Here is a 52,131-nt window from a genome sequence, read left to right as displayed (position 1 = left end):
TTCTTTGAATATTCCGTTGGCGGGAACCGCCCAGACCGGCGGTTGGTTCCAACCAGTCCGGTCTGATGTTCCTATGGTTCCGGGACGGAACCGTTAACTGTTTTCTTTGATGCCATATATCTCACGCATGGACTTATCATGCTCCTTATCAATATACTGAATCTCTATCAGATAGGAATCATGAACAATACGATCCAGGATGGCATCTGCTATCTGTCCTTCTGGAAACTTGTTATACCACCCCATTGGAGCAAACTGCGAGCAGAAGATCGTTGATGCTTTATGATGCCGGGCATGGATGATCTCCAGTAAGTCCCTTGCTTCTGTTTCGGTCAGTTTAACCAACAGCCACTCGTCCAGAATGAGCAGCGTATATTTTTGATATTGTTTGATTGTCTCTTTGAACTTTCCCTCACCTCTGGCAACAGCCAATTCTGAGAGTAGTTCTGGAAGACGAATATATTTTGTTGAAAAGTAGTGTTTGCAGGCTTCCATGCCAAGTGCACAACTCAGATAGGATTTTCCCGAGCCGGTCGCACCAGTTATGATGATATTATGTTTATCCTGGATATACTCACACGTTGACAAGCGCTCAATAAAGCTTTTGTTTAACTTCCTGCCAGATGTATAGTTAATGTCATGGATGTTTGCCTGTGGCTGATCAAAGGCTGCCCTTTTGATGAGACGTTTTCTTTTGTTGTCTTTGCGGGCATTGTATTCAATATCTACCAATAATCCAAAGCGGTCTTCAAAGGAGAGTTCCTGCATGGAATGATCCGATAACTGCGTGCGATATGCATCTGCCAGTACAGAAAGCCTCATCTCAATCAGTTTATTGATGGTTGTTTCATTTGTCATTGATTCTTACCTCCGTAGTATTCTGCGCCCCTGGTATAACCATAAGCATTATTCTCTGATTGCGGTGTTGCAGGTACGTCTGTACTTGTACTGATTTTATCCTGACCTGTAACAAGGATGTTCTTCACACTCTTGTAACTGGGATGTGGTGTATAGGAAAGTGCTTTATTGCAAGCTGCTTCCAAACGTTCCACAGAGTATTTATCAGCTAGTTTCAGAAGGCCCATGCAGGCTTTATATCCCTGCTGTTCCACTTTGTAGGAGGAAAGGATCGATCTTACTGTAATACTAGTACTGGTGCCGATTTTTTCGGCCCATGAAATAAATCTGTTCCCATCCCATTTCAGATATTTCTGATGGTCTTCCGGCATATGGATCTCCATTGTACTGTACTGACCGGGACGTCCGTAAAGACGCTTGTGGGAACAGATCCTCTGATTGTGATAGAAAACTTCCACAACAGAGCGGGTCAAACGCACATCGACCTTTTGCCGGATATACTCGTAAGGAACCGAGTATTGCATCTTGTCCACGGATATATGATAATTGAACTGTACAGTGGCTTGTTTCCACTGGGATAATTCATAAGGGGCAGGCGGCAGTGGCGTGAGAAATGGCTTTTCATCCGAAAGGAAAACACTGTATCGGCTGCCTTCTTTCTTTTGGAAAGGTGCTTGATTAAAGTTTTTCAGTCGACGATGGATTTCGCGGTTTAATTCTGCCAGTGAGAAAAATTTCTCATTTCGGATTGCTGCGGTTATCCATGTCGAGATGACACCGACAGTCCCTTCTGCGGAAGGTTTATCCTTTGGAGCCCTGACACGTGCCGGAATAACGGCAGTGTCATAATGTTCAGCCATTTCATGGTAAGTTTTATTAATCTTTGGGGTGTACCAGTCACTATGATCAACACCGGTACGAAGATTATCCGGAATCAGCATGCGTGTACTTCCACCAAAGTATTCATACATATGGACATGTGCTGTGATCCAACTCTCCATGTCCATAGAAAAGAATGCTTCTGCATATGCATACAGACTGTAATTCAGAACGCCGATGAATAAATAGCAGGGAATGATCTCACCGGTTGCCGGATCGATCACCTTTGCTGTATCACCAGCCCAATCCACTTCGATCTGCTCTCCGGGTTTTCGAGGGATATGCATGGCAGCACGTTTCTTCTCTCGATGTTTCTGGTAATGAAAGCAGAATTGCGAGTACATCAGGGGTAATTCATTTGCCTGTCTGCATTCTTCACAGTATTCATTCCAGAGTAGTTTGAGAGTAACTCCATTGCGCATCATCTCCTTATCGATATACTTGTAATCAGGATACCTGCGCTCCACAGATGGAACATATTTATCCGGGAAAAGAAGTTTTTCCAGATCTGCATCTGTGGTATCGGCCTTTAACGGCCATGCGATGTCCAGCTGCTTTGCTCGGTTCAATACATTACGAACCGTCTTTCTGGCGCATCCACAACTACTGGCAATGCCAGTTTGATTAATCCCCAGGCTTGCAAGCCGAAGGATTTCACGATATTTGGTCATAGCAGATGACCTCCTTATAAAAGATTTACATCGAGAAATCGATGCATAATCTCATTATAAGGTGTTGGAACGCTACCGGAATGATTGAAACTTCATCCCGGAACGGTTGGAACCAAGGTCCGGTCTCAGTGAGAAATCACGTCCGGAATATTCATTCTTACAGTGATAGCGGTAGATGCTCCTTTGTGTGTATTTGGAAAGCTGTAAAAATTTACGTTGAATTTTACAGCTTTTTGTATATAATAGAAGTAACAGGAATAATATCAAGAAAGGAGTTGAAAGAATATGGCTAATATTTTACCAGTATCTGATTTGAGAAATTATAATGAAGTTTTAAAAAATTGTCACAAAGGAGAACCGGTGTATTTGACCAAAAATGGCAGAGGACGGTTTGTTGTTATGGATATTGAAGATTACGAGCGTGACCGTGCAGAAAAAAAACTCTTGATAAAGCTACAGGAAGCTGAAGAAGCAGTGAAAGATGGCGAAGGTTGGCTAAAGATGGATGAATTGAAAGCACTTGTGGGGGAATAAAATGTTAAAACTGCGGATCAATTCGATTGTTGCAAAGGATCTAAAGAATATCCGAGATTACATTGCTGAAGATAATGAGGGATATGCTGCAAAGACCATAAAGGAAATTTATGGTAAATTTGAAAATCTTCAGATGTTTCCGGGAATGGGGGCAGATCTTTCTAAGAGAGTCAGCTTTCGGACAGACTATAAATATGCGATATGGGAAGAGTATGTGATCATCTACAAGGTAAACAACGAGTATTTAGAGATTTACCGTGTGGTTAACCGATATCAAGATATTACAAGAATTTTTGAGTGATAACACAAACATGATAACACTAGCAGGAACAGCAAAAGGTATGAGCGGCGTAAAAACGTTCATTATCTTTGCGGTGGTTGCGCTTTGCTTTTCCGTTATGTCTTGGAGTGAATGGGCGGATTAATTTATGGCGAATCCTCTGTTCGTCAACTGTGTAATTCTTTTATCCTACTTTTTTTATACTTATCAATGAATAAATAGAGAAGTACCACCATCTTTTTCTTGAAAATACAGAGCATACCGTCGAAGCGGCGGAAAAGATGCTGAAAACAGGGAAACTTACCATAGAGGAGATAGCGGATTGCCTTACCGGTCTTTCGGTAGAGGATGTTGAGAGGATAAAAGAGAAACTGGAACAGAAAGTATAAAGTGAATTACTAAATGAAAGAAGTCTGAAGAGCTGTTGTAGAAGCGGAAAACATCCGTTAAAGCAACAGCTCTGTTTAGACTTTAAATATAATGAAGAAACATATACGGTCAGAAAATAAGGCAGTATACAGGGAGTTGGTCATTTTTTCATCGGAAATCATATACCTCAAGGAACTAATACTCTTTAGGCAGGGCGATACATATTTTTGGCCTCAGAACAGATACTATCCCTAAAAACGAGAGGTGATAGTATGGCAGTTGCACATAGAGGCAGTATCTCGATGGGGCTTGTGCTGATTCCGGTGGGATTATACAAGACCACGGTGGATAATGATATACATTTTAACCAGCTTTGCAGGGAAAGCAAGCAGCGGATTCAGTACAAAAAATACTGCAGGCATTGCGACAAAGAGGTAACAAGTGACGATATTATCAAGGGTTACGAGTACGAGAAGGGCAAATATGTGGTCATGACCAATGAGGAACTGGAGAAGATTAAAACGAAAAAGGACAAGACCATCCACATCCTCCAGTTCGCTAAGATGTCAGAAGTCAATATGATCTATTACGAAAAAGACTATTATGCAGTGGCGGAAGCAGGGGCTGAAAAAGCATATGAGCTGCTCCGCCAGTCGCTGCTTTCCCAGAAGAAAGTGGCAATCGCCAAAACAGTGATGGGAACCAATGAGAAACTGTTGGTGCTGTATCCTACAAAGGACGGGATTATTGTTAAGACGCTGTTTTATCAGGATGAAATTATGGAGATGCCCAAAGCAGTTCCTAAAATGAAACTGGATGAGACTGAACTGAAGATGGCGAAGCTGCTGATTGAAAATATGACGAAGCCTTTTGATGCAGCCGCATTTCATGATGAATATCAGGAACGGCTCCGGGCAGCGATCACCAAAAAGATACAGGGACAGGAAATTGTAGCGGTTGACTCCGGGGAGCCGTCGAATGTCATCGATCTTATGGAAGCATTGCAAAAGAGCCTCGAACTTGCGGGCGCAGGGAAAGAGCCACGGAAAGGAACGGCCTGATGGATCTGTTTTATGGAAGGGGCGCAAGTCCCATGCTGATTGCATCGCAGGAGAAGGCATTTGATGATCCGGACTGGATTTATGAGTTGAAGTTGGATGGGATCCGCGCGCTGGCATATCTTGACCGTGGCATGGCAGATTTCCGAAACAAGAGGAATCTAAAAATCAACAATCGGTTCCCGGAATTGGAGCAGATTCATAAACAAGTAGCCGGGAAATGTATCCTGGATGGGGAGATTGTGATACTGAAGAACGGTGTTCCGGATTTTTATGCACTGCAGAAGCGGACGCTTTTAACGGATAAGTTCCGGATAGAATTGGAGTCCTCCAGGTTTCCGGCAGCTTTTGTCGCATTTGACTGTTTATATAGGGAAGAAAAGGAACTGATCTGGGAGCCTTTGACTGCCCGGAAACAGATTTTGCAGGAGCTTGTAAGGGAGACGGGGCGAATAGCGGTTTCCAGATACAGTGAAGGAAGGGGAACTGCCCTTTATCATGCGGCGGAACAACAGGAGCTTGAGGGGATTGTGGCGAAGCGCAAAGCTAGTATCTATCGTATGGGGAAACGGAGCCGTGACTGGATCAAGTGCAAACGGATGGCGGATGAAGAGTTTATCGTTGCCGGATACATTCAGAAAGGAAAGCATACCTTTAGTCTGGTGCTTGCCAAATACAGGCAGGGAACGCTGGTGTATAAGGGTCATGTAACATCCGGCGTAACACGGGATGCGGTGAAAGAACTGGATGTCACGGGAGAAAATCCCTTTCATCTGCTTCCGGCCGGGAATGAACAGGCGGTGTGGGTATATCCGGACCATGTGTGCGTGGTGGAGTATATGCCCAATACCATACAGGTGCTCAGGCAGCCCGTATTTAAAGGATACCGGCTGGATGTGACACCACAAGAGGTTGTTATATGAGATAAAATCAACTTTGGACGGTTGAAGGGAACCCCTTTTGTTAGACAAAACAGAAATCTAACGAAAGGGGTTTTTCATGCCAAAACTAAAATATTCAGAAGAGCTAAGCTAAAAGCTCCAAATAATCCATTATCTTATAGCGGGGCATTCCATGAATGAAGGCGAACGAAAAATTCATGTTGGGAAACAAACCATACAGCGCTTTATACTTTCTGTTCCAGTTTCTCTTTTATTCTCTCAACATCCTCTGCCGAAAGCCCGGTAAGGCAATCCGCTATTTCCTCTATGGTAAGTTTCCCTGTTTTCAACATCTTTTTGGCGGCTTCTTCGGCCTCCTTTTTCGCTTCGATTTTGGCTTCTATTCTGGCTTCTTCTTTCACCTCTTCCACCTCTTTCGCAGCTTTCTTGGCGGCAGCTTTGGCTGCTGCTTTCGCAGCTTTTCGCGCGGCCCTTTCCGCCGCCTCTTTCACTCGGTTTTCGATATGAATCTGAAGGATCCGTTCTTCATCAAATAATGTTGACATAATATCCACAACCTCCTTTTCCCGGCTTTCCAGATATTCTTTCAGTACATTTTGCTCCTTACAGATCCGGATGGTTTCTGTAATGGTTTTCTTCGTTCTTTTGTACTTCACTAACTGTTCATTATATACCTTTGTGAAAAAGATATACTGTTGAATAATGTCCAGTTCTGTTTTATCGTTCGTAGTTGTATCTTCCCACGCCGGGTCTCCGTAAAGAACTTTGATCGTTACTTCCAGGGCACATTCCTCACCCCGGAAAAATTCTTCCGTGAGCGAAATCCTCTCCGGCCGGTTTCCTCTTCTTCCCGTATAGATCACATATAACTCAGGCTTTGGTACTTTCACTTTCTTACTTCGGTACAAATCGGCTTTTTCTCTGTTGAAGTAATCCTGATAGGTCTGGGCTAAATAGAGGAGCGCTCGAAGAATAATATTCACCGTCCATGTGGTCTGTGCCTCTACCAGGATCAGCAGCCGGTCTCCGGCCAGAAATCCCAGATCGTTGTAGATGCCGTCGGTCAGCACGTTCTTCATGGTAATGTTCCTCAGAGAGTCTTCCGTAGCCTTTTTATCTTCCGGGTGCAGCGTCCTGTAAAGTTCCAGCAAATATCTCTTCTCCTGGAAAAGAGAGGTAAATACGCTGTCCTTAATGGTATGTTTGGGAATTGGGATCTTTTTCTCTTTTGGTGTTTCCTCCTGGTTTCTCTTCTGTACGCTTTGGGAAAGATCTTTCATTTTGTTACCTCGTAAATGACTAAAGATGTTCCTCGCGTTACAGTTTCTGCACTTCCATTATAGTAGAAAAAGGATTTTCCTTCAATGCTTTTCCCCTATGTACAAACTGCCTAAGTATTTTGCTGATTTAAATATAAAAGTTATTGATATTTCTGTCAGAAATTATTTATTTTTTATCTGATTTGGGCTGTGATATACTTTATCCAGATAAAGAGTTAAGAGGAAAACCTCATAAGAATTGACCGTACACAAATTCATTAGGAAAGGGGAAGATAGCAGAATGTACAGCATTGATCTGAACAGCGACATGGGGGAAAGCTTTGGAGCTTACAAACTTGGCGGAGATGAGGACATTATTCAGTATGTAACCACAGCCAATGTAGCCTGCGGATGGCATGCAGGAGATCCGATGGTTATGGACAAAGTGGTTCGGATGGCCAAAGAAAGAGGCGTAATGGTGGGAGCGCACCCGGGGTATCCGGATTTGCTGGGATTCGGACGCAGGAAGATGGTTTTGTCCCATGATGAGGTGAAAAATTATGTCAGATACCAGATTGGAGCTTTGGCCGCATTTACCCAGAGCTATGGAATGAAACTTCAGCATGTGGCTCCTCACGGAGCGATGGGCAATGCCTGCCAGTATGATGAAGATATTTCAACTGCTATCTGCGAGGCTATTTGCGAATACGATAAGGATCTGATTGTGTATTACTGTGCCGGAGCAGTTCTGGGAGAGATCGCAGAAAGTAAAGGACTCCGGACTGCATCAGAAATTTTTGCAGACCGGGCTTATATGGATGACCTTTCTCTGGTTCCGAGAAAGATGGAAGGCTCTATGATTACAGACGAGGAAATTGCAATTGAACGCTGCGTCAGAATGATCAAAGAGGGCAAAGTTACTTCCATTAACGGAAAAGAACTGGATATTAAAGGCGATACCCTTTGTGTACATGGAGACGGCCCCAAAGCCCTGGCTTTTGTAAAGAAGATTCGTGAGAGATTTACAGAAGAAGGAATTGAGATCAGACATTTATAAAAAAGAGCATCATAGTACATAGAATTAATTGCCGGATAAATCAACGGAGATTTAAAACAGCAAAGGAGCTGCGCGTTGATCTGTCCGGTATTTTTTAAGGCTGAAATAGCGAAGCGGAAGCTTTGCATTCAGATAATCAATTATAATACACTCTCTCAAATAATAATAAAGAGAAGGAAAGGAAGGAAAAAAATGAGCAAAGAGACAACGAAAAAGAAATCATCAGTTGTAAGAAACATGATGATCGCCCTGGTAAGCGGTCTGGTCATCGGTATTGCATTTCTTCTTCTGAGGGAACAACTGGTTGCATCCGGCAATGAGGAAGTCTGGAATGTGATTAATAAGCTGTTGTTCCAGGACATTACGGCCGCAGACGGAGTCAGCGCATTAGGTCTGTTCTACATTATCGGCCAAATTTTTATGAGGGGTCTGCAGCTTGCTATTGTACCGCTGGTACTGGTATCCTTAAGCCTTGCGATGTGCAGTATTTCCAGCTCTTCTAAACTGGGAAGAATTGCAGGAAGAACGCTGATCGGCTTCTTCTTATTCTATGTAGTAGGAGCTTTCTTCGGAGGTTTGGTTGCCTATGGAGTAAAATCTCTTGGATTCTTTAATGTAACCCTGCCAAGCGAAGCGGTAACTGACGCAGCGACTCTGGACGCATTTAACCCGTTGGCTACGGTTGTAGAAGCCGTACCGTCCAATATCGCATCTGCATTCAGCAGCAATAACAGCATTCTGGCAGTCGTTGTAGTTGCGATTATTATCGGACTTTGCATGAATGCACTGGGAGAGAAGACAGAGCCTCTGAAAAAAGTACTGGAGAGCGTAAATGAAGTTATTCAGTTCTATCTGACCTTTTTAATTAACAAAGTAGGTCCTGTGGCTATCTTCTGTCTGATTTCCAGAACCTTTGCGATTTACGGAACAGAATATCTGGCTCCGGCAGCAGCATATATCGTATCTGCTATGATTACACTGTTTATCCTGGTTGTAACCATTTATCCTATCGGTATCTGGCTGACCACAAGACTGAACCCTATTCAGTTTATTAAGAAGATTGCCAAGGTAGGTGTCTTCGGATTTTCCACAAACTCTTCCGCAGCATGTCTTCCTCTGAATACAAGAACCTGTATTAATGAACTGGGATGCAGCGAGGAAATTACAAGCTTTGTACTTCCTACTGGTATGACCATTAATATGAACGGAACAACGGTTATGCATATGTTTGCTGCAACCTTTATTGCAACAAGCGCCGGCATTGATGTTACTCCTGCAAACCTGGCTGTAGTAGCCTTCCTCTCCATCTGTGCGGCAATGGGATGCCCGGCAATCCCGATTGCAGGTACCACTTTGATTGTTACCATTCTCTCAGGAATGGGATGGACTTCCGATGCCTGCATGATCGCATATGCCCTGGTTGTAGCTATTAACCGTCCGGTAGAGATGGCTCTGCTGCCTCTGAATGTTATTGGCGATGCAACTGTAAACGTAATCGTAAATGCCAAGGAAAAAGAACTGGACAAAGAGATGTATAACCGTTAAATATAAAAAGTATGAATATTATACATACAAATTCTGAAATTGACTTTCGGTTAAGCCGATGATACGATTTTCTCAGAATAAATATCATTTCAGGAGACAACGGCAGACAAAACTGCAGGTTGTTATCCGGGATTTCAGGAGGAAAACGGATGGAGTATAAAACAGCGAAAAGAATGGAGAGCCTTCCATTTTCAGGTATTCGTGCGGTAATGGAAAAAGCGACTAAGATGCAGCAGGCAGGCGAAAAGGTGATTCATCTGGAAATCGGACGTCCTGATTTCGACACACCTCAGAAGATTAAGGATGCTGCCTATGAGAGCCTGAAAGCAGGCCATGTATTTTATACCTCAAATTATGGTACACCGGCTCTCAGAAAAGAGATTGCCCAGTGGGAAAATGAGCACCACGGCACAGAGTATGAAGCAGAGGAAGTGCTTGTTACAGTAGGTGTAGGAGAGGCTACGTATGCTTCTATGGCTGCGTTTCTTCAGGAAGGGGACGAGGTTCTTGTTCCCAATCCGGTATGGCTGAACTATATTCATGTTCCGTCTTCCCTGGGAGCAACGCCTGTGACCTACAGTCTGAAAGAAGCCAATGACTATCAGATTGATTTTGCAGAGCTGGAGTCCAAACTGACAGAGAGGACAAAGATGATTGTGGTTGTAAATCCCAGCAATCCCACCGGCGGCGTATTTTCAAAGGAAACTCTGGAGAAGCTGAGTGAAATCGCTGTGAAACACGATCTGCTTGTGGTTGCAGATGAAATCTATTCCCAGTTAGTATATGACGGAACGAAACACGTAAGTGTGGCTTCCCTGCCGGGAATGAAAGAGAGAACCATCACTCTGGGCGGTTTCTCAAAAGCCTATTCCATGACGGGCTGGAGACTGGGTTACATGTGCGCGCCGAAAGAAGTGATTCAGGCCTGCGTCAGAGTACACCAGTATACCATTACCTGTGCTTCTTCCTTTGTGCAGGATGCGGCAGTTACAGCTCTGAAAGACTGTGCGGATGATGTGGAAGCAATGAGACAGGAATATCAGAGACGGAAAGATTACATGGTGAAAGCCTTAAATGAGATTGACGGAATCAGCTGCAACAATCCACAGGGAGCCTTCTATATCTTTGTGAATGTAAAGAGCCTGGGCATGAGTTCCATGGAAGTGGCAGAATATCTTCTGGAACATGCGAAAATTGCCCTGGTGCCCGGATCCGCCTTCGGAAGTGAAGGAGAGGGTTATCTGAGAATCTCTTATGCATGCAGTTACGAAGAGCTGCAGGAAGCAGCGGCCAGAATGAAAACGGCAATTGCAGAATTAAAGAAATAAAAAAATAGAAGAATAAATGAAAACAGACAGACGTATCCCGCTCGAATCAATGCATTTTGCATTGAACTACCTGTGGCATACGTCTGTTTTTATATCATAGGAAAGTATTCCATATTGTTCTATATTCCAACATTTCTAACTTTACCGAAATTACGTTTTATTATATACTTAATTTACTATTAGACAGGAGGTTTTCATATGACAGCCCTGCATCCCAAAAGTACAGATAGTCTCATGCGCTACTTGAGAGACCAAAAAGGAATTGCTATTTCCGGCTCGGCTCAAAAGCGTAAATTAATGAATATAGGATATTATCATGGATATAAAGGGTATCGGTACATAAATACTCCTTCCAAAAAAGTGGCATATACGAAGTTTGAAGAAGTAGTTTCGGTGTATGACTTCGATTCTCAGTTAAAATCCTTGTTTTATCCAAGTGTGATGTTGATTGAAACAGCTGTAAAAAATTACGTTCTTGACATTTTGGTGTCTTCTACCAATTCGGAAAATTTTATAGATATTTACAATCAGTTATTGGATAATTATAAAATGTTTTCTACTAAAGGGAAAATATATAAAAATACATTTGAACGGCAGAAAGCCGAAGATAAATTTAAACGCGAATTAAAACGGAGATTGGAATTACGCAATCGAATTTATAAAGTTCAAACAGATGCCTATGGTAGTGGGAATAAAATTGCAGATCATTATTTTCGCAACGATAGGAATCTTCCTATTTGGGCTATTTTTGAACTCATAAGTTTAGGGGAATTTGGTCATTTTGTTTCCTGTCTGAATCAAAATTGCAGAATGGATATTTCGAAAAAGTTGGGAATTCGTCCTTCCGATGATACAAATGCCTTAATGCCGCAGCGACTCATTTATGCTACGAAAGATCTCAGGAATGCGATTGCGCATAATGATGTTATTTTTGATACACGTTTCCGAACCGGAAAAATTGATAAGCAAGTAGGAAACGCTATTTCTAATGCGACTGGTGTTAAAGGGCTTACATTTGGAACAATTACGGATTACCTGGTGCTTATAATTTATCAATTAAAATTACTGCACGTATCAAAAACAGAAATGAAACGGAGTATATTGGGATATGAAGATATTGTTGATAAATTAAGAATATCTATTCCAACAAGTATTTTTAATCAAATTATTCATACAGATAGTAATATAAAAATTAGTAACTTAAAAAAATTTGTTTCCAAGTGAAAAATCTTGCATTTTTAATCGGGTTTTTGTATACTATAAATGTGAATTGCGGTGCGTTTCTACGGAGCGTACTTGGGAGAATCGGATGCGTCTGGTTCTCCTTTTAAATTTTTTAAGAGTATGAAATAGAAAAACCGGATGCCTGAATGAATCCATCTCAGGGCATCCGGTTCCTTTTTTCTGATAGTTACTTTCCTTCATTTCCCAGAACCTGGCCCGGGGATAGCTGCAGGGGCAGGTCTTTTAAGTATTCTTCCAGACTGTTTTCAAACATTTCCACTGCCGTGCGGTTAGTGATTTTAGGGTACCGGTGGGTAATCTTATAGCAGATTCTGTCCGGCGGCGGATTTTTCAGCTCGCTTACATACAGAGGCCGGTAAGAAGCCAGCTCCAGAATCACAGAAATGGGCGCAATCATCCAGTTTCCGGGCTTTTTCCAGAGACGGTTTGATAAAAGGATGGTATCCGTTGAAACGTGAGGACGGGAGACGACGGAGAGCCAGCGGTCATGCCAGATCTGAAAATTATCATCCCAGCTTAAAAAGATTTCCAGTGCGGGATCCAGCTCATCCGTATGTACTTTTCCGGAGGGAATCGCCGGAGGATCCGTCTGAATGAGATAAAGTTTCTCCTGGAAAATTTTCTCGGTAATAATATTTTTGTAATGAAGCTTGTGGTAGACAAAGCCAATGTCGATGTTGTGTTCCGCAAGCAGATTATACAGTTCCGAAGAGTGGTGGGACTGGATACTTAAGTCAAGGCGGGGTGATTCCAGAAGTTTCTCATAAAGCGGTGCAAATACGGCAATATTCAGGCTGTCTGTGCAGCCGATGGTCAGAAGATAGGTTTCCTGATTGCGGCCCAGCTCCATGGTTTCTTTCCAGAGGGAGAGCCAGCGTTCGGCAATGATAATGAAATCTCTTCCCTTGGGTGTAAGTTCAATCTGTTTATGGCCTTTATTTCGAATCACAAGAGGAAAGCCCAGTTCGTTTTCCAGTGCGGTCAGTCTGTGGCTTACGGTTGGCTGGGCTAAAAAAAGCAGCTCGGCAGTCCGGGTAATGCTTTTGGTGTTTACAATGGTCAGAAAAGTTTCGATTTCGGACAGGTTCATAGGGGCCTCCTTTCATGCAGATAATATAAAATATATCTATATTATACAGAGAAATTATTCGTTTTTCAATTATTTACTTCTATGCTATGATAAAAACAGAAAAAAGAAAAGAGGTTTTGGATATGGCAGTAGGATGCAGAATTAGAAGAAATTTTGAAAGACCGGCAAAAGAGTTAGTAGAAGCCTTCCGCGGGATTCCGGTGGCCAATATAGACGACAACTGTGGAAGGATCGCGGCAGTGGATGCAAGTATTTATCCGCTGAATCCCAAAGCACGTCTGCTGGGAACTGCTTTTACAGTAAACGCTCCGGCAGGGGATAATTTATTATTCCACAAAGCCCTGGATATGGCTCAGCCGGGTGATGTAATTGTTCTTGCCAATAAAGGCAGCATTAGCAGATCCCTGTGTGGGGAAATTATGAGCAGTTATGCGAAGGCAAGAGGACTGGCAGGAATCATTATTGACGGATGTGTCCGCGACAGCTACACATTAAGCCAGATGGATTTCCCGGTTTACGCAAAGGGCGTAACACCCAACGGACCGTACAAAAACGGCCCCGGAGAGATGAATTTCCCGGTATCTTTCGCAGGAATTATCATTAACCCGGGAGACATCATTGTGGGCGACTCTGACGGACTGATTGCCGTAAGACCGGAATTTGCAAAGGAGCTGGCAGAGAAAGCAAAAGCTTACCATGAAGGAGAAGAAAAACAGATGGAAGGAATCCTCAGCCGGGGAGAATGGCCCCGTTCCTGGGTAGATTCCAAACTGGAAGAAGTAGGATTTGAATTTGTTGATTAAGTAAATAAAAGAACAAGCAGGAAGATTGTTTGCAGGTGAATGGAGGAATCTGTATGGAAACAAAGGCCTATAATCCTTATGAAAATATGATTGCCGTGCTGGAACAGGCAGCAGACAAGCTGGGACTGAAACAGGATGAGTATGAAACGTTAAAGTATCCGGAAAGAGAACTTACGGTATCGATACCGGTTCGGATGGACGATGGAACTTTAAAAGTATTTGAGGGATACCGGGTGCAGCATAACAGCGCCAGAGGCCCCTATAAGGGAGGAATCCGTTACCACCAGAACGCGAACCCGGATGAGGTGAAAGCTCTGGCAGCATGGATGTCATTCAAATGTGCGGTTGCCAATATCCCCTATGGCGGAGCAAAAGGCGGAATCAAAGTGGATCCGCGGAAACTTTCCAAAGATGAGTTAATCCGTCTGACCAGAAGATATACAACCAGAATTCTTCCCCTTATCGGACCGGATCAGGATATACCGGCGCCGGATGTGAATACAAATGGCGAAGTAATGGGATGGATCATGGATACCTACAGTATGTTTAAAGGACACAGCGTTCCCGGAGTAGTTACGGGAAAACCCATTGAGATCGGCGGCTCCATCGGAAGGGCGGAAGCAACCGGCCGGGGTGTTACGATTATTGCAGAAAAATGTCTGGAAGATGAAGGACTGGATCCGAAAGAACAGACCTACGCCATCCAGGGAATTGGAAATGTAGGCGGAACAGCGGCGGCTATTCTGTATGAAGAAGGAAAAAAGGTAATTGCTGTCAGCGACTGGTCAGGCGCGGTGATGAAGAAAGACGGTTTAAATATTCCGGAAATCAGAGAATTCCTTTCTGACAGAAAGAACTGCCTGAAAGATTATAACGGAGAGGGAGCAGAACATATCACCAACGAGGAACTGCTGACCTGCGACTGCACCGTACTGATTCCCGCTGCCCTGGAAAATCAGATTACAGAAGAGAATGCCGGAGACATAAAGGCGAAAATTGTTGTAGAAGCGGCAAACGGCCCGACAACCGTAGAGGCGGACAAGATTCTGGAAGAAAGAGGTATCCTGGTTGTTCCGGACATTCTTGCGAATGCCGGAGGCGTGGTTGTATCTTACTTCGAGTGGGTGCAGAATATCCAGAGCATGGCGTGGGAACTGGATGAAGTAAACCAGATGCTGAAAAAAGTTATGCTGAAAGCTTATAATGACGTAAGAACAATGAGCAAAGAGAAGGACAGCACCATGCGGATGGGCGCCTATATGGTAGCCATAAACCGAATCACCACAGCAGGAAAACTCAGAGGCGGTCCGATTTCCATGGCATAAACCAGACAGGGAAAAGCCCCGCAGGCTGCCATACAAAAAGGAAAACGTAAAATCAGCACATAGAGCAGGAAGGTCTGTTATCGGGTAAGGACAGGCCTTCTTGTGTTAAAAGAAAGGGAGGGAATATTGTGGATGTAAAATTTCTAATAGCAGGAGACAGAGCTGTATCTGTGGAATTCGGAAAAGAAATCTGCCTGGAAATCAATGCGAAGGTCCGTATGTTGGAAGATAAACTAAAGGAAGAGCCCATTGAAGGAGTGGTGGAATGCGTTCCGACGTACTGTTCCCTGATTGTACATTACCGGCCGGAAATCCTGCTTTACGACCAATTGGTTCAGGAGCTTAAGAAACGGCTGGAAAATCTGCGCGGGCCCAGGGAACAGAAAAAGATTATCAAAGAGGTTCCTGTTCTGTACGGCGGAGAGACAGGTCCGGATCTGGAATACTGTGCCCAACTGGAACAGACCAGTGTGGAGGAAATCATCCGCAAACATTCTCAGCATGAATACTATGTCTATATGCTTGGTTTTGCTCCCGGTCACCCTTATATGGCCAGATTTGAAGAACCTTTTGGATTTAAGAGAAGAGAGTCCCCCCGTGTAAGCATTCCGGAGCGTTCCGTTGTTGTTCAGCAGAATCTGTCAGATTTGATCCCGTTTAAACAGCCATGCGGATGGAATATTATCGGCAGTACGCCTCTGGACATCTGCAACTATGAAAAAGAAGACCCCTTCCTTCTGAATGCAGGAGAATGGGTAAGGTATGTGCCGATTACGAAAGCAGAGTATACACAGATTCGCAGAGAAGTAGAAAACGGAACCTACCAGGTGAAAACGTACACACGGTAGGAACCGGCAAAAGAACGGAGGGCATGATATGGGAATAAGTGTTGAAAATGGAGGAATCCTGACAACCGTTCAGGATGAAGGAAGATTTGGCTATCAGGCTTACGGAGTGTCTACTTCCGGAGCAATGGACAGTCATGCGTTTCATATTGCCAATCTTCTGGTGGGAAACAAAATGACAGAAGGCGCGCTGGAAATGACATTTATGGGGCCGACACTTACCTTTACCTGTGATAATATAATAGCAGTGACAGGCGGCGATTTAATGCCTATGTTAGACGGACAGCCCATGCCGATGTATCAGGCGGTTCTCGTCCGGAAAGGACAGAAGCTGCAGTTTGGCGGAGCCAGAAACGGCTGCCGCGGATATATAGCCTTTGCCGGAGGACTGGAAATTCCGGAAGTTATGGGAAGCAAATCCACCCTGCTGAGAAATAACCTGGGCGGAGTAAAAGGACGGAAACTGGAAAAGGGCGATACCATTGCCTTTACGGCTCCGAAAACAGAGCTGTCCAATATGGAAAACAGAAAAGTTCCTGCAGACATATATCCTGCAGACGAGGTGGTGCTGCGTGTGGTTCTCGGACCCCAGGACGATGAATTTACGGAGAGGGGAATCCGCAGTTTCTTCTGGAACAGTGGGGTCATCACCGATGAATTTGATCGGATGGGATGCCGGATTGAACGGGAACCCATTGAACACAAAGGGGATGGAAATATTAACACAGACGGAATTTCTCTGGGAAGTATTCAGGTTCCTGCAAACGGAAAACCGATCATCATGCTGGCGGATCGTCAGAGTACAGGCGGGTATGCGAAAATCGGAACCGTGATCTCTGTGGATCTGCCGAAGATTGCCCAGAGCAGGCCGGGACAGAAGGTGCGGTTCATACAGGTCAGCCTGGAACTGGCTCAGAGCCTGTATATCAGGGAACGCAATAAGATGCTGGAACTGGATGAGAAACTAAACGGGCAGGAAGCCCTTTAGATAGAAACGGAAAAGAAAATAAAAACAGAAAGGTGAGAGAATATGAAGATTGTAGTTTTAGACGGATACACAGAAAATCCGGGAGATTTAAGCTGGGATGCACTGAAAGAGCTGGGAGAACTGACCGTATATGACAGAACTTCCTATACAGAATCTCCTCTGATTGCAGAACGTATCGGAGATGCAGAGGTTGCTGTAATTAATAAAACTCCCATTTCAAAAGAGACCATTGACAAATGTGAGAATCTGAAACTGATAGCAGTACTTGCCACAGGATATAACGTTGTGGACTATACCTATGCCAAAGAGAAAGGAATCCCGGTGGTTAATGTTCCTACTTACGGAACCCAGATTGTAGGTCAGTATGCCCTTGGCCTGCTTCTGGAAATCTGTTCCCACTACGGACATCACGACCAGACAGTCAAAGAGGGAAAATGGGAAAATAATGATGACTGGTGTTACTGGGACTATCCTATGATTGAGCTGTACGGAAAGACAGCGGGAATTATCGGACTGGGAAGAATCGGACAGGCCACAGCGAAACTGTTAAATGCGCTGGATATGAAAGTAATTGCCTACGACGCTTATGAAAGCGAGTCCGGAAGAAAACTGGCTGAGTATGTGAGCCTGGACGATCTGTTTGCACGCTCTGATGTGATTTTCCTTCACTGCCCGCTCTTCCCGGAAACAGAAGGAATTATCAATAAAGAAAATATCGCGAAGATGAAAGACGGCGTGATCCTGATTAACAACAGCCGCGGACAGCTTGTAGTGGAACAGGATCTGGCAGATGCTTTAAACAGCGGCAAGGTATATGCAGCAGGACTTGATGTGGTTTCCACAGAGCCCATTAAAGGCGACAATCCTCTGCTGAAAGCCAAAAACTGCTTTATTACCCCTCATATCTCCTGGGCGGCACAGGCTTCCCGCCAGAGAATTATGGACATTACAGTAGAAAATATCCGTTCCTTTATGGACGGAAAAACAGTTAACTGTGTAAACGGCTGATTCCTTTAAGATAATAAAAGCGGGCGGTACCGGAAAATTCCCGGAATTTTTGGTACCGCCCGTAATTTATGTCCATTGACATGAAATATAGAAAGTATTACCATGTAAAAATGAAAGAGATAGAAATCGGAGAGTAACCAGCGCAGTAGTATGGAATTGTATGAAATTATTAAGTTGCACAATCGTCCCTGGTCGCGCCTTGAAATTCTGTGTTTCTCGGTGATTTTCCTGTTTCTGGCAGGCAGGGCTTATGTATTATGGCAAAGGAAACGGATACGGGGCTCTCAGGCGGCTGCTGTCTGTTTTGTGGTTCTTTATCTGGGAATTGTATTTGCCTCCACAGTGTTCACCAGGAATTCCACAGAAGAGGCAACCTATCAGCTTCAGCTTTTCTGGTCCTGGGAAAAGGTGATACGGGAACAGAGCCGGGAGGCATTAAAAGAAAATATTTTAAATATGATGTTATTATTGCCCTTTGGAATGTTACTTCCGGTCACAGGGAACCGAAAGCTGAAAGTGCGCTATGGACTAGCCGCCGGTTTTCTGGTATCCTTAATAATTGAATTGTGTCAGTTGATTTTTCACAGAGGGTTATTTGAATGGGACGATATGATTCACAATGCCATTGGGAGTATGGCGGGATGCATGATCATGAACCGGGTGCTGAGCTGGATAGCCCGGTGCGGCAGAAAAAGAAAAGAAAGTAGGGATTAAAATGTGTGGAATCGTAGGGTTTATAGGAAATCAGCAGGCTGCCCCCATTTTGCTGGATGGTCTGTCGAAACTGGAATACCGCGGATATGATTCAGCCGGTCTGGCAGTCCGCAGCGATGACGGAAAGATTGAAGTGGTAAAGGCGAAAGGGCGTCTGAAAGTGTTAGCAGAAAAGACCAATGGCGGACAGTCATTGCTTGGCAACTGTGGAATCGGCCATACCCGTTGGGCAACTCACGGGGAACCTTCAGAAGCCAACGCTCATCCCCATTACAGCGAAGATCATACGGTTGTGGCAGTTCACAACGGGATTATCGAGAACTATCAGGAACTGAAAGATAAATTATTAAAAAAGGGGTACCAGTTTTATTCTAATACAGATACGGAAGTGGCGGTAAAACTGATCGATTATTATAAGAAGAAATACCTGGGAACTCCGGTAGACGCCATTAATCATGCTATGGTGCGGATTCGTGGTTCCTATGCGCTGGCTGTGATGTTCCAAGATTATCCGGGAGAAATCTATGTGGCCAGAAAAGACAGCCCGATGATTCTGGGTGTGGAAAACGGAGAATCCTATCTGGCTTCTGACGTGCCGGCTATTTTGAAATACACCAGAAACGTATATTATATTGGCAACATGGAAATTGGCTGCCTGAAAAAGGGAGAAATCACTTTTTATAATCTGGACGGAGACGAAATCCAGAAGGAGTTAAAGGAAATCAAATGGGATGCAGAGGCGGCGGAGAAAGCCGGATACGAGCATTTCATGATGAAGGAAATTCATGAGCAGCCCAAAGCAGTATCCGATACCCTGAACTCTGTAATAAAAGAGGGCAGGATTGATTTGTCCGAAGTGGGAATTACAGAAGAAGAAATAAACAATATCCGCAGAATCTGCATGGTAGCCTGCGGTTCTGCCTATCATGTGGCTGTAACGGCTCAGTATGTATTTGAGGATTTGGCCAAGGTGCCGGTCCGGGTAGAACTGGCCTCCGAATTCCGTTACCGGAAACCACTTCTGGAAAAAGATACCCTGGTGATTGTCATCAGCCAGTCCGGAGAGACTGCCGACAGTCTGGCTGCCTTAAGAGAGGCAAAAAGCAGAGGAATCCAGACTCTGGCCATTGTCAACGTGGTAGGATCCTCCATTGCCAGAGAGGCAGACAAGGTATTTTATACCCTGGCAGGGCCGGAGATTGCCGTAGCAACCACCAAGGCCTACAGCACCCAGTTAATTGCCTGCTACGTCCTTGCTGCGGCATTTGGAAGGGCAAGAGGAGAGATTACGGAAGAATATTATGAGGAGCTGATTGGCGAGCTGGAAAGCCTGCCGGATAAAATCAGCAGAGTGATTGAAGATAAGGAAAGAATCCAGTGGTTTGCTTCCAAACAGGCCGCTTCCAAGGATGTTTTCTTCATTGGAAGAGGGATTGACTATGCCATCTCCCTGGAAGGAAGTCTGAAGATGAAGGAGATCAGTTATATCCATTCCGAGGCCTATGCAGCCGGAGAATTAAAACACGGTACCATCAGCCTCATCGAGGACGGAATCCTGGTAATTGGTGTTTTAACCCAGCAGGAACTCTATGAGAAGACGGTCAGCAACCTGGTAGAGTGTAAGAGCCGGGGCGCTTATTTAATGGGGCTGACCACCTATGGAAATTACAATATTGAAGATACGGCGGATTTTGTAACGTATATCCCCAAGACGGATGCACATTTCACCACTTCTTTAGCGGTGATTCCCCTGCAGCTTCTGGGTTATTACGTATCGGTGGCCAAGGGACTGGATGTGGATAAGCCAAGGAACCTGGCCAAATCAGTAACAGTAGAATAAAGAAATGGAAATGGCAGGCCTCTTTTACACGCCTGCCATTTTTTTATTCTAACACATATTTTTCCAGCACAGGAAAGGGAACGGGGCCGATTTCCAGAACTTTCTTATGGAATTCTTTTAACTGGAAGGAATCCCCCTGCAGCTCCTGTGCTTTTGTCTTTATATCCTGGAAATACAAATAGCCCAGATAATACTTGAGATAATTGGCCGGTGTTTCCACAATGTACAGATAAAGCTCCTCGATGGCCGAATCTTTGGTGATTCCGAAGGCGGAAAGGAAGGAGGCCGTCTGTTCCCGGGTCCATCCCCGGTAGTGAATCCCCACATCTAAAATGGAATAGAGGCAGAGGTTGATGGAACGGTTTAACCAGACAGCTCTGGAATAGTCGGAATCGATTTCTGCATATCCGTAAGCGTAAGATTCAATGTAGGTCGCCCAGCCTTCAATATAACCTCCGGAGGTAATCAGATAGCGGATATTCTCCGGTTTTTGCAGGCTGAAGTACTGATTCTGGTATAAATGTCCGGGAAAGCCTTCGTGGGCCAGGGTGGTAAATAATTCCAGATTGGTGGAGCGGCTGGCGTTGTTGATGTAGATGGTATTTGGCGCGCGGGTGTCGATGGGAGGCGTCAGATAGAAGGCCGGGCTCAGAAAATCTTCCAGAGCCTCGTGAACATACTTTACTTCATAAGAGGCGGCGGGGAGAGCGGGAAAATCTTCCTGACAGAGCCTGCTTAAGGCCCCCAGGGTATTTTCCGGAGAATCCCCGGGAATGTCTTTGTCGCTGTGAAGATCTTTCAGAAGGGCGGGATTTTCTTTTAAGAGGGCGCCCATCTCCTGGTAATCGGCCATTAATTGCTGATAGAGTCTTTTTTCAATAACAGGGACGGAGGCGTAGACTCCCACATCGCTTTTCAGCAGGTATTGGTAGTAGGAAGTTCCGCCGGGGAAATTGGCCAGACCGCCCGGATTCTTCCCGGTTCCTTCAAGAGCCTTCAGACCGGCCATAAGGTTCTGATAGGCAGGTACCATGCGGTTTTCCAGGATTTCTTCATGTTTCTCAAGGAGTTCTTCTCTGTCCTTTTTTTTCAGGGAAGAAAATTTCTCCAGCTTTTCTGCAAAGACTTCCGTCATATAGGAGGGATCCTGAACGAAAGACTGGCACTGTTCCAGAATCCGTTCTAAGGTGGCGTCGCTCATGAAGCAGCCGGCCTGAGATTTTTCCTGTTCAAATTCCAGGATGCTCTGAAAATAATCGGGAACGCAGTTTAAGAGGGATAAGTAGTCGGAAATATCCCCGGTGTCGTAAAAGGTATATTCCGCCAGCAGAACCGGGAGCTGGGCCTGGATACCCAGGCTGGGGCTGAGGGGTTCTTCCAGAAGGAAGCTGCTGCCCAGAGACTGCCTGGTATTGTAATATAAAAGAAGCATATCCAGAGTCAGGCGGTTATCCTCAGAGAGCCGGTCATAGTCAAATTCTTTTAGCTGCTGTTCGTATTGGGCCCACTGCCTGGAGGCGGCGGGCATATCCTCTGTAGTGATATATCCCAGGGTGACAGGGGAGAGTTCAATTCCGTATTCTTCCGGATTTGCCAGGGAATAGTGGAGATTCAGAGTATTGGAAGAAACCTCTTCCAGAAAAATCTGATCCGCGAATTTCTCAAACTTTGCATCTTCTGAAAATACATGAGCGGACAGCCAGCCTCCGCTTAATCCCAGGCACAGAAGCACAAAGAGGATTCCGGTAATCAGCAGAGGCCTGGGGGCGTTCTTTATTCTTGCTTTTACAGACATGGCATTCCTTTCCAGTGGCTCTATCCTTACTATTTTATTGGAAAAAGGGAAATCCTATGCTATGATGGGAGAAAGAATGAGAAAGGGGCCCAAGGAAGATGAAGGAAACGGTATATGATTTGATTATCCTGGGAGCCGGGCCGGCAGGGTTAACAGCCGGTATTTATGCCCGGAGAGCCAGACTGAAGACATTGATTCTGGAAAAGAATTTTACAGGGGGAGGACAGATTGTCAGTACGGATCAGGTGGATAACTATCCGGGAATGCCGAAAATAAGCGGATATGAACTGGCGGAAGCCTTTGTAAACCATGCCCATGCACTGGGATTGGAAATTACGCAGGCAAAGATAACCTCCATTGAAACCGATGCCCAAACCGGGGAGAAAGTGATAGGGACGAAGAAGGGAAACTTCCGGGGAAAGGCTTTGCTCTTCGCCTGCGGGGCAGGACATCGCCATCTGGGAGTTCCCGGGGAGGAAGAACTGGCAGGTATGGGAGTATCTTACTGTGCCACCTGTGACGGCGCCTTTTTTAAAGACCGGACAGTGGCTGTGGTGGGAGGCGGAAATTCTGCTGTGGAAGAAGCCCTGTTTCTGTCCCGTCTGTGTGCAAAAGTATTTCTGATTCACAGAAGAGAGACTCTGCGTGCGGATCCGGTTCTGTGGGAACCGTTAGAGAAAGCAGAGAATATAGAGGTGCTCTATAATACCACAGTTTCCCGGATCACAGGGGAAGAGCAGGTGGAAAAACTGGTTCTCTGTAAGCAGGGCAGGGGAGAGTATGAACAGAAAGTGGACGGCGTCTTTCTGGCGGTGGGGATGGAACCCAACACCCAGCTTGCGCAGGGACTGGTAAATCTGGATGAGAACGGCTATATTGTGGCGGGGGAAGACGGGAAAACAAGTGCCCCCGGAATCTTTGCGGCAGGGGACATACGGACCAAGAGGGTTCGCCAGATTCTGACGGCGGCAGCCGATGGTGCAGCAGTGATTGCCTCCGTTTCAGACTATCTTTTACAGGATTGTACAATTTCTACAAATAGTATAGAAAATTAGTACAAATTAGGGGGATAAGGGGATAAAGTTATCCACATGGAAAACTATGAAAAACCCTGTAAAATGAAGTTATACACCAAGTTATCCACATTATCCACAGAAGAAGGATGTGGATTACCTGATTTACATAAAAAAATTTGGAACAAATGTTTTGGATAGATGTCATAAATCGTAGAAAAACGGAAAGAAAACGCGAAAAAGGGTTGACTTTCTTATATTCAAACGAATGAGCAGAAAAAGAAAAAATTCAAAAAGATGTCAGATAATAAGAGGAAATTGTTCTGAAATTATTTATGAAAAAAAGGGGACTCCCGATGCAGACAAACATCTGGGATTCCCCTTTTTTTAAGCCCCCTGTTTCATACGCTTGATTACTTTCAGACGGGTGAATTCTTCCCGTTCTTTTTCTTCCAGAGCGTTTTGAATCTCTTTGGTAAGGGATTCAAATTTGGGGATGGTGATATTTTTCAGGGCATTGGCCCGTTTCTGTGTTTTCTTGATGTTGGTGGCCAGCCGGATGGCGGCGTTTTCAATCATAGAGAGCCGGATAGAAAGTTCTTTTACCCGCTCGAAAGCGGCCTTGGCCTCGTCCAGGGAGGCTTTGGTGCTGTAGTAGGCATACGTGGGATAGTTGCTTTCTCTGTCGTATTCCACCAGGGGAATTTCTGTCCCCATAACGCTGCGGGTTTTGATTCGGATGGAAGTTTCAATGGGAACGGTGTGTGAAACCTGCTGGACAAAGGCGATGCCCATTTCCATGTTGGCTTTCTGCAGGGCCGCATAGGCGGTGCGGAAGGTTTCATCAATCTGGGACTGAATATCCTTTGCCTGATCGATCAGGTCCATCATTTCCCGAATCAGAATGTTTCGTTTCTTATCCATCAGCTCAAATCCCTGACGGGACAGAGCCAGGGAGTTTTTAGCCAGAATCAGATTTCCTTTGGTGGGAAAGGTATTCGGATCCATTTATCCACCTCCTAGCGTTGAGATACGTGATAATACTTATCCAGAATCTTTGTATCAATTCGATCCAGTTCTTCTTTGGGCAGCATTCCCAGCAGTTCCCATCCTCTGTCCAGAGTTTCCAGGATGCTTCGGTTTTCCGTTTCGGTCTGTCCGATGAATTCTTCTTCAAAGGCTTTTCCAAACTCCAGATAACGTTTATCCAGAGGGGAAAGTTCGTCTTCCCCGATAACGGAGGCCAGGGCACGTGCGTCGCCTACCTTTGCATAACAGGAGAAAAGCTGGTTGGCCACATCCTGGTGATCTTCCCGGGTAAAGCCCTCGCCGATGCCGTCTTTCATCAGACGGGACAGGGAGGGGAGGACGTTAATGGGAGGATAGACAGCCTGGCCGTGAAGCTGGCGATCCAGCACAATCTGACCTTCTGTAATATATCCGGTCAGGTCCGGAATGGGATGGGTAATGTCGTCGTTTGGCATGGTCAGAATGGGAATCTGAGTGACCGATCCGTTCTTTCCGTGTACAATGCCGGCCCGCTCGTAAAGAGTTGCCAGCTCGCTGTATAAGTAGCCGGGATAGCCCTTTCGGGAAGGGATTTCTCCTTTGGAAGAAGAAACCTCACGCATGGCTTCACAAAAAGAGGTAATATCTGTTAAAATAACCAGAATGTGCATCTCCTTTTCAAAGGCCAGATATTCGGCGGCAGTTAAAGCCAGTTTGGGCGTCAGCAGACGTTCTACCACCGGATCGTTGGCCAGGTTCAGAAACATAACCACATGATCGGAAGCGCCGCTTTCTTCAAAGGTACGGCGGAAGAATTCTGCCACATCGTACTTGACGCCCATGGCGGCAAAGACAATGGCGAATTTTTCATCGGAATCTGCCCCCAGAGACGCCTGCTGAACAATCTGGGCGGCCAGTTTGTCATGGGGAAGGCCATTGCCGGAAAAGATGGGCAGCTTTTGTCCGCGGATCAGGGTGGTCAGTCCGTCAATGGCGGAAATTCCGGTGTTGATATAGTTTCGGGGATATTCTCTGGTAACCGGATTCAGGGGAAGGCCGTTGATATTCAGATGAACCTCCGCGGTAATATCCCCCAGTCCGTCAATGGGCTGGCCGATACCGTTAAAGGTTCGTCCCAGGATTTCTTCGGACAGGCCGATTTCCATGGGACGGCCGGTAAGGCGGGTATGAGTATTGCTTAAAGACATATTGTCAGTGCCTTCAAAGACCTGAATCACTGCTTTGTCTTCGTAAATTTCCACAATTCTTCCGATCTTCTTTGTGCCGTCGTCCATGCTGAACTCCACGATTTCTTCGAAAGAGGCATTCTTTACTCCTTCTAAGACCACAAGAGGGCCGTTTATTTCACTAAGACCAAGATATTCAATTGACATAGAATCTTCTCCTCCTAACCGTTGATTTCCAGCACATGTTCATAGAAGTCATCGATGGCTTTTCGATAGTCTTCCATTTTTTCCAGTTGACTGTTGGGAACATCGTATTTTATGGCAATGATTTTTTCAAAAATATTCTGCTCTTTTAAAACGGAGACAGGCATTCCCCGGTTAATCAGAGCTCTGGATTTTTCATACAGGTACAGGATAATATCCATCATCAGATACTGCTTTTCCAGAGATACACAGGTATCGTCGGGATGGAAGGCATTTTGCTGCAGGAAGCCCAGCCGGATTACCCGGGCGATTTCCAGGGTCAGTTTCTGGTCGTCGGGCAGTACATCGCTTCCGATCAGTTTTACAATTTCCATCAGGGAGCTCTCCTGATTTAATAAGGCTACCAGTTTATTCCGGTGGGAGACAAACTGAGGAGAGACATTGGCCCGGTACCAGGGGGTTAAATCTTCCAGATATTCACTGTAACTGGTCAGCCAGTGGATAGCCGGAAAGTGACGGGCGTAGGCCAGGGATTTATCCAGCCCCCAGAAACAGCGGACGAACCGTTTGGTATTCTGGGTGACAGGTTCGGAGAAATCGCCCCCCTGGGGGGAAACTGCGCCGATTATGGAGACGGAACCTTCCGTTCCGTTTAAGTTCTGCATCATTCCTGCCCGCTCATAAAAGGCGGACAGCTTGGAAGCCAGATAGGCGGGGAAACCTTCTTCTGCAGGCATTTCTTCCAGACGTCCGGACAACTCACGCAGAGCCTCTGCCCAACGGGAGGTGGAGTCGGCCATAATTGCCACATCGTAGCCCATATCCCGGTAGTATTCTGCCAGGGTAACGCCTGTATAAATGGAGGCCTCACGGGCTGCTACAGGCATATTGGAGGTATTGGCGATTAAGGTGGTACGATCCATCATCAGATTGCCGGATTTGGGGTCAATCAGTTTATTAAAATCTTCCAGTACCTGAGTCATTTCGTTGCCTCGTTCTCCGCAGCCGATATAAACAATAATATCTGCATCGGACCATTTGGCAATCTGGTGCTGGGTCATGGTTTTGCCGGTACCGAATCCGCCGGGAACAGCTGCCGTTCCGCCTTTGGCAATGGGAAACAGGGTATCCAGGATACGCTGTCCGGTAACCAGAGGAACACTGGCAGGGAACCGTTTATGGGTGGGGCGGGGGATACGGATGGGCCATTTCTGAGCCAGCTTCAGAGGGACTTCCGTACCGTCTGCTTTTTCCAGAAGGGCGATAGTATCCACAATGGTATATTCTCCGTCCCCGGCTGTCCAGGTAATGGTTCCTTCCATATTCGGGGGTACCATGGATTTATGAAGGATGGAAGCGGTCTCCTGGGTTTCGGCGAAAATCGTACCGCCGGATACCAGATCCCCCGGTTTGGCCGTAATGTGTACCTTCCATTTTTTCTGTGTATCCAGGGAGTCCACACTGACGCCCCGGGAAATATATTTTCCGGAAGATTTTGCGATTTCTTCCAGAGGTCTCTGGATTCCGTCGAAAATGTTATGGATGATTCCGGGGCCCAGCAGGACGGAGATGGCGTCGCCGGTTGCGGTAACTGTTTCTCCCGGACGAAGACCGGTGGTCTCCTCGAAAACCTGTACGGTAGTCATCCCCTTTTTCAGGCCGATCACTTCCCCCACAAGTTTCTGCTCTCCCACATAAACCATTTCTGAGATCTTAAAACCGGTATCGCCTTTTAAGTAGATAACCGGTCCGTTAATTCCATAGATTGTTCCAGTTCTATTCATGTTTCAGACCTCCCTCGAAGGTGAATTCTTTCTTCAGAACCTCAAAAGCGCTGGAGAAAGAATTATCAATCAGGATATTCTTTTCCGGGATAACGGCTTTAATTCCGCCCCGGAAAGATTTTTGAGCGACCTGAATGGGAAGTCCTGTTTTCTCCTCCAGAAATTTCGCTTTATGGGCGTCGGGAAGTCCGATATAAATCTGAATTTTATCGTCCTGGGCAAACTCTCTGGCCTCAAGGATCTTCTGACAGAGAAATTCATCGTAAGCAGGCGTTGCCATGAAAGCGTCCAGATGCTCCTGCACTTCAGAAAACAGCCGGGACTTCAGTTCATTCTGCTTCTGGGTCCAGTTTCGTTTGATCGTAAGCTGTTCTGCAGAGAGGGCTTTGTTAATTTCGTGTCTTGCGTTTTCCGCCTCTGTTTTAACCGCAAGTTCTGCTTCTTTTTGTTTGATTTCTTTATGTTCGCAGAGGATTTGCTCCAGATGTTCCTGATGCTTTTCAAGCTGCTGCTGTGCCTCTTTTTCGGCCTCTTTTACAGATACATCGTAGAAATGCTCTAATTTTTCTTCGATTGTCATAATTTCCTCCATTCTGTGTGATTCACAGCGCAAAGGCGTCTTTGCATCTCTATAATTTTAATCCGATGGCTTCATTGACATAAGAGGTAATGAAGTCAGGCTTTCTTCCGGTGCCGTGCCGGTCGGGAATTTCTATAATTAAAGGTGTTTTATGACGGAGTTTTACATCGTCCACAATCTCCGGGAATTCCCGTCCGAATTTCTCAGTGAGAAGAATGATGCCGTTTTCTTTATCAGAGATGGCTTTCTGAAGAGCTTCCTTTAGTTCTTCCCGTTCATGGACCACCACCCCGTCTACTCCTGCCAGACGCATACCTGTGTAGGTATCAATGTTGTCGCTGATAAGGTACATTTTCATGCGGGTCACTCCTTATAATTTACCCAGGATCATAAATGAGATAATCAATCCGTACAGAGCGATACCTTCTGCCATAGCTACGAAGATCATAGACTTACCAAAGATGGAACCGTCTTCGCTGATAGCTCCCAGGGCTGCGCTTGCAGAGCTGGCAACGGCGATACCGGAGCCGATACCGGAAAGTCCGGTAACAAGAGCCGCGCCTAAATAACCAAGTCCTGTGGCCAGCCCGTTTGATGCAGCGTCAGAAGCGGCGGCGGCAGTCTCGGTCCCTGCGAACATCACGATAGTGCCCAGAAGAAGAGCGCCGAAAAAGCAGAAACAGTTGGCAGCCAGAGATTTTTTATACCGTTTCCTGTTCTTTTCGCCGGCAAAGAATGCCCCAAAGGGAACCACGATACTTAAAATTAATGCGGCTGCAGTTGTGATCTCAATGATTGTTTTCATAGATAAAAGCCTCCTTATTTCTAAATGCAGTTTTATTTTATGCTTTCTTTCTTAAGAATGGTTTGAATTCTCTGCCGTCTCCTTTATAGAACCGGCTGAACATCTCATAATATTCCAGACGCAGAACCTGGATGCCTACAATCAATCCTTCCATAGCGCAGACGAAGATGTTTCCCAGGATAATGACCAGCCAGTTAACGGAGTCTCCATTGGCTGCCCCGGCCAGCATCAGTACCACTTCCATCATGGCGGCGTGGCTGACTGCGAAAGCGCCCATACGGACGAAGGACAGAGTGTTGGAAAAGTAACTCAGCAGAACTTCAAATAATTCAAAGAAGCTCTGAACAAAAAACATAGGCTTGCTGCCTTCTATGGCAGGCTGCTTTTTTTGTACCAGCCGGGTTAAGGGTTCCTTCAGCATAATAAGAAGCAGAGGAATCAGAAACATAACCACCAGTACGCCGGCCGCCGGCAGTTTCTTACCGGTCATATAAAGGACAATGACTGCAACCAGCGAGCCGTAGAAAACCAGTCCTGCAATGGCGTTCTGGTCAAACAGAATGTTTTCCAGATCTTTGGAATGGATGGCGTTGATAATGTGAAACACGATCGTAACCAGAATCAGAAACATTCCAAAGGCGATGGCCACCACGAAGACCGTATTCATCTGCCCGATAAAGGGAAGGCTGGTCATGGCCTCTTTCGGCTTGAGCCAGATGGCGGGCAGTAATTCTTCAAAACCGAAGAAGCTTCCGTACAGGAATCCGAAAATGGTAGAGAAAATACCTGCCATACTGATAATGGCAGCCAGGGTCATTTTCCTGAAACGGTACAAAAGAGCGCCTCCCACAACCAGACACAGTCCCTGTCCCACATCTCCGAACATGGTTCCAAAGATCAGGGAATAGGTAAGGGCCACGAACCAGGTGGGATCAAATTCCCCATAGGAAGGCAGGCCGTACATTTTTACATACATTTCGAAAGGCCGGATGATCCGGGGATTGCGAAGCTTGGTGGGCGGCTGCTTTTCCTTATAGACACTGTAATCTTCCACAATGCAGAAAATCTGGTCGTCATCCATGATTTCTTTCTGGAATTTCTGAGTATCCCGGTCGGACATCCAGCCGCACAGGATATAGAAAGTGTCCCGGCGGTTATCGGTGCAGGCTGCCAGCCTTCGTACGTCGAAGCTGGCGGAGAGCAGTTCCAGAGCCTCTTTGGAACCCAGGATTTCTTCCCGCAGTTCCTCCAGCCGTCTGGTACGCCCCGCCCGGATTTCTTCCAGGTCAGTCTGGATGTCTTTTAATTTCCGGGTCAGGGCTTCATAAGCCTCTTTTACTGTACCCGGATAATTGTCGGGGATTTCCATCTGTTCAAAATGCATGGAGGCGTAAACAGCGTCGATTTTATCCATCTGGGAACGGGGTGAAAAATAGATTCCCCATACGTACTGGCCATCGTCGTCACATTTACAGAACACCGTGTCCAGATCGTCGTAAATATATTTTTTCAGTTTCTCGTAGTAGGTTTTCTCAATTCTTCCAAAGTGGCAGCTTACGAATTGAAAGTGCAATAGGGAAGAGAGCGGAAAATCCATGGAGTGAAAGGGCTGGATAATTTTCAGAGATTCTGTAAGGGAATTCTGAAGATCTTCCAGGTTTTTCTGCTTCAGGCTTTTCTGAGACATTTCTTCTTTCAGGTTTGCTGTAAATTCCAGGGCCTTTTCCAGTGGAATTTCCGGAACCGAAGATTGGCTGCCGGGTTCCAGCTCCTCATAAAAACCGGTAATTGTCTGCAGAGACTCCTTATAAGGATTAATTTCAATATAAGGGGTCAGATTCTGCACCGAAGTCAGCTCGGACAGGGCATTTTCCAGATGGATTTCATATTTGGAAAGATATTTGGAAACCACTCTGTCAATATCCGCTTTGGGACCGGTTATGCTTATAAATTTCATTTTTTCTATCACGTTATTACCTCCGGGTATCAGTTTTTGAGAACATAACGTAAAGTATCCGCAGGATCAATTCCGTAGCGGATGCATTCTATTGCTATGGTAAGGCGGTTTACTTCATGTTCTTTATGGTAGAGATAGGAGTACAGAACGGCCGCACAGTAGGGGTGGGTTCTGGTTGATTTCTCTAAGGTGGAACGCAGCAGATAAATGTAGAATTCCTCCAGGGTGTTTTCCTTCATCTGCTGTTTATAACGCCTTCCATAATAAGTTTTATCCAGTATCTGGTAAAATTCATCCATTGAGGAGGCTTCCGTAAGTGTCTGAACCTCTTCTTTTTTTAATTTGTAATTTACAGGGATCAGCAGAGCATAAATATCTGCCGGATTTATCTGGAAGTACTGTTTGGAACGCTGGATAAACTGCAGGTTCAGCAAATCGAATTTGACCCCGTAAGCTTTAGTAAGCTCTTTTAAATCCAGTTTGGCAAACAGCTTGTCCTTCATCTTCCAAATCTGATTAAAATAGTAGAGATCGAGAGCCATCCCGTAGTCAAATACCAGAGGATTCTCGTGCTCCTGTATCATGGAAAGGGGACGGTAGAACTCATTTCCCTTCAGGGATGAAATCAGCTCCTCCATAGTGGCGGAGGCCGTCAGAAGATCCAGATCCAGTCTGGAATGGTGCCGGAAAAAATCCCGGTAGGGTTCCAGATTGATACGGGGCGTATCTCTGTGATCAAAAATATTTGCCAACAGCTCCTTTAAAACCCGGATTTCATAACGCTTGGAATAAAGCATCAGAAATTTCCGCTGTTCTTTATCTGCAAAGGAGTAGATTTGGCTGAAATTTTGGAAGATTGTTTTTTTCAGCATGACTTCAATCTCCCCCCGGTGCAGCGCGTTTTCATCTACATTGGACCATACGGCTCCGTATTGCGGGGTTTTCTTTAAATAAGAAACCACCTGGGGGACACTGGTAAGCTGAGCAATTTCAGCCAACTGCTGTTCGTTGATTAATTTGCTCTGCATTGCCCGGATTTTTGTGGAAATTCCGCTGTAGGAGAGCATATTTCCCATGATGTCACTTCCTTGTATCATAAATTTGCAGACAGTCAGGGCTGCCGTCTGCAGGATTGAAAACTTACGAGTGAAGTATTTCTTCAAAAAGCTCTCTGGCAAGCCGCTGATGATTCTGCCTGTAGTAGGAATCAATCTGGTCATTGTGTTCCTGGGTTTCCTTACGCAGCTTCTGAAGATGCGTTTCTTTGTCCTGAAGAAGCTGTTTCTTAATTTGTTCGATTTTCTGAGCAGTTTCTTCTTCCAGAGCAGAATCGAATTCCCGGCATTGTTTTTCCATTTCTTCAGAGAGTGCATGTTTTCTGCGCTCAGCATCGTCCATGATATGGCCGGCTGCTGTTTCAATTTCTGCTAATTTTTTAATTATTTGTTCCATTTCCACCCTCCTTGTTTTTGTATCTATCATACACCTTTTCATTGAAAATTACCAATTGAAAATAGAAAATTTACAAAAAAGTAGAGAGATTACTTAAAGAATTGTGGAAGAATCTGTGAAAAAATGGAGAAAATGTGGAAGATTGGAGAAAATTGTATAGTAAATTATATAAATTTAAACCAGAACGATGGATTTTACAGGGGAGGATTGACAAAGAGGAGACAGATATGAAACAATAGCACCGAAAAGGAGGACGTGGATATGCGGTTGAGAAATATACCAGGGGCGAAAGAGATTATCCGCACCAGCGAATATGTGGTGCAGAACCCGGAGGCCAGAAAAGGGCTCTGGGCGGCGGTCTTTCCGAAGAGACAGCCTCTTCATATAGAAGTGGGAATGGGGAAGGGACGTTTCCTCATGGATATGGCGGCTCTTCACCCGGACAGAAACTATGTGGGGATTGAGATGTACGACAGTGTTCTGCTTCGGGCCATACAGAAGCGGGAAAGCCGGGAGGAAGAGAAGGAGAGACTTTCCAATCTGCTTTTTCTGTGTGTGGATGCCAGAAACCTTCCGGAAATCTTTGACCGGGGAGAGGTGGACAGAGTTTATCTGAATTTTTCGGATCCCTGGCCTAAGGCCCGTCACGCCAAAAGGCGTCTGACTTCCTGTGAATTCCTGAAGCGGTATGAGAAGATTTTATCCCCCGGGGGCTGTGTGGAGTTTAAGACGGATAACCGGCAGTTGTTTGAATTTTCTCTGGAAGAAATAGAAAGAGCCGGCTGGGAGCTGCTGGAAAAGACTTACGATCTGCACAGGGAAGCATCCATGATGGCAGGAAACGTTATGACAGAGTACGAGGAAAAGTTCTCTCAGATGGGGAACCCGATTTACAAATTAACAGCCAGGAAAAAGTAGAGACAGCATCCGGAACAAATCCTGCATAGAATAGTTACAAAGAAAGACAGGAGAGTTCCGGAATGTCTCGTAAAAGGAAAAAATTGGACGCAGCATTTACAAAACTGGGCTATGATCACAAAAAACTGGATGCCCGTATGAGAAAAATCAAAAAATCTGTAGATGAGATGAATCGGATTTTTGGTGAAATGGAAAAGAAAAAATAGAAATTATAAAAAAAATATAAAAAAGTATTGACATTTGCAGGGAATAACGATTATAATATCTCTTGCGTTAAACAAATGAGCGCCTTTAGCTCAGCTGGCAGAGCACCTGACTCTTAATCAGGGTGTCCAGGGTTCGAACCCCTGAAGGCGCATAAAAAGCACTGTTTTTGCGGACGTTTTGAGCCGTGGGGACGGTGTTTTTTTGTGTATATAAAGGAGACTGCTTTCTTTGGCGTTGCAGAATAACCAGACATAGGATACAATGGAACAAAACACTTCAGGAAGGGAAGGAACCCTTAGGGCAGAGAAATCGTCCGAAGAGACAAAAGAACAGGAGAATAGGCAGTTGAAGGAAAAAACAGATAAAAAGATGATTATCGGCTGGATTATCCTGATTGGCGTAATGGCAGCCATTGGAGGCGGATTCTGGAGCACGGTTGCCGATCAGGCAGAGCAGATGAGACAGGAAGAGGCCAGACAGGAAGAACAGGCGGTGACAGCTATGTATATTGAAACAGGAATGCTGGTACCGGACGCAGTCTTTGTGGATATGGAAAACCAGACCGTGTTTACAGCAGAGGTTCCGGAAGAAGGAATCTATAATAAAAACAACAAACGGGAGGCGGACGGTATTCTGGAACACGGAGACGTGGTTAAGATTACCGGGGATGGAGCCATGACCATGTCCATTCCGGCGCAGTATCCGGGGGTTACGAAAATGCAGGTATTAAGAAGAGGCAATACAAAAGAGATGGCCGCCTGCGAGAAAGCGGCAGAGGATACCTTGTCTTAACAGGAGAAGAAAATGAATAAGAGAATTGCTGTTTTATCAGATACCCACGGACTTTTGCGTCCGCAGGTAATGGACATTGTAAAAAACTGTGACGCCGTTATTCATGCCGGCGACATAGGAAAGCAGGAGATTCTGGATACCCTTTCCCTTTGCGGCCCCATTTATGCCGTCAGGGGAAACAATGACAGAGAATGGGCGGCTCATCTGAAAATGGTGCAGGAGTTTCGTCTTTTCGGCCTGGAGTTTTATGTGGTGCATAAGAAAATCCATCTGCCGGACTACCTGCCGGGGAAAGAAATTGTGGTTTACGGTCATTCCCATAAATATGAGGAAGAAAGAAAAGAGGGGAAACTGTATCTGAATCCGGGAAGCTGCGGCCCCAGGAGATTTCAGCTTCCGGTAACCATGGCCGTGCTTACAGTAACGGATGGAAATTATCAGATAGAGAAAGTGGAGATAGAATGAAAATTATAATTTCTCCTGCAAAAAAGATGAAACAGGACACAGACACTCTGGAATGTCAGGGACTTCCGGTTTTTCTGGAGAAGACAGAGCGCCTGCTGCAGTGGATGAAGGAACTGTCCTATGAGGAATTAAAAAAGCTCTGGAATTGCAGCGATTCCATTGCCCGCCTGAATTATGAACGAATTCAGACCATGGATCTTCGCAGGAATCTCACCCCCGCGCTGTTAGCCTACGAAGGGATTCAGTATCAGTATCTGGCCCCGGCAGTTCTGGAAGAAGGAGCGCTTTCCTATCTTTCAGAAAATCTGTTTATTTTGTCTGGTTTTTACGGGGCATTAAGAGCCATGGACGGGGTCGTTCCCTACCGTCTGGAGATGCAGGCAAAGGGCGCGCCGAAAGCCTCGGAAAACCTTTATGAATTCTGGAAGGATGAGATTTACCGGGAAGTCACCAGGGAGGACTCTCTGATTATCAATCTGGCCTCGAAGGAATATTACCGCTGTCTGGAGAAGTACCGGACAGCGGCGACAGAATGTATTACCTGTATTTTCGGGGAGTGGAAAGAAGGAAGGGTTATCCAGAAGGGAACCCAGGCGAAAATGGCCAGAGGCGAAATGGTACGCTATCTGGCCCGGAAGAAAGTTCAGAATCCGGAGGAAATCAAAGAATTCTGCCGGCTGGGGTATTCCTTTGAAAAATCTCTTTCCTCAGACAGTCAGTATGTATTTATAAAAGCAGGCAGGTGACAGGTTTTATTCATCGTTACCTTCGGAGAAGGTATCCCGGGATATGGTACGCACCTGGATGCCATTCACTTCTATATGGTCGTTTACAGTAATAACCAGACACTGACGGCCGTCAATGATACGGGTTTCCACCAGGTCGGTCCGATCCGGATGAACCTGTATCGTAACATCCGGCGTCTTAATTTCAAATTTTCTGGCGCTGACAATATTGGAAGCCAGAAATGCAGCTTTATGGTCAGCAGAAGATTCAAAACAGGAGTCAAAGGTTTCCAGTTTTTCCTGCTGAACGCCGCTGCTTTGCAGAAGTCGTTTCACTTCTTCTTTTTCCAGGGCAGGAGGTTCAGGACTGTCTTTCTGAGTTTCTGCATATTCATTTAACTTTTCGTGAATCGTCTTAACCACTTCGTAATCGCAGTCTTCCTGCAAAGTTTCCTCAATGATCGAATTGAAGGTTTCCTTTTGTTCTTTGGCTGTCATGGAAACGGAACAGCCCAGAAAATCTTCAACAAATTCTGTCTGCAGTTCCTCTGCATTTTTAGAATAATAGAGAACGTGGTGGATGTCGCTGCTTCTGTCGTTAAAAGCAGGGAAGAGAAAGCCTTTTGCCGGAAGTTCCACCAGCCAGTCTCTGGCACGGTCTTCGATGCTGTTTCGCTCAGCGTTATAGCAGAGTCCGGCTTTGGAGAGCTTCACCGGGCAGATACTGCACAGCAGGTATTCATAAACTTCATCGGAAGCGTCAAACATTTCCTGACCGTCTTTTGCCTTGCCCGGCACGTCATAGGCGGCATGGATGAGAATAATAAAATAATTTTCTCCGTAATAATAACTTTCAATGATTTTATCGTAAAACTCTTCCAGAAGAGCGTCATCCTGCAGGCGGCTGTCTCTGAGAGAGAGGAGAAATTCCTGGGATTTGCCGTTAAATTCTGATTCCAGAGGGAATTCCAGATTCAGAAGGTTCTTCCCCAGGGTTCCGGAAAGGGTTTTTTTGAAGATTTCAAAATATTTAAAAGCTTCTTCCTCCGGAAGAGACAAAAAAGCCTCTTTCAGAGTTAATTTCTTCTCTTTTTCTGCATCTACATAGCAGCCGCAGATTCTGGTAATGGAACAGTTTTCCGGTGTGAATTGTTTTTTTATTTCTGTAACTTCTTTTTTATTCATAATATCCTCCGATTGTTACGTCAGGTTGTTTCCCTGCTATTATATCGGAATTTGAAACCGGGGACAAGAAGGTTTTAGGCGTTGCGTTTAAATCCAGGTGTGTGATACTATAGACACAGAAAGACTTTACAACAGAAACAGGATAATAGGAGAAGATATGAATTATAAAATCCGATACGCATGTGTCTGCGACAGAGGAAAGGTACGTACCAATAATGAGGATAATTTCTGGTGTCAGGGGCTTTATCTGGATCAGGAACATCAGGGGCTGGATAAAACTCTGACCGGAGAGGCGCTGCAGGAGACTATGCCGGGCTTTGCTGTATTTGACGGTATGGGAGGAGAAAGCTGCGGGGAAATCGCCTCCTATCTGGCGGCCAATGCCTTTCAGAAATGTTACCAGAAGGAGATTGGAAACGGCAGCAGCGATATGGAAGGCTTTATCAGACGGGCCTGCCGGGAGATGAACCGGGAGGTTTATCAGTATTCTCTGGATCATAAGATAAGAAGTATGGGCTCTACGGCGTCTGTGATTATGTTTGGAAAAGAACAGATTTATATTGGAAATCTGGGCGATACCCGAATTTATCATTTTTATGACGACACGTTAAAACAAATTTCCAAAGAGCATTCGCTGAAGCGTTTCCCGGGGGATAAAAAGGGCCCCCTGACCCATTATGTGGGAATTCCGGAGTCAGAACTGCAGGTATCCCCTCATATTGCCAGGGGAAGCTATCACCATAAAGACAAATATCTGATTTGCTCCGACGGACTTACGGATCTGGTAAGCGATCAGGAAATCGGACAGGTTCTGAAAAACGGAAAGTCTGTAAAGGAATGTGTGGAAATTCTGCTGGAGATGGCCCTGAATCAGGGAGGACGGGATAATATTACGATCCTTTTATGCGAACTGGAGCAAACCGGGGGAACAGAGCCGGCTCCCCGTATAAACAGGAAGAAGAAATGGGGAATCATTGGAGCGGCGCTGCTTCTTGGAATTGTCGCATTAGGCGTTCTGGCCTGGTTTCAGTTTGGCGGTACGGCAGAAGAGACATCAGGGGAAGAAACACGTCAGGAAGCCGAACCCTCAAAAGCGCCTGACAAAGACAGAGAGGGAAAAAATGTTCAATTGCAGGAACAGGAGAATAACACACAGTTACAGGAGAACAGCATTCAGATGCAGGAGCAGGAGGAAAATACGGTGGGGTTGGTTACCAAGCCCAAAAATCAGCAGCAGGAACCGGTTGTAGAAACAGCAGAGGCAGAATATACCTATGATGAAATGGAAGAGGATCTGAAACTGCTGGAAGAACAGTATCCGGATTACATGAGCCTGAATTCTCTGGGAAAGACAGCGGATCAGAGGGACATCTGGGAGGCTGTCCTGGGAGATCCCCAGGCTTCCAGACATATTTTAATACAGGCGTCCATTCATGCCAGAGAATACATGAATACTCTGGTTGCTATGAAGCAGATAGAAGAATATCTGACTGGCTTTGAAAGCGGGGCCTATGAGAATATTCCCATGGAGAATCTGTATGAGGATATATGTATCCATGTGATTCCCATGGTGAATCCTGACGGAGTGACCATCAGCCAGAAGGGGCCGGCCGGTATCCGGGATCCGCAGCTTCGGGCAGCAGCAGAAGGAATCTACCAGGCAGATCTGCAGAATCAGAAAACAACTCTGCCGGAAGAAGAGTATTGGAGAAACTGGAAGGCAAACGCAAGAGGCGTGGACTTAAACCGGAATTTCGATGTGGGATGGCAGGAATATCAGGGAACTTCCTATCCTTCCTCGGATTGTTATAAAGGGGAGGCCCCGGCCAGTGAACCGGAGACACAGGCCATTTTGCAGGTGCAGCAGGAGAATCCCCTTGTCTGCTGCGTGGCTTATCACTCTTCGGGAAATCTGATTTACTGGAACTATGGAAGCCAGGGCCAGGTGCTTGCGCAGGATCAGGCTTTGGCACAAAAAGTGCAGGAGGTTACAGAATACCCGCTGCATTCTACCATCGACGACGGAACAGATTCTGCCGGGTGCAGCGACTATTTCGTATTAAAGCTGAATATTCCGGCTATTACCATTGAAAACGGAACAGGGGCATGTCCTCTGGGAATAGAAGAATGGGAAACCTTATGGACAAGAAACAAAAATCTGTTTCCGGCTCTGGCGGTTTTATACAGATAAGAGGGAGGCAAGAGATGCAAAGGGAAGAGAGGATTCCTGAATATTCAGGATGGGAAGAGTGGACACTGACAGAGTTTCTGGGAGAAGGCGCTTACGGAAAGGTGTTTAAAGCCCGACGAAATGGAATGAAGGGGGAGTTTTATTCCGCCATAAAGAAGATTACCATTCCCAAGAGCCAGACGGAAGTGCAGTCCCTTCTGGGCGAGGGGATGACAGAGGCGTCTGTCAGAACGTATTTTTCTGATATTGTAAACAAATGTATGGATGAAATTGCCCTTCTTGGAAAGCTGAAAGGTCATCCTCACATTGTGAGTGTGGAAGAATTTAAGCTGGTTCCCCATGAAAAAGGAATCGGATGGGATATTTATATCCGTATGGAACTTTTAAAGAGCCTGAATGAATATCTGGCAGGAAGAGCCCTTACGGAGAAGGAGGTGCTCCGGATTGGAACCGACATCTGTTCTGCCCTGGAATATTGCGAAGAATATCATATTATCCACCGGGACATTAAGCCGGATAACATTTTCGTAACACCTGCAGGCAGCTTTAAACTGGGAGATTTCGGCATTGCCAGAACCCTGGAGAATACGGGTACCAATCTGTCTGTAAAAGGAACTTACTACTATATGGCCCCGGAAGTTTACCGGGGAAGGCCCTACGGAAGCAACATTGATACCTATTCCCTGGGAATTATGCTGTACCGGCTGTTAAACCGGAATAAATATCCTTTTATGGACATCCGGCAGGAAGTTTCCACAGTGACCGACAGGGAAGATGCCTTTCAGAAACGGATGGCCGGAACGCCTCTGCCAAAGCCCTGCGCGGCTTCCCAGAGTACCTGCCAGGTGATTCTGCGGGCCTGTCAGTATGAGCCTCAGAATCGTTACGATTCCGCCAAATCCATGAAAAGGGATTTGACCAGAATCCTGGAGGAGGGAGTTGTGTCTTCTCAGCCATGGGAGGAAGAGACGGTAAGAGCGGTTCCCCCTGCAGAGAAATCCTTTGAACGGCAGTCCGGCATTTCCGATTTTGATCCGGAGCGGAAGAATATAAATGGAATGCAGAAACCAGGAAAAAGCAAAGCTTATCTGGCCGGGATTCTGATGGGGGCGGCAGCCCTTGTGCTGGCAGCAGCTCTTGGAGGATACTTCCTTCTTCGGGATAAGCCGGCCGAGAACGAAGTCCTGAAACAGGAGGCGAAGGCAGCCCAGGAGGAGGAAGTGACAGCAGCCCCCAGTCCGGAGGCAGCCCAGGAGCCGACACAGGAGCCAGTGGTTTCTGAGGAGCCCGCTCAGGAAGAAGCGCCCACAGCAGCCCCCGCTCCCACGGTTCAGCCAGAACAGCAGCCCCAGCCGCAGGCCCAGGCAGCAGAACCTGTGTATACTACGTATTATGTAGTGAACTGCCAGGAATATATTACTCTGAGGAGAAGTCCGGATACGGCGGCCGCAGAAATTACTAAGATTCCCTTAAATTCAGCAGTCAGTTATGTGGAACCGGCGCAGAACGGGTTTTACAAGATTATTTATAACGGTCAGACAGGTTATGCCCTGGCGTCCTATCTTTCTGCCACTCCCGGCTCAGCCAGTCAGGCGGCGCCGGCTCAGCAGAATACGGCCGGCAGTAATCTGCTGCAGGTAGTAGGCTGCAGTACTTCTATTACCATGAGGAGCGCCCCGAATGTTGACGGGGCGGAGATTACCCAGGTTCCGCTGGGAGCTTCCGTTTCCTATACGGGAAATTACTCGGGAAGTTTTTATGAAATTACTTACGGCGGTCAGACGGGCTACGCCCTGGCGTCCTATCTGCTTCCGGTGGGCCAGACACAGGTGCCCTATACGGTGATGAAAGTGGTAAACTGTCAGGAAAGTATTACCCTGAGACAAAGTCCCAGTACCCAGGCGGGAGAATTAACACAGATCCCTCTTGGATCCACAGTGGCATGTATAGACTCCGGTTACGGGGATTTTGCAAAAGTATCTTATATGGGAGCCGAAGGATACGCCTTAAAGAGTTATTTGACAACATTTTGAAAGCGGTAAATTAGACAAAAAGCATACCTGAGTTTTGTGTAATATGACAGGGTACGTCGGAGAAAAATTCGACGCCCTTTCCTTTTTTTGAATGAAAAAAGATAAAATAAACAAAAAAAGGATTGAAAAATTGTGAAATATTGTGTAATTGAATATTGACTTTGCGGGCGCAAAGAGTAAAATAAAGAGCAATTAAAAGGAAAAGAAAAGGAGGGGATTATACGGGTAATTTATCAAGCACATTGATGGAAGAACTTAACTGCAAAACGGTTTTTACCATACCTGTGTTTGGAGGAATTCCTGTAGCAGAGTCCATCGTCGTTACCTGGATTATTATGGCGGTTCTGGTTTTGCTGTCTGTAATTCTGGTAAGGAATCTGAAGGTGGAAAACGTAGGAAGAAAGCAGCTTCTGCTGGAAACGGGGATCAGTTTCCTGTATGACTTTTTCTACGGTATTCTGGGAGAAAAGGGAAAACGATACATTACGTATCTGATGACGGTTGTTCTCTATATAGGAATTGCGAATATTATCGGTTTGTGCGGCTTCAAATCACCAACCAAGGACCTGAATGTAACCGTGGCGCTTGCGGTGATGAGCATCGTGCTGATTGAATATTCCGGTATTCATGCAAAAGGTTCAAAGAAATGGCTCAAAAGTTTTGCAGAACCAATCGCCATTGTGGCGCCGATTAACGTACTGGAACTCTTTATCAGACCCTTGTCGCTGTCTATGCGGCTATTTGGAAATGTACTGGGATCCTTTGTAGTAATGGAGCTGTTAAAGATTGTTATGCCAATCTTGCTCCCCATTCCCTTTAGTATCTATTTCGACATCTTTGACGGGTTTATCCAGGCGTATGTATTTGTTTTTTTAACCGCATTATTTATGAAAGAAAAAATGGAATAACAGGAGGAAAAAAGAATGGGAACATTAATCGCTATTGGAGCAGCTATTGCAGTTTTAACAGGTATCGGAGCAGGCGTAGGTATTGGAATTGCCACAGGTAAGGCAACAGAAGCGATTGCCAGACAGCCGGAAGCAGAAGGAAAAATCAGCAAAGCCCTGCTGCTCGGTGCGGCCCTTGCGGAAGCAACCGCTATTTACGGCTTCGTAATCGGACTTTTAATTATTATTATGCTGGGATAAAGAAAGGTAGGTGGACCAGTTGGTTCAGATTAATATTAACCTTGTCTTTGAGATTATTAACCTGCTTGTTCTTTATCTGCTGCTGAGAAAATTTCTGTTTGGTCCTGTGATGAATGTTATGGAAAAGAGAAAAGCCATGATTGAAGGCGGACTGAAGCATGCAGAAGATACAGAAAAGAAAGCAAATGAATTGAAAGAACAATATGAAATCGCGTTAAGCTCTGCCAAAGAAAAATCCGGTCAAATCGTAGAACAGGCAAAACTGGAAGCGAAAAGACAGGCAGATCAGATTCTGGCAGATGCACAAAAAGAGGCGGGACAGCTGATTGCCCGAGGGGAAGAGGCAGTGGAAAACCAAAAGCAGCTTGCCATGCAGCAGATGGAAAGTCAGGTGGCTCAGCTTGCCATGGACGCAGCTTATAAAATCATCGGTCAGAAGACCAGCGAGGAAAATGATTTGTCCCTATATGACCAGTTTATAGAAAAAGCAGGTGATTCCCATGACACAGACAGCAATTAATTACGCAGAGGTACTGTATGAACTGTCGGTACCGGAGGAATCCATTGAAAAGACAGAACAGATCGTTCAACAAGTTCCCCAGGTGGGGGCTGCCCTGTCCAGTCCGGTAATTGCCCTTTCTGCAAAAGAAAAGATCATCGATCGGATATTCCCCGCAGAAATGAGAAATTATCTGAAAGTGCTCTGCAAATATCAGAAGGCAGACAGGATGGAAGAAATCTTTGAAGCGTATCGGGAATATAAACGCAGACAAAACCAGATATTAAAGGCTACGCTCTGGTATGTGACTCTGCCCCGGGAAGAACAGACAGAGAAAATCCGCTCCTTCCTGCAGAAGAAGTTTCACTGCAGGGAAGTGGCTTTTGAACTGAAACAGAAAAAGGATTTAATCGGAGGATTTCTTCTCCAGGCAGGAAATCAGGAGTATGACTGGAGTCTGGCAGGACGCTTCAGACAATTGGAACAGAAATTAATCCGGAGGTGAACAAGTTGAGTGCAATCAATTCAGAAGAAATTATTTCGATTCTGAAAGAAGAGATTCTTAATTATGACGAGATAAGTAAAGATAAAGAAGTGGGCAGGGTGCTGACCATAGGAGATGGAATCGCAACGATCTATGGGATCGACCATGCCAGATACGGTGAGATTATAACCTTTGAAAATGGCCTGAAAGGAATGGTTCAGGACATTCGGAGCAATACCATCGGCTGCATTTTATTCGGAAAAGAGGATGGTATTCATGAGGGTACCAAGGTGGCCCGTACCGGAAAGAGTGCGGGGATTCCCGTAGGGGAAGGTTATATCGGAAGAATTGTAAATGCCCTGGGTGCTCCTCTGGATGGAAAAGGGGAGATTCAGGCAGAGGACTACCGCCCGGTGGAGAATCCTGCGCCGGGAATTATTGACAGAAAGTCGGTCAGCGTGCCCCTGGAAACCGGGATCCTCTCCATTGATTCCATGTTTCCTATCGGCAGAGGACAGAGGGAGCTGATTATCGGCGACCGTCAGACAGGGAAAACATCTATCGCCATTGATACCATCTTAAACCAGAAGGGAAAAGATGTGATCTGTATCTATGTAGCCATCGGTCAGAAGGCTTCTACTGTGGCGAAACTGGTTAATACTCTGCAGAAATACGGAGCCATGGATTACACCACGGTATTTTGCGCGACGGCCAGCGACTGCGCGCCGGAACAGTACATTGTTCCCTATGCGGGAACCGCTCTGGCAGAATACTTTATGTATAAGGGAAAAGATGTGCTGATTGTATACGACGATTTATCCAAGCACGCTGTGGCTTACAGAGCCTTATCCCTGCTGCTGGAACGATCTCCGGGCCGTGAAGCCTATCCGGGAGACGTTTTTTACCTTCATTCCAGACTGCTGGAACGCTCCAGCCGGTTAAGCGAGGAGGCGGGGGGAGGTTCCATTACGGCACTGCCTATTATTGAAACTCAGGCGGGAGATGTTTCCGCTTATATTCCCACCAATGTAATTTCCATTACAGACGGACAGATTTTCCTGGAAAGCGATTTATTCTTTGCAGGTATGCGGCCGGCTGTTAATGTAGGTCTTTCCGTATCCCGTGTGGGAGGCGCCGCGCAGACCAAAGCCATGAAAAAGGCATCGGGAAGTATTCGTATTGATTTGGCACAGTACCGGGAGATGGAAGTCTTTACCCAGTTTTCTTCCGATCTGGATGCGTCTACCAAAGAACAGCTTCAATACGGCAGCGGGCTGATGGAGCTGTTAAAACAGCCCCTGTGCAGTCCCCTTTCTCTCCACGAACAGGTTATTACATTATGTGCGGCTACTCATAAAACCCTGATGCATGTGGAGAAGAAAAAGGTAAAAGAATATCAGAGAGAACTTTTGAAATATGTAGATAATGTCTATCCTGAAATCGGCCGGGAAATTGAAGAAAAACGGGAGCTTTCAGAGGAGCTGGAGGCGAAGATCGTAAAGGCTGCAGAAGAATTCAGAGACAAGAGCAGGTGTTAGTATGGCAAATGCAAAAGAAATACAGACACGTATGAAGAGCATTGAGGATACAATGAAGATCACCAATGCCATGTATATGATTTCTTCTTCCAAGATGAAGCGCGCGAAGAAAGCCCTGGCGGATACAGAACCCTATTTTTATAACATTCAGGGGGCAATTTCCCGTATTCTGCGCCATGTGCCGGATATTGAACATCCCTACTTTGACAAAAGGGAAGAGATTCCTGCAAAAGAGCGGAAAATCGGATGCGTTGTGATTACAGCAGATAAGGGACTTGCCGGAGCTTATAACCATAATGCGATAAAGGCAGCAGAGGAGCTGCTGGAGAAAGAAGGAATCCATAAGCTGTACGTTCTGGGTGTTGTGGGAAGACACTATTTTGAGAAAAGAAATGTGGAGATGGACGGTTCTTTCCAGTATACCGTTCAGCATCCCACCATGCACCGGGCGCGGCTGATTGCAGAAGAAATCATAGAAGAGTTTAAAGGAAAAAAGCTGGACGAAGTGCATATTATCTATACGCAGATGCAGAGCGCAGTCAGTGTGGAAGTGGAGCGGATTCAGCTCCTTCCCCTGCAGAAAGCCCGGTTTTCTCCTTCTCAGATCCCCCTGGATGTGCACCGGGAGGACATTGTTATGGAACCTTCTGCGGATGTGGTTTTAAACAGTATTATTCCGAACTATCTGACAGGTCTGATTTACGGATGTCTGGTGGAGGCTTTTGCCAGCGAGCAGAATTCCAGAATGATGGCAATGCAGTCTTCTACGGACAGCGCAAAAGCTATGTTAAAAGATCTGTCCATACAATTTAATCGTGCGCGCCAGGCCGCGATTACACAGGAAATTACAGAGGTAATCAGCGGAGCCAAGGCGCAAAAAAGGAAGTGATGTGAATGAATAAGGGAAAAATTGTCCAGGTCATGGGACCTGTAGTAGACGTAAAATTTGATGAAGGACAGCTTCCTGAAATAAATGAGGCATTAGAGGTGGAAAACGAAGGCCGAAGATGCGTGATGGAGGTTGCCCAGCATGTGGGAAATAAGGAAGTACGCTGTATTATGCTTTCTGCCAGTGAAGGACTGTACCGGGATATGGAAGTAACAGCCACAGGGAAAGGAATCCAGGTTCCGGTAGGAGAGAAAACCCTGGGCCGTCTCTTTAATGTACTGGGTGAAACCATTGACAAGGGAGAATCCCTGGAGAAGGAAGAGCACTGGGTGATTCACCGGAATCCCCCTTCTTTTGAAGACCAGAGCCCGGTGGTGGAGATTCTGGAAACGGGAATCAAAGTCATCGACTTACTGGCGCCTTATGCCAAGGGTGGTAAAATCGGTCTGTTCGGAGGAGCCGGCGTAGGCAAAACCGTTCTGATCCAGGAGCTGATTCAGAACATTGCCACAGAACACGGAGGCTACTCTATTTTTACAGGAGTAGGAGAGCGTTCCCGTGAGGGAAACGACCTGTGGACGGAGATGAAAGAATCCGGAGTCCTTTCTAAAACAGCCCTGGTATTCGGTCAGATGAACGAGCCGCCGGGATCCCGTATGCGTGTGGCAGAGACAGGGCTTACCATGGCAGAATATTTCCGTGATAAAGAGCACCAGGATGTGCTGTTGTTTATTGATAATATTTTCCGTTTTACCCAGGCAGGTTCTGAAGTTTCCGCACTTTTAGGGCGTATGCCCTCTGCTGTAGGCTATCAGCCCACACTGGCAACAGAGATGGGCGCTTTACAGGAGAGAATCGCATCCACCAAAGAGGGATCTGTAACTTCTGTTCAGGCCGTTTATGTGCCGGCAGACGACCTGACCGATCCGGCTCCTGCCACCACCTTTGCTCATCTGGACGCCACCACCGTTTTGTCCCGAAAGATTGTGGAACAGGGAATTTATCCGGCAGTGGATCCCCTGGAATCCACCTCCCGTATTCTGGAGGCAGACGTGGTGGGGGAAGAACACTATGAAACAGCAAGAAAGGTTCAGGAAATTCTTCAGAAGTACAAAGAGCTTCAGGATATCATTGCGATTCTGGGTATGGAAGAATTATCCGAAGAAGATAAAAATACCGTATTTCGCGCCAGAAAGATTCAGAAGTTTTTATCTCAGCCGTTCCATGTGGCGGAAACCTTTACAGGCGTAAAGGGGAAATATGTGCCTCTGAAAGAAACCATCCGGGGATTTAAGGCTATTATTAACGGCGAAATGGATGAATATCCGGAAAATGCCTTCTTTAATGTGGGAACCATTGACGAGGTAATCGAAAAGGCAAAGGCAGAAAACGAAGCCGGGCAATAAGGAGTGAGCGCTTATGAATACATTTGGTCTGGAAGTTTACGCCAGTAATAAGCTGTTTTTTTCCGGAAGAGCTGCCGAGCTGATTCTTCCTTCTGCCGACGGAGAAAGAGGTATCCTGGCTCACCATGAAGATATGTTTGTGGCGCTGGTACCGGGCAGTATGAGAAAGAAAGACGCAGATGGAAACTGGGAAGAAGTTATTATCAGCAATGGATTTGCGGAGATTGTAAATAACCGTGTGAAAGTATTTGTTCTGACTGCGGAACGTCCCGATGAAATTGATAAAAACCGGGCCCGGGAGGCAAAAGAGCGCGCACAGGAACAACTGCGCCAGAAACAGAGCATCCAGGAATATCATATTAATCAAATGGCTCTTGCCAGAGCAATGGCTCGTCTGAGAGCCGGAAATAAAGGGAATCATAACATCTGATGAGTAAGAATAAATGTGATATAATGTGTTTGACAGATGCAGTTTAGTTGCGAAATCTTATGATTTGGATTATACTTAGTCCAATAGGAGGAAGGAGGCACGATTGCATGCCGCAGACAATTCAAACACTACTTACTCAGTATTTATCAGAAATACAAAAGATTTATGGTACACATCTGAAATGTGTTATTTTATATGGTTCCTATGCAAGAGGGGATTATACCTCAGATTCTGACGTGGATATTATGGTGTTGGTGGATTTATCGCCGGAAGAACTGGAAGGCTATTCCGATGCACTGTCAGAGCTTGGGTATGAATATAATGTTAATTATGATATATGGATGATGCCGGTTGTAAAAAACCTTCAGCATTTTAAAAAGTGGGTGGCAGCGTATCCGTTTTATACCAATATACAGAAAGAAGGGGTGGTTTTATATGAAGCAGCCTGACTTTCTGGACGTAGGGACAAAAATGGATGTGGCCTGGCATCGACTGGAAGTGGCTAAAGAAGGAGTGGCTTTTAAGAGACATAAAGATACTCTTAGTTATTTTAACAAGAATTATGTGTATCCGGGGATTTTTCCCCGTGAACTTGGAAAGAGGATTGTGAAGGCGGAGGAGATTCGGCATGCAAGTGATTATGATACCTTCTATATCGCTTCCAGAGAGATAACTGCACAGCAGATGGAAACGGCTTCAAAGATTCTGGAGCTTGCAGAACAGTATTTGATTGCTGAAGAAAATCGATCTGATTGATCAGCCGGGCTGTAAAAAGCCCGGCTGATTTTATATCCGAATATGTCCGTCTCAGCGAAAAGTAGTCAGCCCATATTCCGCAGAACAGGCGATGCAGGCCAGACACATGGCGAAAACCAGGACCAGAAGAATCAGAAAGATGGCCGGCATATCATAGCGGAATTCTGTTTTGGAACTGCGGAAGTTGGCCACGAACACTTCTGTGCCCAGAACAATAAAGACCACAGGCCAGAGGCGGAAAATATTGTAATAACTCAGGGCTGGGTACACCATATGGACAAGCATTAAAATACCGGTCGCCAGCAGGACACAGCCGAAAGTAAAGGAACCGACCCTATGCGTCTTCATCTTCGTTCAGCTCCTTTCTTTTTCCCAGAATCAGACAAATTCCTGCTCCGATTAAGAGAACAGAGAAAAAGGCCTGAGGCAGATAGTAAGTAATTCGTTTGAGGATGGCAGCAATGGCCGGCGGCAGTAAATTCAGAAGAATACCGGAGAAACTCTGCCACAGCAGGCAGATGCCGAAAATAATGAAAAAGACGGCCACCGCGTAACGGTACTTTTTAAGAAAGCTCCTTTTATCTGTAATAAAAGTATTCATGTAAAGTATGGGGGCGTCCTGCATACTGTAAAATTCTTCCTCGCTTAAAGATTTTAAATTATGGACATCAAAGAAACTGTAAAACCAGAGGATGGGAAGAAACATTAAACTCCATCCCATACCGGTGGCGGAACAAAGGGCGAAAATAGACCAGAACAGAATCATGATACTGAGTCCCTTCTGAAAAAATCCCATATATAATTCTCCTGCTCCGGGGATTAAGGAGCACAGGAATACAAGAAATCCTTTTTTTTGCTTTGTCATGTTAATCGTCTCCTCTCATAAATAAATTTGAAAACTGGTATAAATAGCCTGCGGCTTTATCATTTTTTTCTCTTATCCGGTCGCCAAGGTGCTGAGAGAAAGAAGGGCTTTCTCTGACAGGCGAAGGCTGTTCCGGGGGAAGATAAGTATTTACCTTTGACACCGTGGAAAGAAGGAGCAGAGCAACTCCTACAGCGGCGGCTGTCTTCAGGCCGTAGAAAAATAACTGGGTTCTTTTGGAGGTTTTCTTAACTGTCTGGGTAAACACAACCTCCGGTGACTGGGAACGCTCTAAAATCTGCTCTTTCAGATAAGCAGGGGCTTTGCAGAGGTGTCCGTCAGTTTCCAGCGTCTGTTCCAAATCGGGCAGGCAGCCGTCGTTTTCATATAAGTTATTCAGGAAATCCAGAATTTCCCGGCAGTCTTGTGTTTCTTCTCCTGCTTTTGGCAGCTGAAGAATCTTTTCCGGTTCTCTGGTCATAAGCGTCACTCCTTTCCAGTAATTTTTTCAGCATGGCCTTCGCCCGGTAAATCTGAGTCTGAATGGTTTTTAGGTTTTTCTGATGTTTTATGGCAATTTCCCTGGCGGAAAGTTCCAGGCAAAAATGCTCGATGGCCACTTCCCGGTAAGGACTTTTCAGTTTTCGGCAAAGAGCTTCTGTCTGGCTTTGGGATTCTCTTTGCAGATAGGTATCTTCGGCAGAGTTATGACTATCCGGCAGTCGGGCGAAGTATTCTTCTTCGGTGGGAATGGTCCGCCGTCCGGAATTCTTCAGGAAATCAAGACACTTACGTGCTGCAATTTTACATAACCAGGCTTTTTCATAGGTACCGTCAAAATCTGCCAGGTTTTTGTAAGCGGCTAAAAAGGTTTCCTGGGTTAAGTCCTCTGCGTCGAAAGGGTTGCCGACAGCTTTTAAACAGACAGAATAAATTAAATTCTGATACTGGTCAATCAAAAACTCCAGATATTGTTGTTCTGAAATACTATCCGCCCCCTTTCTTATCCATTCACTTATTATAACGATACCAGAAGGAAAAAGTCTTCAGATTTAAAAAAATTTTATGCTATAATGAAAAGCAGTACGAGTAAAGGAGAGCGAATAATATGACAGAACAGCTTTATTACCAAAATGTTTATCTGAGAGAATGTACAGCTATGGTGCGTACCTGTTATAAGGAAAAAGATAGATATGCCGCAGTTCTGGACAGGACTGTTTTTTATCCGGAAGGAGGCGGACAGCCTTACGATACAGGCACTTTAGGAGATGCGAAGGTATTGGAAGTCCATAAAAAGGACGGAGAAATTGTTCATTATCTGGATCGCCCTTTAGAGGAAGGAAAAGAGGTAACTGCAGAAATTAACTGGGAGCGGCGTTTCGATCTGATGCAGCAGCACTCCGGAGAGCATATGGTCAGCGGGATTGTTCATGAAAAATACGGATATGACAACGTGGGATTTCATATGGGAAGCGATGTGATTACCATCGATTTTAATGGAATTCTCACAGAGGAACAACTGGGTGAAGTGGAAAATCTGGTAAATCAGAAAGTCTGGGAGAATAGGAACGTAGAAATTACGTATCCTTCGGAGGAAGAATTAAGAACTCTTCCCTACCGAAGCAAAAAAGAACTGACAGGGGAAATCCGAATTGTAAATATTCCGGAAACGGATTTATGTGCCTGCTGCGGACTCCATGTAACCCACACAGGGGAAGTGGGAATGGTAAAGCTGCTGAGCGTGCAGAAATTCCGGCAGGGAGTCCGGGTGGAAATGATTTGCGGAAACAGAGTTCTTTCCTATTTAAATGAGATCAATACACAAAACAAAGAGATTTCTGTGCTGCTTTCCGCCCACCCTGCAAAAACGGCGGCAGCAGTAAAACGGCTGTGGGAAGAAAATTTCCAAAACAAAGGGAAAGTGATTTCACTGGAAGAGAGAGTTTTTCAAAATGAGGCAGAAAGTCTGAAAGGTGCAGGAAACACCCTGATTTGGGAAGAAGGTCTGGAGAGCGATTCCGTACGGAAACTGACCGACGCAGTGATGCATACCTGCCAGGGACTCTGCGCCGTCTTCAGTGAGCAGAAAGATGGAAGCTTTAAGTATGCTGTGGGAGAAGAAGGCGGCGATTTGAGAACCTTTATAAAAGAAATGAACCAGGCCTTACAGGGAAAAGGGGGAGGAAAACCCTTCTTTGCCCAGGGATTTGTACAGGCATCCAAAGAAGAGATTGAAGAATTCTTCCGGAAACTGTCTCCTACCGTCTGCGGAAGTAAGAAATAACAAATCCGATCAAAATCAGACAAAGAAGAAACGGCAGCAATGCGCTTAAGAGGGTAATCAGTAAAATAACAATCAAGGCTGCAAGGATAATCGCCGCCGCCTTTCCGTACCAGGTGCTGAGATCCAGCCAGTGAAAGAATGAGGGACGGTAAGGGCGCCGGGGATTCTCCTGGTATGTTTCTTCATAATAATAATCCCGGGAAGATTCACTTTGAGACTGGTAATTCTCCTGGGGAGGATTGGTATCCACCAGAGTCTTTGCAATCAGGCGGGGATCTCCCAGGATAGATAAAATGTCCTCCTCGGTTTTTCCTGCCTGAATCTGATCGTTAATGTAACGTTCATAGTACTGAACATGGGCGGTGGCCTGCTCTTTCGGCATTTCCAGACATAACTGTTCTTCCAGTATTTTAATAAATTCCAATTTATTCATTGAGCTGTAGTACTCCTGCAAATAGTTTTAGATTTTATGATTCTTCCATTTTAACATAAATTGTTAAAAAGAAATATGTTTTCTTTAGAAAATATTAATTAAAATTTCATAAAAAGAGTCTGGTTTTGAAAGAAAAAATAGGATAAAAATTACAAAAAATAATTGACAAAATATTGACATAATAGAAAAAGAATGTTATGATGTCAATATCAATTGAAAAGGTATCTGATTACTGACGGATAATTAAGTGGAGAAACCACGTGGAATCAGATATTAGAAACGCCGACCGTCTGGGCAGTATTTGAGGGTTATCAAGTACTGTTTTTTTTTATCTTTTTTGGTCAGACAGAAACTGCAGGAAAGATAACGGTGGTGGAATCAAGAGAAAGGGGATTATTCATTATGGGATTCAAATCAGACATTGAAATTGCACAGGAATGTACAATGGAGCCAATCACAAAGATTGCAGAAAAAGCGGGGATTGATGACAAGTATCTGGA

Annotated in this window: 54 protein-coding genes, 1 tRNA gene, 2 pseudogenes and 1 riboswitch; of the genes and pseudogenes, 36 read left to right on the top strand and 21 right to left on the bottom strand. The window is 45.5% G+C overall.

Translation table 11 applies throughout. The features are described from left to right. Window positions 1-93 precede the first annotated feature (93 nt). Entirely contained in the window at window positions 94-858 is a 765-nt protein-coding gene (istB, locus tag B5F53_RS17320) for an IS21-like element helper ATPase IstB (RefSeq protein WP_087226171.1), read from the bottom strand. Beyond that, window positions 855-2,408, bottom strand: coding sequence for an IS21 family transposase (gene istA, locus B5F53_RS17315; RefSeq protein WP_087226168.1), 1,554 nt, complete (start codon window positions 2,406-2,408; stop codon window positions 855-857). Before istA ends, istB begins: the two co-directional genes overlap by 4 nt. Window positions 2,409-2,693: 285 nt before the next feature. Here istA and B5F53_RS17310 point away from each other — a divergent pair, with 285 nt between their 5' ends. Further along, the gene (locus B5F53_RS17310; RefSeq protein ID WP_087226165.1) at window positions 2,694-2,942 is read left to right on the top strand and encodes a type II toxin-antitoxin system prevent-host-death family antitoxin; all 249 of its coding nucleotides are present in this window, start codon (window positions 2,694-2,696) and stop codon (window positions 2,940-2,942) included. A gap of 1 nt (window position 2,943) precedes the next feature. After that, the gene (locus tag B5F53_RS17305; protein ID WP_087226162.1) at window positions 2,944-3,243 is read left to right on the top strand and encodes a type II toxin-antitoxin system RelE/ParE family toxin; all 300 of its coding nucleotides are present in this window, start codon (window positions 2,944-2,946) and stop codon (window positions 3,241-3,243) included. A 49-nt stretch (window positions 3,244-3,292) separates the two neighbouring features. On the opposite strand, the pseudogene B5F53_RS19705 reads toward B5F53_RS17305, so the two are convergent. Beyond that, a pseudogene (locus tag B5F53_RS19705) lies at window positions 3,293-3,388 on the bottom strand (IS481 family transposase); the annotation flags it as partial. A gap of 475 nt (window positions 3,389-3,863) precedes the next feature. On the opposite strand from B5F53_RS19705, the gene ku reads away from it, so the two are divergent. Together ku and B5F53_RS17295 are read left to right on the top strand one after the other, a co-directional pair. Then, window positions 3,864-4,652 carry a non-homologous end joining protein Ku gene (ku, locus tag B5F53_RS17300; protein ID WP_087226159.1) on the top strand — a complete coding sequence of 263 codons (789 nt, stop codon included), beginning with the start codon at window positions 3,864-3,866 and terminating at the stop codon, window positions 4,650-4,652. Further along, window positions 4,652-5,572, top strand: coding sequence for an ATP-dependent DNA ligase (locus tag B5F53_RS17295; protein ID WP_087226156.1), 921 nt, complete (start codon window positions 4,652-4,654; stop codon window positions 5,570-5,572). The genes ku and B5F53_RS17295 overlap by 1 nt, the downstream gene beginning before the upstream one ends. Before the next feature lie 203 nt (window positions 5,573-5,775). On the opposite strand, the gene B5F53_RS17290 is transcribed toward B5F53_RS17295, so the two are convergent. Next, the gene (locus tag B5F53_RS17290) at window positions 5,776-6,831 is read right to left on the bottom strand and encodes a hypothetical protein (protein ID WP_087226153.1); all 1,056 of its coding nucleotides are present in this window, start codon (window positions 6,829-6,831) and stop codon (window positions 5,776-5,778) included. Window positions 6,832-7,111: 280 nt separating this feature from the next. On the opposite strand from B5F53_RS17290, the gene B5F53_RS17285 reads away from it, so the two are divergent. From B5F53_RS17285 to B5F53_RS17270, 4 genes are all read left to right on the top strand, one after another. Beyond that, the gene (locus tag B5F53_RS17285; RefSeq protein ID WP_087226151.1) at window positions 7,112-7,867 is read left to right on the top strand and encodes a LamB/YcsF family protein; all 756 of its coding nucleotides are present in this window, start codon (window positions 7,112-7,114) and stop codon (window positions 7,865-7,867) included. A 192-nt stretch (window positions 7,868-8,059) separates the two neighbouring features. Continuing rightward, window positions 8,060-9,412, top strand: a complete 1,353-nt coding sequence (locus B5F53_RS17280; RefSeq protein WP_087226148.1) for a dicarboxylate/amino acid:cation symporter — start codon at window positions 8,060-8,062, stop codon at window positions 9,410-9,412. 149 nt (window positions 9,413-9,561) lie between these two features. Beyond that, window positions 9,562-10,740 (top strand): pyridoxal phosphate-dependent aminotransferase, encoded by a 1,179-nt coding sequence (locus B5F53_RS17275; protein ID WP_087226145.1) that lies wholly within the window; start codon window positions 9,562-9,564, stop codon window positions 10,738-10,740. Between the two features lie 198 nt (window positions 10,741-10,938). Next, a complete protein-coding gene (locus B5F53_RS17270) occupies window positions 10,939-11,964 on the top strand; it encodes an Abi family protein (protein ID WP_087226143.1) in 1,026 nt (341 codons plus the stop codon). 187 nt (window positions 11,965-12,151) lie between these two features. On the opposite strand, the gene B5F53_RS17265 is transcribed toward B5F53_RS17270, so the two are convergent. Further along, window positions 12,152-13,075, bottom strand: a complete 924-nt coding sequence (locus B5F53_RS17265; RefSeq protein ID WP_087226140.1) for a LysR family transcriptional regulator — start codon at window positions 13,073-13,075, stop codon at window positions 12,152-12,154. Between the two features lie 122 nt (window positions 13,076-13,197). Here B5F53_RS17265 and B5F53_RS17260 point away from each other — a divergent pair, with 122 nt between their 5' ends. The 7 genes from B5F53_RS17260 (at window position 13,198) to glmS (ending at window position 20,598) form a co-directional block, all read left to right on the top strand. Continuing rightward, entirely contained in the window at window positions 13,198-13,878 is a 681-nt protein-coding gene (locus B5F53_RS17260) for an RraA family protein (RefSeq protein ID WP_087226176.1), read from the top strand. Window positions 13,879-13,931: 53 nt separating this feature from the next. Beyond that, window positions 13,932-15,203 (top strand): Glu/Leu/Phe/Val family dehydrogenase, encoded by a 1,272-nt coding sequence (locus B5F53_RS17255; protein ID WP_087226174.1) that lies wholly within the window; start codon window positions 13,932-13,934, stop codon window positions 15,201-15,203. A gap of 128 nt (window positions 15,204-15,331) precedes the next feature. Then, window positions 15,332-16,051 (top strand): 5-oxoprolinase subunit PxpB, encoded by a 720-nt coding sequence (gene pxpB, locus B5F53_RS17250; RefSeq protein WP_087226137.1) that lies wholly within the window; start codon window positions 15,332-15,334, stop codon window positions 16,049-16,051. 28 nt (window positions 16,052-16,079) lie between these two features. After that, window positions 16,080-17,036 carry a biotin-dependent carboxyltransferase family protein gene (locus tag B5F53_RS17245; protein ID WP_087226134.1) on the top strand — a complete coding sequence of 319 codons (957 nt, stop codon included), beginning with the start codon at window positions 16,080-16,082 and terminating at the stop codon, window positions 17,034-17,036. Window positions 17,037-17,078: 42 nt separating this feature from the next. After that, window positions 17,079-18,044: a D-2-hydroxyacid dehydrogenase gene (locus tag B5F53_RS17240; protein WP_087226131.1), complete on the top strand. Its 966-nt coding sequence runs from the start codon at window positions 17,079-17,081 to the stop codon at window positions 18,042-18,044. A gap of 150 nt (window positions 18,045-18,194) precedes the next feature. Then, window positions 18,195-18,758: a VanZ family protein gene (locus B5F53_RS17235; protein WP_087226128.1), complete on the top strand. Its 564-nt coding sequence runs from the start codon at window positions 18,195-18,197 to the stop codon at window positions 18,756-18,758. Between the two features lies 1 nt (window position 18,759). Next, window positions 18,760-20,598, top strand: coding sequence for a glutamine--fructose-6-phosphate transaminase (isomerizing) (gene glmS, locus B5F53_RS17230; protein WP_087226125.1), 1,839 nt, complete (start codon window positions 18,760-18,762; stop codon window positions 20,596-20,598). 43 nt (window positions 20,599-20,641) lie between these two features. On the opposite strand, the gene B5F53_RS17225 is transcribed toward glmS, so the two are convergent. Beyond that, window positions 20,642-22,393 carry a DUF885 domain-containing protein gene (locus B5F53_RS17225; protein ID WP_087226122.1) on the bottom strand — a complete coding sequence of 584 codons (1,752 nt, stop codon included), beginning with the start codon at window positions 22,391-22,393 and terminating at the stop codon, window positions 20,642-20,644. Window positions 22,394-22,491: 98 nt separating this feature from the next. Here B5F53_RS17225 and trxB point away from each other — a divergent pair, with 98 nt between their 5' ends. Continuing rightward, the gene (gene trxB / locus B5F53_RS17220; protein WP_087226119.1) at window positions 22,492-23,448 is read left to right on the top strand and encodes a thioredoxin-disulfide reductase; all 957 of its coding nucleotides are present in this window, start codon (window positions 22,492-22,494) and stop codon (window positions 23,446-23,448) included. A gap of 345 nt (window positions 23,449-23,793) precedes the next feature. On the opposite strand, the gene B5F53_RS17215 is transcribed toward trxB, so the two are convergent. The 9 genes from B5F53_RS17215 to B5F53_RS17175 all read right to left on the bottom strand — a co-directional run bounded on the left by B5F53_RS17215 (window position 23,794) and on the right by B5F53_RS17175 (window position 32,383). Next, complete coding sequence (locus B5F53_RS17215; RefSeq protein ID WP_087226116.1) at window positions 23,794-24,414, bottom strand: V-type ATP synthase subunit D; 621 nt, start codon at window positions 24,412-24,414, stop codon at window positions 23,794-23,796. Between the two features lie 11 nt (window positions 24,415-24,425). Continuing rightward, window positions 24,426-25,808 (bottom strand): V-type ATP synthase subunit B, encoded by a 1,383-nt coding sequence (locus tag B5F53_RS17210; protein ID WP_087226113.1) that lies wholly within the window; start codon window positions 25,806-25,808, stop codon window positions 24,426-24,428. 14 nt (window positions 25,809-25,822) lie between these two features. After that, window positions 25,823-27,589, bottom strand: coding sequence for a V-type ATP synthase subunit A (locus B5F53_RS17205; RefSeq protein ID WP_087226110.1), 1,767 nt, complete (start codon window positions 27,587-27,589; stop codon window positions 25,823-25,825). Beyond that, window positions 27,582-28,169, bottom strand: coding sequence for a V-type ATP synthase subunit E (locus B5F53_RS17200; RefSeq protein ID WP_087226107.1), 588 nt, complete (start codon window positions 28,167-28,169; stop codon window positions 27,582-27,584). Before B5F53_RS17200 ends, B5F53_RS17205 begins: the two co-directional genes overlap by 8 nt. Before the next feature lie 49 nt (window positions 28,170-28,218). Continuing rightward, window positions 28,219-28,527, bottom strand: coding sequence for a V-type ATP synthase subunit F (locus tag B5F53_RS17195; protein WP_087226104.1), 309 nt, complete (start codon window positions 28,525-28,527; stop codon window positions 28,219-28,221). 12 nt (window positions 28,528-28,539) lie between these two features. Continuing rightward, window positions 28,540-28,974, bottom strand: coding sequence for an ATP synthase subunit C (locus tag B5F53_RS17190; RefSeq protein ID WP_087226101.1), 435 nt, complete (start codon window positions 28,972-28,974; stop codon window positions 28,540-28,542). A 37-nt stretch (window positions 28,975-29,011) separates the two neighbouring features. Further along, window positions 29,012-30,943, bottom strand: a complete 1,932-nt coding sequence (locus B5F53_RS17185; RefSeq protein ID WP_087226098.1) for a V-type ATP synthase subunit I — start codon at window positions 30,941-30,943, stop codon at window positions 29,012-29,014. Between the two features lie 17 nt (window positions 30,944-30,960). Beyond that, window positions 30,961-32,007: a V0D/AC39 family V-type ATPase subunit gene (locus B5F53_RS17180; RefSeq protein WP_087226095.1), complete on the bottom strand. Its 1,047-nt coding sequence runs from the start codon at window positions 32,005-32,007 to the stop codon at window positions 30,961-30,963. Between the two features lie 64 nt (window positions 32,008-32,071). Further along, the gene (locus B5F53_RS17175) at window positions 32,072-32,383 is read right to left on the bottom strand and encodes a hypothetical protein (protein WP_087226092.1); all 312 of its coding nucleotides are present in this window, start codon (window positions 32,381-32,383) and stop codon (window positions 32,072-32,074) included. A gap of 261 nt (window positions 32,384-32,644) precedes the next feature. Between B5F53_RS17175 and trmB the strand changes: the two genes are divergently transcribed. The 6 genes from trmB to yaaA all read left to right on the top strand — a co-directional run bounded on the left by trmB (window position 32,645) and on the right by yaaA (window position 35,511). Further along, window positions 32,645-33,301, top strand: a complete 657-nt coding sequence (gene trmB, locus B5F53_RS17170; RefSeq protein ID WP_087226089.1) for a tRNA (guanosine(46)-N7)-methyltransferase TrmB — start codon at window positions 32,645-32,647, stop codon at window positions 33,299-33,301. Window positions 33,302-33,363: 62 nt separating this feature from the next. Beyond that, on the top strand, window positions 33,364-33,507 hold the full coding sequence (locus B5F53_RS19995; protein ID WP_162610643.1) for a hypothetical protein: 144 nt from the start codon (window positions 33,364-33,366) through the stop codon (window positions 33,505-33,507). 79 nt (window positions 33,508-33,586) lie between these two features. Continuing rightward, window positions 33,587-33,659 (top strand) — tRNA-Lys (locus B5F53_RS17165). Between the two features lie 194 nt (window positions 33,660-33,853). Then, window positions 33,854-34,300, top strand: coding sequence for a hypothetical protein (locus tag B5F53_RS17160; RefSeq protein ID WP_087226086.1), 447 nt, complete (start codon window positions 33,854-33,856; stop codon window positions 34,298-34,300). A gap of 12 nt (window positions 34,301-34,312) precedes the next feature. Further along, window positions 34,313-34,765 (top strand): metallophosphoesterase family protein, encoded by a 453-nt coding sequence (locus B5F53_RS17155; protein ID WP_087226083.1) that lies wholly within the window; start codon window positions 34,313-34,315, stop codon window positions 34,763-34,765. Next, window positions 34,762-35,511 carry a peroxide stress protein YaaA gene (yaaA, locus tag B5F53_RS17150; RefSeq protein ID WP_087226080.1) on the top strand — a complete coding sequence of 250 codons (750 nt, stop codon included), beginning with the start codon at window positions 34,762-34,764 and terminating at the stop codon, window positions 35,509-35,511. The genes B5F53_RS17155 and yaaA overlap by 4 nt, the downstream gene beginning before the upstream one ends. A gap of 6 nt (window positions 35,512-35,517) precedes the next feature. Here yaaA and B5F53_RS17145 read toward each other — a convergent pair whose 3' ends face one another. Next, a complete protein-coding gene (locus B5F53_RS17145) occupies window positions 35,518-36,675 on the bottom strand; it encodes a DUF4317 domain-containing protein (RefSeq protein WP_087226077.1) in 1,158 nt (385 codons plus the stop codon). Between the two features lie 157 nt (window positions 36,676-36,832). Here B5F53_RS17145 and B5F53_RS21010 point away from each other — a divergent pair. The 13 genes and pseudogenes from B5F53_RS21010 to B5F53_RS17085 form a co-directional block, all read left to right on the top strand. Continuing rightward, a pseudogene (locus tag B5F53_RS21010) lies at window positions 36,833-37,462 on the top strand (PP2C family protein-serine/threonine phosphatase); the annotation flags it as partial. A gap of 390 nt (window positions 37,463-37,852) precedes the next feature. After that, a complete protein-coding gene (locus B5F53_RS21005; RefSeq protein WP_442856302.1) occupies window positions 37,853-38,866 on the top strand; it encodes a M14 family metallopeptidase in 1,014 nt (337 codons plus the stop codon). A 14-nt stretch (window positions 38,867-38,880) separates the two neighbouring features. Next, on the top strand, window positions 38,881-40,899 hold the full coding sequence (locus B5F53_RS17135; protein ID WP_162610642.1) for a protein kinase domain-containing protein: 2,019 nt from the start codon (window positions 38,881-38,883) through the stop codon (window positions 40,897-40,899). 245 nt (window positions 40,900-41,144) lie between these two features. Continuing rightward, window positions 41,145-41,807 carry a F0F1 ATP synthase subunit A gene (locus tag B5F53_RS17130; RefSeq protein WP_087226068.1) on the top strand — a complete coding sequence of 221 codons (663 nt, stop codon included), beginning with the start codon at window positions 41,145-41,147 and terminating at the stop codon, window positions 41,805-41,807. A 15-nt stretch (window positions 41,808-41,822) separates the two neighbouring features. Further along, entirely contained in the window at window positions 41,823-42,047 is a 225-nt protein-coding gene (atpE, locus tag B5F53_RS17125; protein WP_087226065.1) for an ATP synthase F0 subunit C, read from the top strand. Window positions 42,048-42,066: 19 nt separating this feature from the next. Further along, a complete protein-coding gene (gene atpF / locus B5F53_RS17120; RefSeq protein WP_087226062.1) occupies window positions 42,067-42,567 on the top strand; it encodes a F0F1 ATP synthase subunit B in 501 nt (166 codons plus the stop codon). Next, window positions 42,548-43,051, top strand: coding sequence for an ATP synthase F1 subunit delta (gene atpH, locus B5F53_RS17115; protein ID WP_087226059.1), 504 nt, complete (start codon window positions 42,548-42,550; stop codon window positions 43,049-43,051). Before atpF ends, atpH begins: the two co-directional genes overlap by 20 nt. Window positions 43,052-43,056: 5 nt before the next feature. Beyond that, entirely contained in the window at window positions 43,057-44,568 is a 1,512-nt protein-coding gene (gene atpA / locus B5F53_RS17110) for a F0F1 ATP synthase subunit alpha (RefSeq protein ID WP_087226056.1), read from the top strand. A gap of 1 nt (window position 44,569) precedes the next feature. After that, entirely contained in the window at window positions 44,570-45,457 is an 888-nt protein-coding gene (atpG, locus tag B5F53_RS17105) for an ATP synthase F1 subunit gamma (protein ID WP_087226053.1), read from the top strand. 5 nt (window positions 45,458-45,462) lie between these two features. Beyond that, complete coding sequence (atpD, locus tag B5F53_RS17100; RefSeq protein WP_087226050.1) at window positions 45,463-46,863, top strand: F0F1 ATP synthase subunit beta; 1,401 nt, start codon at window positions 45,463-45,465, stop codon at window positions 46,861-46,863. 13 nt (window positions 46,864-46,876) lie between these two features. Next, entirely contained in the window at window positions 46,877-47,293 is a 417-nt protein-coding gene (gene atpC / locus B5F53_RS17095; RefSeq protein WP_087226047.1) for an ATP synthase F1 subunit epsilon, read from the top strand. 107 nt (window positions 47,294-47,400) lie between these two features. After that, the gene (locus tag B5F53_RS17090; protein ID WP_087226044.1) at window positions 47,401-47,742 is read left to right on the top strand and encodes a nucleotidyltransferase domain-containing protein; all 342 of its coding nucleotides are present in this window, start codon (window positions 47,401-47,403) and stop codon (window positions 47,740-47,742) included. Then, complete coding sequence (locus B5F53_RS17085) at window positions 47,729-48,049, top strand: HEPN domain-containing protein (RefSeq protein ID WP_087226041.1); 321 nt, start codon at window positions 47,729-47,731, stop codon at window positions 48,047-48,049. The genes B5F53_RS17090 and B5F53_RS17085 overlap by 14 nt, the downstream gene beginning before the upstream one ends. 51 nt (window positions 48,050-48,100) lie before the next feature. Here B5F53_RS17085 and B5F53_RS17080 read toward each other — a convergent pair whose 3' ends face one another. From B5F53_RS17080 to B5F53_RS17065, 4 genes are read right to left on the bottom strand one after another with little or no spacing between them, the layout of a single operon-like run. Continuing rightward, window positions 48,101-48,397: a LiaI-LiaF-like domain-containing protein gene (locus B5F53_RS17080; protein WP_087226038.1), complete on the bottom strand. Its 297-nt coding sequence runs from the start codon at window positions 48,395-48,397 to the stop codon at window positions 48,101-48,103. After that, a complete protein-coding gene (locus B5F53_RS17075; protein WP_087226035.1) occupies window positions 48,384-48,914 on the bottom strand; it encodes a hypothetical protein in 531 nt (176 codons plus the stop codon). Before B5F53_RS17075 ends, B5F53_RS17080 begins: the two co-directional genes overlap by 14 nt. 1 nt (window position 48,915) lies before the next feature. Beyond that, window positions 48,916-49,395 (bottom strand): hypothetical protein, encoded by a 480-nt coding sequence (locus tag B5F53_RS17070; protein WP_087226032.1) that lies wholly within the window; start codon window positions 49,393-49,395, stop codon window positions 48,916-48,918. Then, on the bottom strand, window positions 49,307-49,873 hold the full coding sequence (locus B5F53_RS17065; RefSeq protein ID WP_242970359.1) for an RNA polymerase sigma factor: 567 nt from the start codon (window positions 49,871-49,873) through the stop codon (window positions 49,307-49,309). Before B5F53_RS17065 ends, B5F53_RS17070 begins: the two co-directional genes overlap by 89 nt. Window positions 49,874-50,022: 149 nt before the next feature. Here B5F53_RS17065 and B5F53_RS17060 point away from each other — a divergent pair, with 149 nt between their 5' ends. Beyond that, window positions 50,023-51,198: an alanyl-tRNA editing protein gene (locus B5F53_RS17060; protein ID WP_087226026.1), complete on the top strand. Its 1,176-nt coding sequence runs from the start codon at window positions 50,023-50,025 to the stop codon at window positions 51,196-51,198. On the opposite strand, the gene B5F53_RS17055 is transcribed toward B5F53_RS17060, so the two are convergent. Beyond that, window positions 51,173-51,631, bottom strand: a complete 459-nt coding sequence (locus B5F53_RS17055) for a DUF1700 domain-containing protein (protein ID WP_087226023.1) — start codon at window positions 51,629-51,631, stop codon at window positions 51,173-51,175. The two genes, B5F53_RS17060 and B5F53_RS17055, sit on opposite strands and share 26 nt — an antisense overlap. A 218-nt stretch (window positions 51,632-51,849) precedes the next feature. Further along, a riboswitch (ZMP/ZTP riboswitch) is annotated at window positions 51,850-51,934 on the top strand. The last annotated feature ends 197 nt before the right edge of the window (window positions 51,935-52,131 follow it).

Origin of the sequence: Blautia sp. An249 (genome assembly GCF_002159835.1) — a bacterium.
GTDB lineage: Bacteria > Bacillota > Clostridia > Lachnospirales > Lachnospiraceae > Blautia_A > Blautia_A avistercoris.
The sequence above is the reverse complement of the archived record's forward strand: the minus strand, read 5'-3'. Positions and strand labels throughout refer to the sequence as shown.

Bases quoted from the DNA above. Each gene is read 5' to 3' on its own strand.
- istB (WP_087226171.1), bottom strand. From the start codon at position 858: ATGACAAATGAAACAACCATCAATAAACTGATTGAGATGAGGCTTTCT.
- istA (WP_087226168.1), bottom strand. From the start codon at position 2,408: ATGACCAAATATCGTGAAATCCTTCGGCTTGCAAGCCTGGGGATTAAT.
- B5F53_RS17310 (WP_087226165.1), top strand. From the start codon at position 2,694: ATGGCTAATATTTTACCAGTATCTGATTTGAGAAATTATAATGAAGTT.
- B5F53_RS17305 (WP_087226162.1), top strand. From the start codon at position 2,944: ATGTTAAAACTGCGGATCAATTCGATTGTTGCAAAGGATCTAAAGAAT.
- ku (WP_087226159.1), top strand. From the start codon at position 3,864: ATGGCAGTTGCACATAGAGGCAGTATCTCGATGGGGCTTGTGCTGATT.
- B5F53_RS17295 (WP_087226156.1), top strand. From the start codon at position 4,652: ATGGATCTGTTTTATGGAAGGGGCGCAAGTCCCATGCTGATTGCATCG.
- B5F53_RS17290 (WP_087226153.1), bottom strand. From the start codon at position 6,831: ATGAAAGATCTTTCCCAAAGCGTACAGAAGAGAAACCAGGAGGAAACA.
- B5F53_RS17285 (WP_087226151.1), top strand. From the start codon at position 7,112: ATGTACAGCATTGATCTGAACAGCGACATGGGGGAAAGCTTTGGAGCT.
- B5F53_RS17280 (WP_087226148.1), top strand. From the start codon at position 8,060: ATGAGCAAAGAGACAACGAAAAAGAAATCATCAGTTGTAAGAAACATG.
- B5F53_RS17275 (WP_087226145.1), top strand. From the start codon at position 9,562: ATGGAGTATAAAACAGCGAAAAGAATGGAGAGCCTTCCATTTTCAGGT.
- B5F53_RS17270 (WP_087226143.1), top strand. From the start codon at position 10,939: ATGACAGCCCTGCATCCCAAAAGTACAGATAGTCTCATGCGCTACTTG.
- B5F53_RS17265 (WP_087226140.1), bottom strand. From the start codon at position 13,075: ATGAACCTGTCCGAAATCGAAACTTTTCTGACCATTGTAAACACCAAA.
- B5F53_RS17260 (WP_087226176.1), top strand. From the start codon at position 13,198: ATGGCAGTAGGATGCAGAATTAGAAGAAATTTTGAAAGACCGGCAAAA.
- B5F53_RS17255 (WP_087226174.1), top strand. From the start codon at position 13,932: ATGGAAACAAAGGCCTATAATCCTTATGAAAATATGATTGCCGTGCTG.
- B5F53_RS17245 (WP_087226134.1), top strand. From the start codon at position 16,080: ATGGGAATAAGTGTTGAAAATGGAGGAATCCTGACAACCGTTCAGGAT.
- B5F53_RS17240 (WP_087226131.1), top strand. From the start codon at position 17,079: ATGAAGATTGTAGTTTTAGACGGATACACAGAAAATCCGGGAGATTTA.
- B5F53_RS17235 (WP_087226128.1), top strand. From the start codon at position 18,195: ATGGAATTGTATGAAATTATTAAGTTGCACAATCGTCCCTGGTCGCGC.
- glmS (WP_087226125.1), top strand. From the start codon at position 18,760: ATGTGTGGAATCGTAGGGTTTATAGGAAATCAGCAGGCTGCCCCCATT.
- B5F53_RS17225 (WP_087226122.1), bottom strand. From the start codon at position 22,393: ATGTCTGTAAAAGCAAGAATAAAGAACGCCCCCAGGCCTCTGCTGATT.
- trxB (WP_087226119.1), top strand. From the start codon at position 22,492: ATGAAGGAAACGGTATATGATTTGATTATCCTGGGAGCCGGGCCGGCA.
- B5F53_RS17215 (WP_087226116.1), bottom strand. From the start codon at position 24,414: ATGGATCCGAATACCTTTCCCACCAAAGGAAATCTGATTCTGGCTAAA.
- B5F53_RS17210 (WP_087226113.1), bottom strand. From the start codon at position 25,808: ATGTCAATTGAATATCTTGGTCTTAGTGAAATAAACGGCCCTCTTGTG.
- B5F53_RS17205 (WP_087226110.1), bottom strand. From the start codon at position 27,589: ATGAATAGAACTGGAACAATCTATGGAATTAACGGACCGGTTATCTAC.
- B5F53_RS17200 (WP_087226107.1), bottom strand. From the start codon at position 28,169: ATGACAATCGAAGAAAAATTAGAGCATTTCTACGATGTATCTGTAAAA.
- B5F53_RS17195 (WP_087226104.1), bottom strand. From the start codon at position 28,527: ATGAAAATGTACCTTATCAGCGACAACATTGATACCTACACAGGTATG.
- B5F53_RS17190 (WP_087226101.1), bottom strand. From the start codon at position 28,974: ATGAAAACAATCATTGAGATCACAACTGCAGCCGCATTAATTTTAAGT.
- B5F53_RS17180 (WP_087226095.1), bottom strand. From the start codon at position 32,007: ATGGGAAATATGCTCTCCTACAGCGGAATTTCCACAAAAATCCGGGCA.
- B5F53_RS17175 (WP_087226092.1), bottom strand. From the start codon at position 32,383: ATGGAACAAATAATTAAAAAATTAGCAGAAATTGAAACAGCAGCCGGC.
- trmB (WP_087226089.1), top strand. From the start codon at position 32,645: ATGCGGTTGAGAAATATACCAGGGGCGAAAGAGATTATCCGCACCAGC.
- B5F53_RS19995 (WP_162610643.1), top strand. From the start codon at position 33,364: ATGTCTCGTAAAAGGAAAAAATTGGACGCAGCATTTACAAAACTGGGC.
- B5F53_RS17155 (WP_087226083.1), top strand. From the start codon at position 34,313: ATGAATAAGAGAATTGCTGTTTTATCAGATACCCACGGACTTTTGCGT.
- yaaA (WP_087226080.1), top strand. From the start codon at position 34,762: ATGAAAATTATAATTTCTCCTGCAAAAAAGATGAAACAGGACACAGAC.
- B5F53_RS17145 (WP_087226077.1), bottom strand. From the start codon at position 36,675: ATGAATAAAAAAGAAGTTACAGAAATAAAAAAACAATTCACACCGGAA.
- B5F53_RS21005 (WP_442856302.1), top strand. From the start codon at position 37,853: ATGCAGGAGCAGGAGGAAAATACGGTGGGGTTGGTTACCAAGCCCAAA.
- B5F53_RS17135 (WP_162610642.1), top strand. From the start codon at position 38,881: ATGCAAAGGGAAGAGAGGATTCCTGAATATTCAGGATGGGAAGAGTGG.
- B5F53_RS17130 (WP_087226068.1), top strand. From the start codon at position 41,145: ATGGAAGAACTTAACTGCAAAACGGTTTTTACCATACCTGTGTTTGGA.
- atpE (WP_087226065.1), top strand. From the start codon at position 41,823: ATGGGAACATTAATCGCTATTGGAGCAGCTATTGCAGTTTTAACAGGT.
- atpH (WP_087226059.1), top strand. From the start codon at position 42,548: ATGACACAGACAGCAATTAATTACGCAGAGGTACTGTATGAACTGTCG.
- atpG (WP_087226053.1), top strand. From the start codon at position 44,570: ATGGCAAATGCAAAAGAAATACAGACACGTATGAAGAGCATTGAGGAT.
- atpD (WP_087226050.1), top strand. From the start codon at position 45,463: ATGAATAAGGGAAAAATTGTCCAGGTCATGGGACCTGTAGTAGACGTA.
- atpC (WP_087226047.1), top strand. From the start codon at position 46,877: ATGAATACATTTGGTCTGGAAGTTTACGCCAGTAATAAGCTGTTTTTT.
- B5F53_RS17090 (WP_087226044.1), top strand. From the start codon at position 47,401: ATGCCGCAGACAATTCAAACACTACTTACTCAGTATTTATCAGAAATA.
- B5F53_RS17085 (WP_087226041.1), top strand. From the start codon at position 47,729: ATGAAGCAGCCTGACTTTCTGGACGTAGGGACAAAAATGGATGTGGCC.
- B5F53_RS17080 (WP_087226038.1), bottom strand. From the start codon at position 48,397: ATGAAGACGCATAGGGTCGGTTCCTTTACTTTCGGCTGTGTCCTGCTG.
- B5F53_RS17075 (WP_087226035.1), bottom strand. From the start codon at position 48,914: ATGACAAAGCAAAAAAAAGGATTTCTTGTATTCCTGTGCTCCTTAATC.
- B5F53_RS17070 (WP_087226032.1), bottom strand. From the start codon at position 49,395: ATGACCAGAGAACCGGAAAAGATTCTTCAGCTGCCAAAAGCAGGAGAA.
- B5F53_RS17060 (WP_087226026.1), top strand. From the start codon at position 50,023: ATGACAGAACAGCTTTATTACCAAAATGTTTATCTGAGAGAATGTACA.
- B5F53_RS17055 (WP_087226023.1), bottom strand. From the start codon at position 51,631: ATGAATAAATTGGAATTTATTAAAATACTGGAAGAACAGTTATGTCTG.